The following is a 55,209-nucleotide window of genomic DNA, read 5'->3' as shown; positions in this document are numbered from 1 at the left end:
GCCGAGCTCGTCGTCGGGGATGGCCACGCCGAACTTGTCCTCGACGGCGGTGGCGATCTCCACCATCGACAGCGAGTCGACGTCGAGGTCGTCGGTGAACGACTTCTCGGGGGTGGCGTCGGCGGGGGTCACACCGGCGACCTCCTCCAGGATCTCTGCAAGACCGGCCTGGATGTCTGCGGTGCTGGGCACGCGAGGTCCTCTCTCTCGGATGGTGACACCGGGCCGAACGGCCCGTCGTCGTCGTCCGGGACGCATGTCCCGGCAGTCGGTGGGGTCAGGGCAGGACGACGACCTGCCCTGCGAACGTGAGCCCGGCGCCATAGCCGAGCAGGAGGGCGACGTCACCGCTCTTCGCCTCGCCGCTCTCGAGCAGCGCCGCCAGCGCCAGCGGTACGGACGCCGACGACGTGTTGCCCGAGCGCACGATGTCCCGGGCGATGACGGTCCGCTCGGGCAGCTTCAGCCGCTTGGCCATGAGCTCGATGATGCGGAGGTTGGCCTGGTGCGGCGCGAACACGTCGATGTCGTCAGGACCGACTCCGGCCCGGCGCATGGCCTCGACGAGGGTCTCGGTGAGCTTGGTCGTCGCCCAGCGGTAGACCGCCTGGCCCGCCATGCTCATGCCCGTCTCGTTCTCCGGGATGGCGATCGCATCGTGGAGGTCACCGTCGCTGCCCCACACGACCGGTCCGATCGCCGGCTCGTCGGCGGGTCCCACGACGGCAGCCCCGGCGCCGTCGGCGAAGATCACCGCGGTCGCCCGGTCGTCGAGGTTGGTGTAGTCGGTGAGCCGCTCGCCGCCGATGACCAGGACGTTGCGTGCTGATCCCGAGCGGATGGCGTCGGCTGCCGCGCTGAGCGCGTAGCACCACCCGGCGCACCCGGCATTGACGTCGAACGCACCTGGGCGGGGCACGCCGATCTGGTGGGCGATCCGGGGGGCGAGCCCAGGGATGGCCTTCGGCGGGCTCGTGGTCGCGAGCAGGACGAGATCGATCTCGCCGGCGTCCAGGCCGCTGGCCGCCAGGGCCTTGCCGCCCGCCGCCACCGACATCTCGACGAGCGTCTCGTCGGGCTCGGCCCACCGGCGCTCGGCGATGCCGACCCGCGACTGGACCCACTCGTCGTTGGTGTCCATCCGCTGGGCCAACTCGTCGTTGGTCACCCGCCGCCGCGGGCGGTAGCTCCCGAAGCCGAGGATGCGGGCGCCCGGGGCGCCGGTGGTCAGCTGGATGGTCATGCGTCGACCTCCGGGTAGAGACGGGCGATCGGGTCACCGGCGTCCACGAGGTCTCCCTCGTGCACGAGCCACTCCGCCAGTACCCCGTCGTAGCCGGCGGAGACATGGACCTCCTCGCGGCGACTGCGGACGAGCCCCAGCGGGGTCCCGGCCGGCAGCCGGCTGCCCTCGGCGACCTCGGCCGGGGAGACGGTTCCGCGCACGGGGGAGACGACGACCCGCCAGTCGGGCAGGTGCTCGGCCTCGGGGCGGCCGCGCTCGGCACCGATGAGCTCGCGGGCGCGGTCGAGGTCGTCGGGCCCGGAGAGCGCCACGATCTCGATGCCATGCTTCTCGGTGGAGCCCTTCCACTCGCGCTTGGCCAGGCCGGCGAGGGCGCCCGCGGGCGGGAGCTCGATGACCGCGGTGACGCCCAGCTCGCGCATGGTGGCCAGGCACGCGTCGAAACGCACGGGGCTCGTCACCTGGGTGACCAGCCGGGACAGCACCTCGGCGCCGGTGCTCACGGCGTGGCCGTCGGCGTTGGACAGCAGCAGGCGGCTGGGCTCGGCGGGGCGGAGCCCGTCGACGAGACCCTCGAGCTCGGCGCGGGCCGGGGCCATGTACTCGGTGTGGAAGGCGCCGGCGACCGACAGCGGCATGATCCGCGCCTTGGCGGGCGGATCGGCCTTCAGCGCCGCCAGCCCGTCGAGCGAGCCGGCGGCCACGATCTGCCCCGCCCCGTTCATGTTGGCCGGGGTGAGCCCGTGCTGCGCGATCGCGGCGAGGACCTCGTCGGGGTCGCCACCCAGGACGGCGGACATCCCGGTGGGCGTCCGCGCGCACGCGGCGGCCATCGCCCGGCCGCGGACGGCGGTCAGCGCGATCGCCGCCTCGATGGAGAGGACCCCGGCCAGGGCCGCGGCCGTCAGCTCGCCGACGCTGTGCCCGGTGATGACGACGTCGCGCCCGGCGTGCGGGGTGTGCGACACCGGGCCGGGCAGCCCGCCGAGCTCCCGGGCGACGAAGAGGCTCATGGCGACCACGAGCGGCTGGGTGACCGCGGTGTCCTTGATGGCCTCGGCGTCGCCGGTGGTGCCGAGGGTCAGCAGGTCCGCGTCGGCGATGGCGCCGGCCCAGCGGAAGAACGCCTCGGCGCCGGGGAGGTCGAGCCAGTCGGTGAGCATTCCGGGTTTCTGCGCACCCTGTCCGGGGGCGAGGACGGCCAGCACTCCCTCACCGTGCCAGTGATCTTGCGGCCGCGGGGCGGTGTGCGGCACGAAAGGACACCGCTGATCTTTGTGGGAACCCTCCAACTCCCGCGCCCCGTAACGGCCCGTTCACCGCTCCGACTGGTGGGAAACACCTCACCGACCTCGTCGGCCCACCCACCGGGTCCCGATGCGAGCCCGCGGGTGACGGGGGGGCAGGAGGGCCGTTCTCAGTGCCAGAGCGAGCGGTCGTGGTCCAGCTCGGCGAGGGCCAGGGCGACCTGCAGGGTCCAGCTGCCCCGGGGGTCGGTCACGGAGACGCCGGTCAGCTCGGCCGCCCGCTTGATCCGGTACCGGACGGTGTTCGGGTGCACGAAGATCGCCCGGGCGCTGGCCTCCAGGTTCCCGCCGCTGGTGAGCACCGCCCGAACCGTCTCGAGCACCTCGCGGCCCGCCGCCTGCAGGGGCGCGGCGACGCGTTCGTACAGCGCGGCCCGGGCGAGCGGGTCGCCGTCCAGCGCGCGTTCGGCCAGCAGCGCGTCGGCGGACACCGGGCGGGGGGCATCTGGCCAGGCGCGCGCCGCCCGCAGCCCGGCGAGCGCCGCGGCCGCGGACTCGCCGGCCCGGCCGAGTCCGTCGACGACGGGGCCCGTCACGACCGGGCCCTCGCCGAACTCCTCGCTGACCCGGTCGGCCACCTCCTCCAGTTCCTCGGCGCGGCCGAGCACGACGACCAGCTGCTCGGCGTGCACGCCGACCAGGACCTCGCTGCCCAGCGACCGCGCGGCCCGGCGGACGGCGGCGTGCGGGTCGTCGTCGGCATCCGGGGTGGCCCCGACGAGGACGAGCACCGGCGTGCTCGTGGCCCAGCCCAGCGCGGCGGCCCGTCCGGACAGCTCCTCGGAGCGCTCGCCGCGCACGAGGGCGTCGACGACCAGCGCCTCCAGTCGGGCGTCCCAGGCGCCGCGGTTCTCGGCGAAGCTGGCGTAGACGTGCGCCGTCGCGAAGGCCACCTCGCGGCTGAACTGGAGGACGGCCAGGTGCAAGGCGTCCTCGTCGCCCGGCTCGGCGACGGAGGCGACGTGGTCCTCCAGCACGTCCACGGTCACCTGGATGAGGTCCACGGTCTGCTTCAGGGCGACGACGCGGACCAGCTCGCGCGGGGCGGCGCCGAAGACGTCCCCGGTGAGCCGCGGAGGCTTCCCGGGGTTGCGGCACCACTCCACCAGCGAGGCGATGCCCGCCTGGGCCACCAGGGTCACCCAGGACCGGCGGTCGGCCGGCATGGCCCGGAACCAGGGGAGCTGGTCGTCCATCCGGGCGACGGCGCGGGTGGCGAGCGCGCCGGAGGAACGCTCCAGCCGCCGGATCGTGGCCTCGGACGGCGGGCGGTTGCTCACCCGGCTCCTCACGCGGCCAGCGTGTCACGGGGAGCACCGTCAGGGAGAGTGGGGCGGTGGAGCTTCCCCCGGTCGGCACCGCGGCCGTCACCCGGACGCGTGCCACGGCGCCGGTACCCGTCACCGTCTGTGTCACCGCGCTGTGCCTGCTCGTGCTCGTACTGCTCGGAGCGGGGGTCCGGAGTGCCTTCGGACCCCAGCTGCGGCTGGACGCGACGGTCAGCGAGGCGCTGTACGTGGGCGACGGCCGGGCACCGGCACTGCACGGTCTGCTCGAGGTGCTGACCGCCCCCGGGGTGTCGTGGGTGCGGTTCGTCGTCTTCCTCCCCGTCCTGGTCTGGCTGGTCCGGCGCCGCTCCTGGTGGACGGCTGGCTGGCTGGTCACCGCGGTGGTCCTGGTCGCCCCGCTCACCTCGCTGCTGAAGCAGTACTTCGGGCGCATCCGGCCCCCGTTCGAGGACGGTGGTGCCCGGTACGAGTCGCTGAGCTTCCCGAGCGGGCACTCCTCGGGCATCGCCACCCTGGTCACCGTCGCCCTGGTCCTGCTCTGGCCGGTGGTCAGCGCCCGGACCAGGCGCTGGTCCGTCGTGGCCGGCGTCGCCCTGGTGGTGCTCGTGGGTCTGACCCGCATGTGGCTCGGCGTGCACTACCTGTCCGACGTCGTGGGGGGCTGGTCGTTCGGCCTTGCCTGGACGCTGGGGACGGCGCTGCTGTTCGGTGCCCTGCCCGGTGGACGGGCGGCCCTGCGGTGAGCGGTCCCGACCAGCGCATCGTCCTCGCGCCCGACGACGGGTCGCTGGGGCCGCTGCTGCGCGTGGCCGACGACCGCCTCGACCCGCACACCGGCTACGGCCGGCACGAGCACCGCGCCGTCGACGTCGTGGCGGTCGTGCTGGCCGGGTCGGTCCGGCACCGGTGGGCTGACGGCGCGGACGTCCGCGCGGGCGACGTCGCCGTGCTGCGGGCGGGGGCCGGGCTCGAGCACGACGAGGTGGCCGGGCCCGACGGCGCGCGGGTGCTGCAGTGCTACCTGCGCAGTGCGGCGCCGGGGGCCGGGCCGTCGCACGAGGTGCACTGCGCGGCGTCCGGCTGGGTCGACCTGGGCCGGCCGGACGCCCGGCTGTGGGTGGCCCGCCCCGGCCCCGGCGCCTCGGTGACCGTCCCGCCGGGGCTGCTGCTGGTGCGCGGGGTGGACGGCGTCCTCGTCGAGCAGCAGGCCGGTCGCGACGTGGCGGGCCCGGCGGCCGTGCTGGTCTGGCAGCTGGACGTCGGGCGTCCCGCCTGGGCCACCTAGCCCCAGCGGAGGGCTGGGAGAGTGGGGCGCATGCCGACCAGTGCCGGGGAGTTGCTCTCCGCCGCCTACAACGACGCCGACCGCACCATCGACCTGCGCCGTCGGCTGCACCGCCGTCCCGAGATCGGGCTGCACCTCCCGCGCACCCAGGAGCTCGTGCTGGAGGCCTTTGCCGACCTGCCCGTCGAGCTCACCACCGGGGTGTCGACCAGCTCCGTCGTCGCGGTCCTCCGCGGCGCGCGGCCGGGGCCGACCTACCTGCTGCGCGGCGACATGGACGGGTTGCCGGTGCACGAGGACACCGGGCTGGCCTTCGCCTCGGAGCACCCGGGGGCGATGCACGCGTGCGGGCACGACACCCACGTGGCGATGCTGCTGGGGGCGGCCCGGCTGCTGGCCGAGCGGCGGGACGAGCTGGCCGGCCAGGTGGTCTTCATGGTCCAGCCCGGGGAGGAGGGCTTCCACGGGGCGCGCTACATGCTCGAGGAAGGTCTCCTCGACGTCGTCCCCGAGGCGCCGGTGAGCGGAGCGTTCGCGCTGCACATCTCCTCGACGCTGCCCAGCGGCAGCGTGAACGTCCGGCCCGGCCCGATGATGGCCGCCGCCGACCAGTGGCGGATGACCGTGCACGGCCGGGGCGGCCACGCCTCCGACCCGTCCGCCGCCGCCGACCCCATCCCGGTGGCCGCCGAGATCGTGCTGGCCCTGCAGTCGATGGTGACCCGCCGGGTCGACGTCTTCGATCCCGCGGTGGTCACCGTCGCCCACATCGAGGCGGGGTCGACCAACAACGTCATCCCCGACACCGCGTTCATGGAGGGGACCATCCGCACGCTGTCGGCGGAGCGGCGGGCCGACGTCGTGGCCTCCGTACGCCGGGTGGCCACCCACATCGGTGCGGCGCACGGTCTGGAGGTCGAGTTCGAGCACGAGGAGGGGTACCCGGTGACCGTCAACGACCCGGGTGCCGCGGCCGCGGTGCTGGACGCGACGAGAGAGCTGCTGGGGGAGCGGGCGAGCGTCCTCTCACCGGCGCCGCTCATGGGGGCCGAGGACTTCTCCTACGTGCTGCAGCGGGTCCCGGGCGCGATGGCCTGGCTGGGCGCCTGCCCGCCCGGCGTGGACCCGGCGACCGCCCCGGCCAACCACTCGAACCTGGTCGTCTTCGACGAGGAGCCGCTGCCGGCCGGGGTGGCGCTGTACGCGTCGATGGCGATGCGGGCGCTCGCCGGCTGATCAGGCGGAGGCGCGGCGGACCAGCCGGGTCTCGCAGACGCGGCTCTCCACCGCGTCGTCGCCGTCCTCGATCCGACGCAGCAGCAGCTCCAGCAACAGCCGCGTCATGTCCTCCAAGGGCTGGGCGACGGTGGTCAGCGGGGGATCGCAGGCGCGGGCGACGGCGGCGTCGTCGAAGCCGACCACCGCGACGTCGTCGGGCACCCGGCGGCCGGCTGCGCGCAGCGCCTGCAGCGCGCCCACCGCCATCGGGTCGGAGGCCGCGAAGACGGCGTCGACGTCGGGTGCCCGCTCGAGCAGGGTCGCCATGGCGCGCAGACCGCCGTCCTCGGTGAAGTCGCCCTCGACGACCAGGTCGGCGTCGACGGCACGCCCGTGCCCCTCCAGCGCGTCGCGGTACCCGGCGTAGCGGTCCTGCCCGGCGACCATGTCCAGCGGTCCGGTGATGGTGGCGACGCGGCGCCGGCCCTGGTCGAGCAGGTGGCGGGTGGCCGCCCGGGCGCCACCGGCGTTGTCGGCGTCGACGAAGCTCACCGCGCGGCCGTCGAGGGGGCGGCCCGAGAGCACGACGGGGACGTGCGTCCGGGCGAGGATGTCGGGCAGCAGGTCGTCGCCGTGCAGGGACATGAGGATGACGCCGTCCACGTGGCCCTGGCGCACGTAGCGGCCGATCTTCTCCTGCTCGCGCGCGTCCCGGGCAGCGAGCAGGACGAGGTGGAGCTCGGTATCGGCCAGGTGGGCGGAGAGGCCCCGCACGATGCTGGCGAAGAACGGGTCGGAGAAGATCTGCGTGTCGGACTCCGACAGCACCAGGGCGATCGTGCCGGTCCGTCGGGTGACCAGGCTGCGGGCCATGCGGTTGGGCACGTAGCGCAGGGTGTCGACGGCGGCCTGCACCGCCTGCCGGGCCTCCGGGCTGACCCGCGGGGAGCCGTTGACGACCCGCGAGACCGTCGCCCGGGAGACCCCGGCCAGGACGGCGACCTCGTCGAGCGTCGGCGCGCCGACGGTGGTCATGCGGACTCCTCGCTGGTCGACCCGTTCACCGGGCGGCGGTGGGCGGCCCACGGTAGCGGTCGTGGAAGCGTTTCCACGAGTCCTCTTGACGTCGTCGACCTCGACCCACCAGCCTGGGCGCACGGCCGTGGAAGCGCTCTCACCGCCGACGCCACCGAGCGAGGAGCAGCCGGCCCATGACCGCGTCCGACACCCGTGCCGAGCTCACGAACGACCTGGTCTTCCCGCCGGGATTCACCTTCGGCGCAGCCACCGCGGCCTACCAGATCGAGGGAGCGGTCGACGTCGACGGCCGGGGACCTTCCATCTGGGACACCTTCAGCCACACTCCCGGCCGCACGTTCCAGGGGCACACCGGGGACGTGGCGGTCGAGCACTACACCCGGTACCCGGAGGACGTCGCCCTGATGGCCGACCTCGGGCTGTCGGCCTACCGGTTCTCGGTGGCGTGGTCCCGGGTGCTGCCGGCGGGTGCGGGACGGGTCGAGCAGCGGGGCCTGGACTTCTACGACCGGCTGGTCGACGAGCTGCTCGGCCGCGGGATCGACCCGTGGCTGACCCTCTACCACTGGGACCTGCCCCAGGCGCTGCAGGACCGGGGCGGCTGGACCGACCGGAGCACCGCAGCCCGCTTCGCCGACTACGCCTCGGTCGTCCACCGCGCCCTCGGCGACCGGGTGCGGCACTGGTCCACTTTGAACGAGCCGATGTGCAGCGCGCTGCTGGGGCACATGTCCGGCCAGCACGCGCCGGGGGAGCGGAACGCCGTCGCGGCGGCCCGGGCGACGCACCACCTGCTGCTCGGCCACGGCCTGGCCACCCGGGTGCTGCGCGACCAGGGGGCCGACCACCTCGGGATCACGCTGAACTTCACCCCGATGACGCCGGCGACCGACCGCCCCGAGGACGTCGATGCCGCGCGCCGCCTCGACGGCCAGCAGAACCGGATGTTCCTGGAGCCGGTGGTGAACGGCGCCTACCCGGCGGACGTCGTCGCCGACCTGGCTGCGGCAGGGGCGCCGCCGCCCATCGAGGACGGTGATCTCGAGGTGATCGCCGCCCCGCTGGACTGGCTGGGCGTGAACTACTACTTCGAGTCGACCGTGCGCGTCGGACGGCGGCCGGCGGACCAGCCGACGTCCTTCATCGGTGGCGAGGACGTCGTCGAGCTGGACCCCGAGGGCCCGACGACGACCATGGGCTGGGGGATCAGTCCCGAGACGTTCACCCGGCTGCTGCTCTGGCTGGACGAGCGTGCCCCGGGCCTGCCCCTGGTCGTCACCGAGAACGGCTCGGCCTGGCCGGACGAGGTGTCCGCCGACGGTGGCGTGCACGATCCGGAGCGGACGGACTACCTGCTCCGCCACCTCGCAGCGGTGCGGAGGGCCATGGAGGGTGGAGCCGACGTCCGCGGCTACTTCGCCTGGTCGCTGCTCGACAACTACGAGTGGGCCCGGGGGTACGCGCAGCGCTTCGGCCTGGTGCACGTCGACTATGCGACCCAGCAGCGCACCCTCAAGGACAGCGCCCGGGTGTACGCCGAACTCCTCCGCCGCCACCGGCAGGCGTCGGAGGGCTGAGCGGGGGCCGGCGGCCCAGGGGGGTCTGCGCCGCCGGTCCCCGTGTTCCAGGAGCGGGTCGTCAGGATCCGACCAGCGCGACCACGTCGGCCGCGCAGCCCCAGGACAGGGTGACCCCGGCGCCGCCGTGCCCGTAGCAGGCGACGACCGGCCGCCCGTCCAGCTCGGTGCGGTCCAGCCGCACGGTGGGCCGGCCCGGCCGGAGGCCGACGGCGCGGGTCAGCACGGGCGCGCCGCGCAGCGCCGGGACCAGCGCGATGGTGCGGCCGAGCAGGTCGCGCTCGACGGTGGGGTCCGGTTCGGTCCCGTGAGCGCCCTCGACGGCGGTCCCGCCACAGACGACGTCGTGACCCCGCGGCACGACGTAGGTGACCCCGCCGGCGTTCTCCTCGTCGAGGATCCAGTCGGTCAGGCCCGGATCGGCCAGCCGGACCACCTGGCCCTGCACCGGGAACCCGGAGTCGTCGCCGACCAGCGGGCCGGACGCGAGGCCGGCGGCCAGCACGACGACGTCGCCGGGGACGTCGGCCAGCCGGTCCACGCGGGCGGAGCGCGGGACCACCCCGGCGGACCGGCACTGCTCGACCAGCCAGGGGAGGTAGCGCCCCATGTCGACCACCGGCACCACGCACCGGGTGCCGGCCGGTGCGCCCACCGGCAGTTCGTCCGCCGTCGCCGGGCGGCTCCCCGGGACGGCGGAGGCCCACCAGACCGGTTCGGCGCCGCGGTGGACGACGGTTCCCGGCATGAGCACCACGCCGGACGCCGGGTCGTCGGCCAGCGCGGTGAGCGCGGCCAGCGAGACGGCGCCCCAGCGCAGCACGTCGTCGGCCGGGGCGGCGCGGTAGGGCGACCAGATGGCCGCGGCCACCGCTGACGTGGTCCGCTCCACCGGGTCGGCCGACCACACCTCGGTGCGGTGCCCGGCCCGGCGCAGCTGCAGCGCGCAGGTCAGGCCGACCACCCCGCCGCCGACGACGGTGACCCGGAGGCCCGGGCCACCGTCGTCGGCGTTCACGTGGCGGGGCTCGGGTCCGAGCGCTCGTCCGCGGGCGCGGCCTGGACGTCGCGGACCTGGTACTTGTCCACGGCCTCCTTGACGACCGACCGGTCGATCCGGCCCCAGTCGGCCAGCGACGCCAGCGTGCGGACGACGATCGACTCGGCGTCCACGTGGAAGTGGCGGCGCAGCGCCGGCCGGGTGTCGGAGAGACCGAACCCGTCGGTGCCCAGCGAGTGCAGGCCGTGCGGGGCGTACGGCGCGATCAGGTCGGGGACCGCACGCATCCAGTCCGACACCGCGACGACCGGGCCTTCGGCGTCCTGCAGCCGCGAGGTGACGTAGGGGACCTGCGGCTCCTCCTCCGGGTGCAGGAGGTTGTGCTCGGCCACCGCGTCGGCCTGGCGGCGGAGCTCGCCCCACGAGGTCACCGACCACACATCGGCCGACACGTTCCAGTCGTTCGCCAGCAGCTCCTGCGCGCGCAGCGCCCACGGCACCGCGACGCCGGAGGCCAGCACCTGCGCCTTGAGCGGGCCGCCCTCCCCGCCGTCGACCTGGGGACCCTCGGCGTAGCGGTACATGCCTGCCAGGAGTCCCTCGACGTCGAGGCCCTCCGGCTCGGCCGGCTGGACGAACGGCTCGTTGTAGACCGTCAGGTAGTACATGACGTCGGGGGAGCGGTGCCCGCCGAGCGGGGCACCCGGGTCGTCGCCGTACATCCGCACGAGGGCGTCGCGGGTGATGTGCGCGACCTCGTAGGAGAACGCCGGGTCGTAGGACACCACCGCGGGGTTGGTGTGGGCGAGCAGCAGCGAGTGCCCGTCCTCGTGCTGTAGGCCCTCGCCGTTGAGCGTCGTCCGCCCGGCGGTGGCGCCCAGGATGAACCCGCGGGTCATCTGGTCGGCGGCGGCCCAGAAGCCGTCACCGGTCCGCTGGAACCCGAACATCGAGTAGAAGATGTAGATCGGGATCATCGGCTCGCCGTGCGTCGAGTACGACGTGCCGACGGCGGTGAACGACGCCGTGGACCCGGCCTCGTTGATGCCCTCGTGCAGGATCACGCCCTGCTCGGACTCCTTGTAGGCCAGCATCAGCTCGCGGTCGACGGAGGTGTAGCGCTGGCCGGCCGGGTTGTAGATCTTGTGGCTGGAGAACAGGGAGTCCAGGCCGAACGTCCGGGCCTCGTCCGGGATGATCGGCACGAAGCGCGGGCCGAGCTCCTTGTCCTTGAGCAGCTCCTTGAGCAGGCGGACGAACGCCATCGTCGTCGCCACCTCCTGCTTGCCCGACCCGCGGCGCAGCACCTCCAGCGCCTTGTCCTCGGGGGCCTTGAGCAGCTTGGCCTCCGCCCGACGCCGCGGGACCGCGCCACCGAGCTGACGGCGCCGCTCGAGCATGTACTCCAGCTCGTCGGAACCCGGCTGCGGCTTGTAGTACGGCGGCAGGGTCTTGTCGAGGGCCGAATCGGGGATGTCCAGGTAGAGGCGGTCGCGGAAGAGCTTGAGGTCCTCCGCGGTCAGCTTCTTCATCTGGTGCGTGGAGTTGCGGCCCTCGAAGTGGCTGCCGAGCGTCCAGCCCTTGATCGTCTTGGCGAGGATGACCGTCGGCTGGCCCTTGTGCTCCTGCGCCGCCTTGAACGCGGCGTACACCTTGCGGTAGTCGTGCCCACCGCGGGAGAGGCCCCAGATCTCCTTGTCGCTCATGTTCTCCACGAGCTTGCGGGTCCGCGGGTCGCGTCCGAAGAAGTGCTCGCGGACGAAGGCGCCGTCCTCGGCCTTGTACGTCTGGTAGTCGCCGTCCGGCGTCTGGTTCATCAGGTTGACCAGGGCGCCGTCGCGGTCGGCGGACAGCAGGGCGTCCCACTCCCGGCCCCAGATGACCTTGATGACGTTCCAGCCGGCGCCCCGGAAGAACGACTCCAGCTCCTGGATGACCTTGCCGTTGCCGCGGACCGGGCCGTCGAGCCGCTGCAGGTTGCAGTTGATGACGAACGTGAGGTTGTCGAGCTCCTCGCGCGCGGCCAGACCGATGACGCCCAGCGACTCGGGCTCGTCCATCTCGCCGTCACCCAGGAACGCCCACACGTGCTGGTCGGAGGTGTCCTTGATGCCGCGGTGGTGCAGGTAGCGGTTGAACCGCGCCTGGTAGATCGCGTTCATCGGGCCCAGGCCCATCGAGACGCTGGGGAACTCCCAGAAGTCCGGCATGAGCCGCGGGTGCGGATAGGACGACAACCCGCCACCGGTGTGGCTGACCTCCTGGCGGAACCCGTCGAGCTGGTCCTCGGTCAGCCGGCCCTCGAGGTAGGCGCGGGCGTAGATGCCCGGGGAGGCGTGCCCCTGGAACCAGATCTGGTCGCCGCCGCCGGGGTGGTCCTTGCCGCGGAAGAAGTGGTTGAAGCCGACCTCGTACAGCGACGCGGAGCTCGCATAGGAGGAGATGTGCCCGCCGACGCCGATCCCGGGCCGCTGCGCGCGGTGCACCATGATCGCGGCGTTCCACCGGATGTAGGCGCGGATGCGGCGCTCGACGTGCTCGTCGCCGGGGAACCACGGCTCGCGCGAGGGCGCGATCGAGTTGATGTAGTCGGTGCTGCGGAGTGCGGGGACGCCGACCTGCTGCTCGCGGCTGCGCTCGAGCAGCCGGAGCATCACGTACCGGGCGCGTTCGCGGCCGGCGTTGTCGACGACGGCGTCGAGGGAGTCCAGCCACTCCTGGGTCTCGTCGGGATCGGTGTCGGGGAGTTGGCTCGGCAGCCCGTCGGTGATGACCGCGCGGGGCGTGCCGGCGTCGCGGGCGGGGTCGCCGTCCGACTGCTGCGGTGCGCTCATGTGCCCATCGTCTCCCGCCGAGGCCATGATCGTCACGCCTACCCGCGGGTTGTGTGGCGAGTCGCGTGTGCACGCCCCTCCATGCCCCCTCCGGGCCCTCTCGTCGCGCGGCGCTTGCGCCAGGCGCGCCATGCCCTACGCTTCCGCCAGCAGTGGCTCGGTGGATCGGGTTCTGCACGCACGACCGGCCGCATCGGCCGGGCGGTGCATCTGTCGGAGAGAACGAGAGGGGTGACATGACCAGGCAGCGGGGAAGCCTCCCGCCGGTCGTGTCCGCCGCATGCGCCCTCGTCCCCCGCAGCGTCAGCAGGGCAGCCGTCCGCAGGGCACCCGGTCTCCCCGGTCCGGACGCGTGCCCGTGACGCGTCCGCGCGCGTTCTGCCGCCCGACAGGGCACCATCCACCCCACGACCGGTCAGCAGCAGGCCACTCCATGGAGGATCAGCAGGGATGAGCGTCGACAGCACCGGCATGGCGGCCCGGTTGGGCATCAAGCCGGGCATGGTCGTGCAGGAGCTCGGGTGGGACGAGGACGCCGACGAGGACCTGCGCGACGCCGTCATCGACCTCTCCGGGGGCGAGATGGTCGACGAGGACACCGACGAGGTGGCCGACGTCGTCCTGCTCTGGTGGCGTGAGGACGACGGCGATCTCGTCGACGCACTCGTCGACGCCATCGCCTCGCTCGCCGACGACGGTGTGTTGTGGCTGCTGGTCCCGAAGTCGGGGCGCCCCGGCCACGTGGAGCCCGGCGACGTCACCGAGGCCGCGCCGACCGCCGGGCTCTCGCAGACCAGCAGCATCTCCGCCGCCAAGGACTGGTCGGGCATCCGGCTGGTGACCCCGAAGGCCGCGCGCACCCGCCGGTAGTCGAAGTCGAAGGACCCCGTCCTCCTCATCCCTCGCAGGCTCGGGACGAGCCTCTGGACGGGGCCGTTCCATCCGGTCACTGCGGGTGGGGCAGCATGGGGGCATGAGCCTCTCCGTCGGCGACGTCGCGCCCGAGTTCAGCCTGCCGGACCAGGACAAGCAGGTCGTGTCCCTCGCCGAGCTGCGCGGGACGCCGGCCCTGCTGGTCTTCTACCCCTTCGCCTTCTCCGGGCTCTGCACCGGCGAGCTCTGCCAGCTGCGTGACGAGCTGTCGGCCTACACCGACGCCGGGGTCCGGGTGCTGGCGATCAGCACCGATCCCGTCTTCAGCCTCAAGGCGTTCCGGGAGCAGCAGGGCTTCGACTTCCCGCTGCTGTCGGACTTCTGGCCGCACGGCGCCACCGCGCAGGCCTACGGCGCGTTCAACGACAAGGCCGGCATGGCCCTGCGCGCCACCTTCCTCGTCGATGCCGACGGGAAGGTCGCCTTCGCCGAGGTCAACTCGCCCGGCGACGTCCGCGAGCAGTCCGGCTGGAAGGACGCAGTCGGCGCGCTCGCCGCCTGATCTCGCGGCCCGGGGTCTGCATACCCTGGGCGCGCGGGGCGCGTAGCTCAGCGGGAGAGCTCTCGCCTTACAAGCGAGCGGTCGCAGGTTCGATCCCTGCCGCGCCCACCACCGTCCGTCGGCCGGCATCCCGCCGGTGCGGCATCCTCGAGCCCATGGTCAGCGCGGAGTCCTCGGCGATGCGCGACGTGGTCGCGCGGGTCCGCCCAGTGCTCGAGGAGGCCGGCTTCCGGAAGCGGAGGCACACGTTCAACCGAACCGTCGAGCCCGGACTCGTGCAGACCATCACGTACCGGATGGGCCCCTACGACCCGCCGGGGCTCGTCGAGATCCCCGGGCTGCGCGAGAACCTCTACGGGCTCTTCTCCGTACACCTGGGCATCTTCATCGAGGAAGCCTGGCGCCTGGACCTCGGGCGGTTCGGCCCGGACGGCCCGCCCGTGGTCAAGGACTGGGTCAACGACCACGACTGCCAACTGCGCCGGCTCGTGGACAACCCGGCCGGCGAGGCCATCAACCACATGTGGCCCCTCGACGACCCCGGGGTGGGTCCCGCGATGGTCGACCTGCTGGTCGGCGACGTGCTCGCGTGGTTCGACCGCTTCGGGAGCCGCACCGCCATCCTCGCGGAGCTGGAGGCCGCCCCGACCTCGTCGTACGAGATCAGCGGCGAGGGACCCGACCGACTGCTCGCCACGCGGATGCTGCTGGGCCCCGGCGAGCAGCAACGGGCACAGGAGCTGTTCGATGACTGGGTGGCGGACTGCCTGACCCGTCTGGCGTCAGAACCGCACCTGAGCGGCCATCTCGACTACCTGACCACGTTCGCCGCTCACGTGGGCCTGAGGATGCACCCGGTCGAGCAAGAGAGGTAGGGCTGGGCCTCCGCCCCGACGGCGTCGCCGCGCCACCATGCGGAACGACGACGGTGTGCGGTGAAGGCGGGTTCTGACCTTGCAACCCGCCCTCAGCGCACATCGTCCACGGGGCATCGAGCGGGCGGGCGGGACCTACTCGCGGACGACCCAGACCTCGGCCGGCCCCTGAGGGGTGTCCTGGACCTGTCGGGGCTCGAAGCGCTCGTAGACGCCGAACCAGCGCGGTCCGTCGTAGACGAGGACGGACGACGTGAGCTGGTCGGCGGCGACCTCGTCGACCTCACCGTGCCGCGGGCCACCCCAGTGCGAGATCAACGGCATGGCGACAACGGTAGTAGGCGTCCGCCCGGAGGCGGTCGGGTGGTTCAGGCGGCGGTGCCGTGCTGCGCGACCGGGTCGGCCGCGGACGGCACGGCCGGCTTCGGGAAAGCGGGCCGCAGGAACATCGGGGCCTTGAACGCCTGCCACGTGCCCTCGCGCTGCGCCAGCCGATCCGCGACCGCCCAGATGGACGCCGGGTGGTGGCCCAGGCCGAGGTGGCTGGCCATGACGGCGATGTTCTCGCAGCGCTCGCCAGGTGTGTCCAGGCAGGTCTGCCAGTGCACGATGCCGTCGTAGTGCGAGTAGATCGACGTCGCCGGCACCGTCAGCGGGGTGTTCTCCGACTCCAGCGGCAGCGTGCGGTGCTCCACGTGCAGGTGCGAGAAGCGGTCGAAGACCTTGGTCGCCCTGCTCTGGCTGTGCCGCGCCAGGCGGAACGGGCTGCCGAGGGTGACCACCTGGCGTACCGAGTCGGGGGAGCGGCGGGCCAGGTCGCGGGCGAAGATCCCGCCCAGGCTCCAGCCGATCAGCGAGACGGGGCGCTGGTGCTTGTCGGCGAGGTGGTCGAGCAGGTCGCGCGTGCCCTTCACGCACGAGGCCGTGGGACCGATGTTGCGGCCCAGGCCCCAGCCGTGGGCGTCGTAGCCGAGCTTGCGCAGCACGGCCCGCAGCGCGCGGGTCGACATGTCGTCGGCGAGGAGACCGGGGAGGACGAGCACCGGGTGCCCGTCGCCTCGGGGGAGGATGGACATGAGCGGCTTGGCGGCGAGGTACAGGCCGTAGTCGCCCACCGCGCGCCCCGGTTCCGTGAGGTAGAGCGGAAGTGCGGGCCCGTCGTCCTGGCGTGCTGCCACGTCGTCCTCCTGCTCGCCGGCCGTCGTTGGCCGACCCTCGTTGGTAGACAGGTACCAAGATGGGGCCTGGCTCACACTTCGTCGACGGGCAACGCGGGCACATGTTGCTCAAATGTGTCCTGGCTCATATCAGCCGTTCACGTTCCGCTGCTGGGCAAGTGGGCGGAAGGCGACGAGATGCCCGCCGAGGCCCGGCGTGAGCGCGCCACGGCCCGACGGGCGAGGATGCACGGGTGAGCGAGCAGAGCGGGACGTACGGGCAGAGCCTGACGGTGGACCTGGGCGGCGACGTCCACTACGTCGACTTCGGCGGCCCGGACGACGCCCCGACGGTGGTCCTGGTGCACGGGCTGGGTGGGTCGCACCTCAACTGGGACCTGTTCGCTCCCCTGATCCGCGAGCACGCCCGGGTGCTGGCCATCGACCTGCCCGGCTTCGGCCGCAGTGAGCCCGGGGGTCGCCGTACGAGCGTGCACGACAACGTCGAGGTCCTCGACCGGTTCCTCACCGAGGTGGCCGGCACCCCGGCGGTGCTCGTGGGCAACTCGATGGGCGGCATGATCTCGATCCTGCAGACGGCGACCGCCCCGGACACCGTCAGCGGCCTGGTGCTGCTCGACGCCGCGGTCCCCGGCCCACGCCGCGCGCTGGACCCCCTCGTCGCCGTGACCTTCGCCCTGTACGCCGTCCCGATGCTGGGGGAGCGGTTCCTGGCGCTGCGCCGCAAGCGGTCGACGCCGTTGCGCCAGGTCCGCGACATGCTGCGCCTGTGCGGGGTGGACCCCGATGCGCTGCCCGCCCACACCATCGACCGCTCGATCGCGCTGATCGAGCAACGGCAGGACGTGCCGGCGATGGACAAGGCGTTCCTGTCCGCCGCCCGCTCGCTGCTCCGGTTGCTCGTCGACCCGCGCAGCTACCGGGCGGCCATGGCGTCCATCCGGGTCCCCGTGCTCCTGGTGCAGGGCGACGAGGACCGGCTCGTGCCCGTGGCCGCCGCCCGCGACATCGCCCGACGGCACCCCGGCTGGCGCTATCTCGAGCTGCCCGGCGTCGGCCACGTGCCGCAACTGCAGGTGCCCGAGGAGCTGGCCACGGTCGTCCTGGCCTGGCTCGAGGAGACCGCGACCGCCCGCGCCGCCGGCTGACTACGGGGCCGGTCGGTCGGCGAGTGTGTCCCGGAGCGCCTCGAGGCCGCTGAAGCGGGGCCGCCAGCCCAGCTTCTCGCGTGCCTTGGTCGTGTCCATGATCGCCGGCCGGCTGGCCGCCTCCACCCACTCGGCCACGGGCGGCAGGAAGGGCAGTCGCGTGAACGCCCGGGCAGCGGCCTGGGCCGGCGCGGCCGGGAGCGGGATCGGCAGCGCCCCGAACTCCCGTGCCACGTCGGCGGCGGTCAGGACGCCGTCACCGGCGATGTTGTACGCGCCGGGCGGGCCGGCCGCGACGATGCACTGCACGAGTGCCCGCCCGACGTCCGCCTCGTGGATGAACTGCATCGGGAGCTGGGGCACGAACATCGGCACGGGCACCGGCAGCCGTCGTGGGCGGCTGAACAGCGCACGGCCCAGCGGGGCCAGGGGACCCGGGAGGACGTCCTTGCCACCGATGACGTTCGGCCCGACCACGACCGGCGGGCGCAGCAGGAAGAGGGCGAGCTCGGGGTGCGTGCGCGCCTCGTCCGCCAGCAGCTCCTCCAGCTCGGCCTTCTCCTGCGCGTAGAACAGCCGGGCCGCCGGCCGGGTGGGCCACTCCTCGTCGATCCGCTCCGGGTTGTCCGCGTGGAACCCGTAGGCCGCGACGGAGGAGGCGTAGACGAAGCGCTCGGCCCTGGCCGCCGCGGCCGCCCGGAACACGTTGAGCGTGCCGTCGACGTTGATCGACCGGGTCGTCTCGCGGGAGGCGTTGCCGGTGATCAGGAAGGCCAGGTGCACCACGACGTCCGCGCCGTCGAAGGCGGCCCGCAGCGCCTCGGGGTCGCGGACGTCGCCCTGCCGGTACTCCATCTTCGTCCAGCCGCGCTCGGCCGGATCGAAGGGCCGCCGCGCGATGCCGATGACCCGGCCGATGCGGTCGTCCTCCTGCAGGAGCGGGACCAGCCCGGAGCCGAACGTGCCGGTCGGTCCGGTGACGGCGACGGTGAGCGGCCGCCGGGCATCGCCGTCGGCCTCGTCGAGCCCGCGGGGTCCCGCGCCCAGGGCGCCGGAGCCGCGTCGCTTGCCGGGGCTCACCGGGCGGCCGCCGCGGTGGCCTTCTTCGCCGGCCGGGCCGCCTTCTTGGCAGGGGGCTTGGCGCCTGCCTTCGCGGGCGCCTTCTTCGGGGTCTCCTTCGGCGCCTCGCCGTTCGCTGCTGCCGTCGCTTCGGCCGCAGCCGCCGCGTCGACCGCCGCCTCCGCCTGCACCTCCTCCTGCGTCTGCTTCTTCGCCCGCGCCAGGAGCTGCTCGATGCCGCGGCGGATGCCACCGGAGAGGACGTCGACGTCCGGGTAACCGTCGAAGTCGGCGTTGATCCCGAAGGTCATCGTGTTGAGGTAGGAGAAGATCCCGATGGAGCAGCGGGTGCCGCCGGCGATCGGCACGTAGGCCGTGGCGCTGGTCATCCGCTTGCCGAGCACGTAGAGCGGGACGCGCGGACCGGGCACGTTCGTGGTCACCGCCTGGCACCACATCTGCCCGGCCTGCAGCGCTGCGCGAACGCCCATGGACAGCAGCGTGGGCGCCACGAAGTTGCCCATCGCGATGATCGAGTTGGCGTCCACGGCTTGCATGGCGCGCTTGTACTCGTCCATCTGCCCGCGGATCGAGGCCAGCCGGTCGACCGGGTCGGACAACCCGACCGGCAGGTCCACGAACACCGCGGACACCTGGTTGTTCAGGCTGCCCTTCTGGGCCTCGCGCCGTACGGAGACCGGCACCATCGACCGGACCACGAGCTTCTCCGAGGACAGTTCGCCCCGTGCCTTGAGCAGGTCGCGGAAGCCGCCGGTGATCGCGGTGAGGACGACGTCGTTCACCGTGCCGCCGAACGCCGTCCGCACGGCCTTGAACTCCTCGAACCTGCCCTCGGTCCACGCCCAGCGGCGGTGCGGGCCGATGGGTCCGTTGAGCGAGCGGGCCGTGGGGGTGACCGCCTGCTTGGGAGGGCACCGTCTTCGCCAGGGTCCGCCCGGACGCGGCGAGTTCCTTGGCCGCGCGGACGGGGCTGCCGAGCGAGCCGGAGTTGGCCAGCTGCTGCAGCGGGTTGGTCAGGCCCTCAGTGACCGAGCCGGCCACGATCTCCAGGCTCGACGGGCTGCGGCGCGGCGTCCAGTCCTTCACCGCCTCGTGCGTGGCGTTCGGGTCCAGGTCGAACATCAGCTGCATCAGGTCGGTGCCGGCGACGCCGTCGACCATGCAGTGGTGCACCTTGGAGATGAGCGCCCACCGGTCGTCGGCGAGGCCCTCGACCAGCCACAGCTCCCAGAGGGGCTTGGCCATGTCGAGGCGCTGGCCCAGCACGCGCCCGGCCAGGTTGCGCAGCTGCTCGTCGCTGCCCGGACGGGGCACCGCGGTGTGCCGCACGTGGTAGAGGATCTGGAAGTGCGGGTCGTCCACCCACAGCGGGCGGCCGAGCTGCATCGGGACCGAGCGCACGCGCTGCCGATACCGCGGCACCTTGGGCAGCTTGCCCAGGATCAGCCGCACCACGTCGCCGTAGGTGGGGGCGGGTCCTTCGAACACGGCGACCGACCCCACGTGCATCGGGGTGTTCTCGCTCTCCGCGTAGAAGAAGCCCGCATCGAGGGCGCTCATCCGGTCCACGTTCTGCTCCTCGCCGCCCTGGTCGCGCTGCTCGGACCAGGGCCGTCACACGTCATCGGGTGGCCGCTGAAGTTAGGGGTGTCTTGGAGTTACTGCAACATGAACGCTGTGGCGGTCACCACAGTGCACTGCCCCGCGTGCCGGTAGGTCAACCGGCCTTTCGCAGACCCGCCTCCACCCGGTCGATCAGGGCGTTCAACGCGTCGTCGACGATCTGGGTACGGGTGAGGTTGACGCTGTGCCCTGCCCCGGGGACCACGACCAGGTCGGCCCCGGCGCCGATGGTCTCGGCGATCCGCCGGCCGTGGCCCACCGGTGTGAGCCGGTCGTGCGTGGCCGCGACGACGGTCACCGGCACCCGGCGCAGCACCTCGAGGGCGGCCGTCTCGTCGTGCTCGAGGAACGTCGCGTAGAACGCCATCGTCACCGGCAGCGGGGTCTCCTCCAGCAGGTCCTGCACCAGCCGCACGCTGGCCGGGTCGGCGTCGTCCCGCCCGAAGAGCAGCCGCCGGATGGCCCGCCGGCCGACTGCGGTCCCGCGGCGGCGGAAGCGCTCCAGCGACGGCGCGAACAGCTGGAGGAGCCGCAGGTACAGCGGCAGCAGGCGGAGCCGGCGCATGACCTTGACCGCGAAGCCGAGCGGACCGGTGTCCACCAGGCCACCCGCCGAGGTGGCCAGGAGGAACGCCCCGACCACCCGGTCGCCGAACAGCTCGGGCCGCTGCCGGGCCAGCGCCAGGATGCTCATGCCGCCCATCGAGTGACCGGCCAGCACGACCGGGCCGGTCGGGGCCACGGCGTCGAGCACCTGACCGAGGTCGCGACCGGTGCGGTCGATCGTCGCCTTCGTCAGCGGGGTCCAGCCCGAGCGGCCGTGCCCCCGCTGGTCCCACAGCACCAGTCGCGCACGCTCCCGGAGCGCGGTGCGCTGCAGCTCCCACTCCGCCAGCCGGGCGGTGAACCCGTGCGAGAAGACGACGGTGACCGGCCCGGCGCCGTCGCCCGCCTGCCCGACGCCGTCGAACTCCACGTGCAGCGGGACGCCGTCGTCGGTGGTCACGGTGCGCGAACCCGGCGGTGGGGGACCGGAGGAGCTCGGCAGGGTCAGCGGTGGGACGTCACTCGGCACGCGCTCATCCCAGGGGTGGGCACCCCGTGCCGCAACCGAGAGACCTCAGGGTGCGCCGCGCCATCCCGGCGCGTTCTCGCGCACCAGCCGCCGCGCGGCGTCGACCTCGCGGGCCACCGGGGCCAGCACGCCCTCGGCGTGGATCTCGGCGTCGTCGGGGACGCGGTGGGCCCGTACGTCCTCCTCCAGCCGGCGGATGGCCTTGCGCAGCACCGCCACCTGGGCGAGGTCGGGCGCCGGCTCGCCCTCGCGCTGGGCGATGACGGCCTCGGTGACGGCGTCCGACGTGCGCTCGAGCTGGACGATGACCGGCCACCAGGCGGCCGCCCGGTTGCTGATCGGCGGCGGCTCGGCCAGCCGCCGCTGGAGCTGGGTCTGCAGCTCGGTGAGGGCCCGGTAGTTGCGCCGCCGGGCGCGGCGGCGGTCGGCGGGACCGCCGGTGAAGGCCGCCTCGACGAAGGCGTCGAGCGCGAGCGCGGCATCGCGGAGCGCCTCGTCCAGCGGCGCCCGCCAGGTCTGCGGCCAGAGCAGGTAGCCGAACACCAGCACGATGGCGCAGCCGATGAGCGTGTCGGTCAGCCGGGCACCCACCAGGCCGGGGCCGCTGGGGAGGGCGAGGTCGAGCAGCAGGATGATCACCGGCGTCTGGAAGACCGAGAACAACCCGAAGTTGGCGTTGCGGGCCCAGGGGAGCAGCCCCGCGAAGGCGGCCATCGCGACCAGGACCCAGGCGTCGCGGGGCAGCACCGACAGCAGCGCCGACCCGATCAGGACGCCCAGGAGCGTCCCGGCGCCGCGCTGCACGGCGCGGGTGAACACCGATCCGAAGTCAGGCTTGAGCACGATGGCCACCGTCAGCAGCACCCAGTAGGGGCGCTCGATCGGCAGGTACTGGCGGGCGATCTCCGCGACGGTCATGCACAGCGCCAGGCGGACGGCGAAACCGCGGCTGTCGGTGCTGGCGAGCGTGCGGTCCCACAGCTCGCGCAACCGGGTCCGCAGGTCCACCTCGGCGCGCTCGGCGGCAGCACCGGCCCGCTCCTCCGGGTCGCCGACGACGTTCCACACGAGCCGGACGCCGTGGCGGACCGCGCGCCGGCCGGGCGGCGCGTCCTCCAGTGCGGGTGGGCGATCGTCGGCCAGCCCGCCGCCGCTCTCGAGCGCAGCAGCCAGAGCGCGGACGGCGGCGACGTCGGCCGGGTCGGCCGCGACCCGGGCACGGGCGGCCGCCACCGCTCCCTCGACGAGCGGAGCGGCGGCGTTGAGCACGCCGGCCAGCTCGGACAGCTCCTTGATCCGGCCGGAGGAGCGGCTGCGGCTGCGGATGACGCGGTCGTAGGCGCCGTTGAGCTCGGTGGTCAGGGCGCGCCGGCTGTCGTCGGACCCCTCCGTCCCGCTGGCCTCGAGCAGGTCGGCGATGCTCCGGAACACGGCCGCGACCGACGTGCGGTCGGGGTCCAGGGGCTCGGTCCGGGCCTGGACCAGCGTCGTGACCGTGGCCCATGCCGCGCCGCAGAAGAAGAAGGCCACCTCCGCCGGCAGGGACAGCGGCGTGACCAGGCCGGACGAGAGCGCCGTGTAGATCAGCAGCTGCAACGAGCCGAGCGACAGCGCTGCGTTGACCGAGCTGATCAGCGCCGCCACGGCCGACAGCGCGGCGATCACGACGACGGGCAGCCAGCCGCCGCCGCTCGCGTACATGCCGACGACCAGCCCCACGGCACCGAAGCCGACCGCGGCGGCCGTGCGGCGCAGCCTGTCCCGGAGCGGCCCCGACTGCGGGGCGAGGGCGGCGGCCAGTGCGCCGGTGGTCGCGAAGACGCCCGCGCCGAGAGCGGCACCGGGCCGGACACCGCCCTCGACGGCGACCGCGACGGCCAGGGGAGCGGGCACGGTGACGGCGAACCGGACGACGTCGCGCCACGGGACCGGCGGGGGCGTGGTCCGCACCAGCTCCTCGAGCCACGCGGGCGCCCGGAGGCCGCGTTCCCGGGGGCCGCGGTCCGTCACGCCTGAAGCTTGTCACCGACGCCGACCCGACCGCGGGACCGGGCGGCACCTAGAGTCCGGTGCCGTGCCCGCCCCTCTCCGCGAGGTCCTCGCTGCCCTCGACGCCCGCTACGACCCCGCGCTGGCGGAGGGCTGGGACGCGGTCGGACTGGTGTGCGGCGACCCCGACGAGCCGGTGGACCGGGTGCTGTTCGCCGTCGACCCGACCACCGCCGTCGTGGACGAGGTGGTCGGCACCGGAGCGCAGCTCCTGGTCACCCACCACCCCCTGCTCCTCACCCCGGTCCACGCCGTGCCCGCCGACGACCCCAGGGGCGGGCTGGTCCACCGGCTGATCCGGGCGCGGGCCGCGCTGTTCGTCGCGCACACCAACGCCGACCGGGCGCCCGACGTCGGGGTCAACGCGGCGCTGGCGGACGCTCTGGGGCTGACGGGGGCGGTGCCGCTCGAGCAGGCCGGGACGGATCCGCGTGCCGGCCTCGGCCGCGTGGGGGACCTGCCCGAGCCGATGAGCCTGCGGGCGTTCGCCGAGCGGGTGGCCGTCGCCCTGCCGGCGACCGTCGGGGGCGTCCGCTCGTCGGGGGAGCCCGGACGCGTCGTCCGGCGCGTCGCGGTGTGCGGCGGCAGCGGGGGATCACTGCTCGCCGCGGCGGCCGCGGCGGGCGCGGACGTCCTCCTGACCAGCGATCTCAAGCACCACCCGGCCTCCGAGGCGGCGGAGGTGGACGGCCCGGCGCTGGTCGACGTGGCGCACTACGCCTCCGAATGGCCCTGGCTCCCCGTGGCGGCCGGACGACTCTCCGCCGATCTTGCGGGGCGGGTGGAGGTCGCTGTCTCCCGGCTCCGCACCGATCCGTGGACGCACCACGTCGGCCAGCACCCGGCGGCGGGGGAGCACCCCGAGCACAGGTAGCAGAAGGACCCCCGTGCCCCGACCACTCGCACGCTCGCGGCGGGACCCTGCACGGGGGCCGGGTGCCGATCGGTGCACGGGTAGGTTTCCCAGCGTGAAGGCTGACCACTTCGAGCAGCAGACCCTGCTGCGCCTTGCCGCTGAAGACGTCGCGCTGACCCAGTTGGCGCACCGGCAGCGCACCCTCCCCGAGGTCGCCGCCGTGGAGGCCGCCGCGGAGGCCGAGCGGTCGCTGTCGGCCGACGTGGTCCGCGCCGAGACCGAGGTGAAGGACCTGGGCCGCGAGGTCAGGCGCATGGAGTCCGATGTCGAGACCGTCCGTCAGCGGGAGGCCAAGGACCAGCGGCTGCTGGAGTCCGGCAGCGTCTCGCCGAAGGAGATGACCAACCTCCAGCACGAGCTCGAGTCGCTGAAGCGCCGGCAGGCCGATCTGGAGGACCAGGAGCTCGAGCTCATGCAGCGCCTCGAGGACGCCGAGTCGGCGTTCGCGACGGCCCGCCAGGGGCTGGAGCAGGCGCGCGCGGACCGCGAGCGGGCCGAGCAGCAGCGCGACGACGCACTGGCCGACATCGCCGACGGCACCAAGAACCACGAAGCGGCCCGCGCCGAGGTGGTCACGAAGATCTCCGCGCCCCTGCTCGCCCTGTACGACCGCATCCGCAAGCAGACCGGCAGCACGGGTGCGGCGATGCTGCAGGCGCGGGCCTGTCAGGGCTGCCGGCTCGAGCTCTACGGCAACGAGCTCGCCGCGGTGCGCAACGCCGACCCGCACGAGGTCGTCCGGTGCGAGAACTGCGGGCGGATCCTGGTGCGCACCGCCGAGTCCGGGCTGTGACCCGGCGGTTCGTCGTGGAGGCGGACGGCGGGTCGCGGGGCAACCCGGGTCCGGCCGGCTACGGCGCGCTGGTGCGCGACGCCGAGACCGGCCGCGTGCTGGCCGAACGTGCGGCGTCGGTCGGGCGTGCCACCAACAACGTCGCCGAGTACGGCGGCCTCGTCGCCGGGCTGCAGGCCGCACTCGACCTGGACCCGGCCGCTCGCGTCGAGGTCCGGATGGACTCCAAGCTCGTCGTCGAGCAGATGTCGGGGCGCTGGAAGATCAAGCACCCCGACATGCAGCAGCTCGCCCTGCAGGCGCAGAAGATCGCGCGGCAGCTCGCCGACGTCCGCTACACCTGGGTCCCGCGGGCGCAGAACGGCGCGGCGGACGCCCTGGCCAACAGCGCCATGGACGGGAAGCCGGTGCACCGCGACCCCGCTGCGGAGGCCGTCGTACTGGAGGACGACGTGCAGCCGACCGGGGAACCCGCGCCGGTGGTCACCACCGTCACGCACCTGCTGCGGCACGGGCAGACCGAGCACACCCCCGAGCGGCGGTTCAGCGGGCGCAACGACCTGCCGCTGTCGCGCACCGGGCGGGCCGAGGCCGAGGCGGCGGGGGAGCGGGCCAAGGCGCTGGGCATCGACGCCGTCGTCGCTTCGCCGCTTCGCCGCACGCGGGAGACCGCGGAGATCGTCGCCGCCGCCCTCGGCCTGCCGGTCGCCTTCGACGACGACCTGGTGGAGCTGGACTTCGGCGACATCGAGGGGATGACCTTCGACGAGGCGCGTGCCCGGCACCCGCTCGCCGCGCGGCGCTTCCTGGACGACGTCACCGTGGCCGCGCCGAACGGCGAGTCCGTCGCCGACGTGAGCGCGCGGGTGGCCCGGGCCCGTCGCCGCATCCTCGACGCGCACGTCGGCCGCACCGTGCTGGTGGTCAGCCACGTGACCCCGATCAAGCTGCTGCTCGCGGCCGGCCTGGGCTCAGGCGACGAGGTGGTGCACCGGGTCTTCCTTGAGGCCGCGTCCTTGTGCTCGGTCGCCTGGTCCTCCGACGGCCGGACGTCGGTCCGGCTGGTGAACGACACCTCGCACCTGCGCTGAGCCGCTAGACCGGCGAGGCCACCACGGCGGCCGGGGCGTGCGCGGCGAGCCAGCAACCGAGCTCCTCGGCCGGCAGCGGCCGGGCGTGCAGGTAGCCCTGGCTGACGTCGCAGTCGAGGGACCGCAGGTGGGTGAGCGTCCCCTCGTCCTCGACGCCCTCGGCCACCACGCGCAGACCCAGCCGGTGGGCGAGCTCGATCGTGCTGGCCACGATGGCCTCGGTGCGGGCGTCGGTGAGCAGGTCGGCGGTGAACGACCGGTCGAGCTTGAGCTCGGCGACGGGCAGGTCGCGGAGGTAGGCCAGCGACGAGTAGCCCGTCCCGTAGTCGTCGATGCTCACGGTGGCGCCGAGGTCGGCGAGCGCGCCGACGACGGCGAGGCTGCGCTCGGGGTCGGTGAGCAGGACGCTCTCGGTGACCTCCAGGACGAGCAGCGCCGGCGGTAGGTCGTGCCGGACGAGCAGGTCGGCCACCCGGGCCGGCAGAGCGACGTCCAGGAGGTTGCTCGCCGACAGGTTGACCGATACGGGCAGCTCGAGGCCCTCGGCCCGCCGGGCCGCGGCCTGGGTCACGGCCTGGGCGAGGACCACCTCGGTGAGGGTGCCCATGAGCCCGTGCACCTCGGCGAGCGGCAGGAAGTCGCCCGGGTACAGCAGCCCGCGCACCGGGTGCTGCCAGCGGACGAGGGCCTCCACGCCCACCGTGGCGCCGGTGACGATGTCCAGCTGGGGCTGGTGGTGCAGGACGAGCTGTCCGGTGGACATCGCCGTGCGCAGCTCCTCGACGAGGGCCAGGTGGCCGCTGCTGTCGGCGTGGCGGGTGCTGTCGTACAGGGAGATCCCGGCACCGGACCGCTTGGCGTCGTACATCGCGACGTCGGCCTCGCGCAGCAGCTGCGTCGGCGCCTGACCGTCGTCGGGGTCGCCGGTCGAGGTGGTGACCCCGACGCTGACCGCCGAGTGGATGGCCATCCCGCCGATGACGAACGGCTCGGCGAGCCGGTCGTGCAGGCGGCGGCCTACGGCACGAGCGGCCTCGTCCAGCGGGACGTCGGCATCCATCAGTGCGACGACGGCGAACTCGTCGCCCCCGAGCCGACCGAGCAGGTCGCCGGGGCGCAGCACGGCTTCCAGCCGCGTGGCCACCATGCGCAGCAGGTCGTCGCCGGCGGCGTGGCCGAGGGCGTCGTTGACCTCCTTGAACTTGTCCAGGTCGAGCAGCGCCAGGGCGAGCGGCGTCCCCTCGGCGCACAGTTCCTCGACCCGGCGCAGGACGGCCCGGCGGTTGGCCAGGCCGGTCAGCTCGTCGGTCAGGGCCTCGCGCCGGGTGACCGCCAGCTGGGCCAGCTCCCGGATGTTCACCACGAGGCGCACACCCGCGCCCGCCGTGGCCAGGGCGGCGCACCAGGTGGCGGCGCCCACCGCGCCGGTGACCGTGCTCAGCGCCAGGGTCAGCGTGGACGCGACGATGACGACGAAGGCCCCGATGGTCGCGGCACCGGGATCGGTCGGCTGAGGTGCCGACCGACGGGAGCGGAGGCAGGCGGCCAGCGCCAGGCAGGCGATGACGCAGGGCTGGGTGATCGCGCCCCAGCCCACCCGCTCCCCGCCGGCGACGAAGGTCGCCGTGGTGCCGGCCAGGCCGGCGCTGAAGGCGAGGACGACGAGCCACGTGCGCAGGTCGCGGCCCATCGCCCCGATGGACGGCAGTGTCAGAGCGGTGCCGAGCAGCACGAAGCACACGGCGAACTGGGCCAGCTGCGCCTGCAGCTCCCACCAGGGGAGCCGGGTGAGCGGGCTGCCGACCGCCTCGAGCACCACGTTGAGCACGGCGACGACGGCCAGGACCGCCGCGGCGCCGTTGAGGACGTCGTTGGGGTCGGCGAGGCTGGTGCTGTAGCGGTTCCAGCGCACCAGCGCGCCGTACCAGAAGGGAAAGACCGCGACCCCGGCCCAGATGATCGGCAGGCCGGCGATCTCACGGGTGGCGGGCAGCACCGCGAGCACGAGGACGACGAGCAGGGCGACGACGAAGACCGCCGCGCCGAGGGCCAGCCGGTTCCACACGGCACGCTCGGTGACGACGCGGCGGGCCCGCCAGGCGAGCAGCACCAGCAGGGCGGTGTGCAGCACGACGAGGACCGGGACGTCGAGGGACCGGGCGAGGCCGGTGAAGAGGCCGGGGCGCACGAGACGCGCGACGCCGAAGAGCGCGAAGCCGACGGCGCCGAGCAGCGTGAGTACCAGCAGCCACCGCGGCGCACCCGGCAGCAACCGGGAGCGAGGACGACCGGCCATGCAGGTGTCATCGGAGGGGGCGGGTGCCCGGTGAACCCGGGGAGGGGTGTCTCCCCCCAAGGGGGCAGGTCAGGCGCGCAGGAACAGGTAGACCGAAACGGCGACCCCGAACGTCACGATGAGGATCCGCAGGGGACGCACCGGGATCCGGGTGGCCACGCGGGCGCCCAGGAAGCCGCCGATCAGGTTCCCCGGAGCAGCCACGGCGACGACGTCCCAGTGAACGTCGCCGAAGAACCCGAAGACGACGATGGTCACGGTGGCGGTCACCGCCGACAGGGCCGACTTGAAGGCGTTGGCCAGCTTCAGCCGGTGCAGCGCGATGCCCAGGACGCCGACGAGGATCACGCCGAGCGCGCCGCCGAAGTAGCCGCCGTAGACCGTCGCGGCGAAGAGGGCGACGTAGACCCAGGCGGGGTCGCGCCGCGGGCCGGCGTCGCCGTCCTCCAGCCGGCGGGTGAGCACCGGCTGGACGGCCAGCAGCAGGCTGGCGAGCAGCACCAGCACCGGGACGACCAGGTCGAAGGCGTCCGAGGGTGTGGTGAGCAGCAGGATGCTGCCGGTCGTCCCCCCGAGCACCGCGACGAGCCCGAACCTGATCAGCCGGCTCCGCTGGCCCACGTACTCGCGGCGGAACCCGGCGACGCCGCCGAGGTAGCCCGGCCACTGCGTGACGGAGTTCGTGACGTTCGCGGCGACCGTCGGCAGGCCGAGCGCCACGAGGGTGGGAAACAGGATGAGCGAGCCGCCGCCGGCGATCGAGTTGATGACCCCGGCCAGGCAGGCCACGACCGCGGCGATGACCAGGTCGACGGCGGGCACGACGGGCGAGCCTACGGTGACCCGCATGCGGGGACCGGGCGCGGCGATGGGGTTGGCGGCACTGCTCGGCGGGTCGGGAGTCATCCACATGGTGCGCCCGAGGACCTACGAGTGGCTGGTGCCGCCGGAGCTCGGCAGCGCCCGCGCCTGGGTGGCCGCGACGGGGGTGGCCGAGATCGGCACCGCCGCCCTGCTGTCGGCGCCGGCCACGCGTCGGGCGGGCGGCTGGGCGGCAGCCGGCCTGCTGCTCGCCTTCGTGCCGGCCCACCTGCACACGTTCCGCGTCATCCCGAAGCGGCCGCTGCCGCTCGCCGTGGCCGCCGTCCGCCTGCCCCTGCAGGTGCCGCTGGTGACCGCGGCGCTGCGGGTCGCCCGCGGCCGCTGACCCCGCTCGACCGCGCCGTACGTCCGCCGGCCCCGCGGTCGACGGCGAGGTCGGCGGCCGCACCGCGAGGTCGACCGGCGCGGCAGACTGCTCCCATGCCGACCAGCCCCTTTCCCGACGACTGGCAGCGCGCCCTCGTCGTCGCCGCCCATCCCGACGACATCGAGTACGGGATCGCCGCCGCGGTCGCCGTGTGGACGGCGGCAGGCAAAGAGGTGCACTACCTCCTCGCCACCCGCGGCGAGGCGGGGATGGCCGGCGTCCCGCCCGCGCAGGCGGGACCGCTGCGCGAGGAGGAGGAGCGGCGGTCGGCCGCCGTCGTCGGCGTCCCCGAGGTGGAGTTCCTCGACCACCGGGACGGCGTGCTGGTGGCCGGGCCCGACCTCCGGCGCGACCTGGCCGCGGCGATCCGGCGGCACAAGCCGGAACTGGTGGTCACCGGCTACTTCGGGCCCACGTGGACCCCGCCCGGGGTGTCGCCGGCGTACCTCAACTCCGCCGACCACCAGGCCCTCGGCCGGTGCGTGCTGGATGCGGTCGCGGACGCGGGCAACGAGTGGATCTTCCCCGACCTGACCGAGGAGCGGTGGTCGGGCGTCCAGTACATCGCGGTCAGCGAGATGACCGACCCGCCGCACGAGGTTGACGTCAGCGACACGGTGGAACTCGCGGTCGCCTCGCTCACCGAGCACCGGCGGTACCTGGAGCTGCTTTCCGACGACCCTGTCGACATGCAGGCTCGTCAGGTCGTCGACATGTCGACACTGACCGAGGACGGGCGCCGCCGGGTCGGCTTCCGGCTCTTCTGGGGCTGAGCCGGGAGGGCGCCGCCGACCCGAGCATGGCGGGGCGGAGCCGCGGGTAGACGGGGCCGATGCGGAGGATCCTGAGCCTGCTCGTGCTGATCTGGCTGGTCATCGGCGTCGTCGCCACGGTGCAACGCGGCTACTTCAGCAGCGGGAGCACCGACTGCGCAGGCGTCAGCACGATCGTCGTCACCATCCTGGCCGGCCCGCTGAACTACGTGGGCGTCAACCCGCAGATCGACTGCCCGGAGATCCCGCAGCCCAGCGAGTGATCGGTGGTCGGCCGATCCGTGGCGGCGCCCTACACTGACCTGCACGACGGACGAGTCGGCTGGGCGGTCGCGTCGGCGGGGGAGACCCCGTCGCCGAGGAACGTCCGGGCTCCACAGGGCAGGGTGGTCGTTAACAGCGACCCGGGGTGACCCGCGGGACAGTGCCACAGAGAACAGACCGCCAGTGTCACGTCTTCGGACTGGGCACTGGTAAGGGTGAAACGGCGGTGTAAGAGACCACCGCACACCGGGTGACCGGTGTGGCTCGGTAAACCCCACCCGGAGCAAGGTCAAGAACGGACGGCGGTTCTGGTTCTCCAGTTCAGCCGTCCTGCGCAGGCGTTCGAGGGCGGCCCGCCCGAGCCTGCGGGTAGACCGCTGGAGCCTGCCGGCAACGGCAGGCCTAGATGGATGACCGCCCATCGGGAGGCCGTGAGGCACCCGTGGACAGAACCCGGCGTACAGGCCGACTCGTCCGTCGCCCGCCTATCCCCGCGGGGGCGTGGGCGCCGGGGCCGCCACCGCCGCCCGCCGCCGGACGAGACGGAGCGCCAGCACCACCGCCGCCGTGATGACCGCACCGAGCGCCAGCCACGGGAGCAGGACGCCGAGGACGACGACCACCGTGCCCACGGCCGAGACGAGAGCCCGCCAGCCGGTGCCGAGCCCGTCGGTGAAGCCGTCCGGCCCTCCGGCCGGCGCCACGCCGAACGGTCGCAGGTGCACGGTGAGGGTCGACAGCTCGACCTGGTCGGCCAGGAGCGCCCGCTGCGACTGCAGCGACTCCAGTTCCTGCTGCCGCTCGGACAGGACCCCCTCGGCGGTGAGCAGGTCCTCGGTGGTGGTCGCCCCGTCGATCAGCGCCTGCAGCCGGGCCACCGACGACTGCAGTGCCGAGATCCGTGCGTCCAGGTCGACCGCGGTGGTCGTCACGTCGGAGCGGGACACCGACACGCTCTCGACGTCGCCGAGTCCCTCGAGGTCGGCCAGGACGACGGTCAGCTCGTCCGACGGCACCCGTACCACGAGGTCGGCGGATGCGCTCCCGTTCTCCCCGGACCCGGCGTGCTCGCTGCGTTCGTCGACCCGGCCGCCGACGGACTCCACCAGCTCGCTCACCTGCTGGGCGCCGTCCGCCGGGTCGTCGACGACGAGGGAGGCGGTCGCCGTCGTGACCACCTGCCGGTCGGCGTCGCTGTCGTCGGGCGCTGCCTCGGGGTCCCCGGGAGCCGCCCGATCGGGGACGACCATGCTGCCGCCGCTGTCCGCGCCGCTCGAGTCGCTGGACGGGCCCGTGCAGCCGACCAGCACCGTCACGGCCAGGGCTGCGGCTGCCGTACCCACGGAGAGCCTCACGGTCGGGACGGTAGGCCGGTCATCCCGCCGCCGACCAGCGTCGATGCCCAATCGTGACGGCTCGGGGCGGCTCGTCTTGACTAGCGGACCACCGATGTCCAGCCTCTGCCCATGACGGTGATCCCGCTTCCACGGCACGGTCGGTGGGCGTGGGACCTGCGTGGCGAGGGCCGCGGGGTCCGGGTGTCTGCGCACACCGAGGAGGGGATGCTGAACCTCAGCCTCTGGTGCGACGGGACGTGCGTCGGCACGGCCCGGCTGCTGCCCGGCGACGTCGCGAAGCTGATGAGCGGTCTGTCCGAAGGGCTCGCCGAGATCGCGGCCCAGCCGCGCAGCGCGAGCCCCGGGAACAGTGGCTCGGCGGACATGCACGAGCTGGAGGAACGGCTCGCGCATGTCGAGGCCCGCCTGCGTGCCACAGCTCCGCGGGGCCCGGGGGAGCGAGCCGGGGCGGCGGTCCGCCGCCTGCACGCCGTGCTGGTCATCCGCCGGCCGGGGATCCTCGGCGTCCGGACCCGGAGCCGCCGCTGAACCCGGCGCGCTCCGGCGTCGACCGGTGGCTCTCCGTTCGGAGACCCGCCCCGGCTAGCGTGTTCGGCGTGCCGCGCCTGCCGTTCCGTCGTCGGTCCCCGCGGGTGCTGGTCCTCGGTGGCGCACGTTCCGGGAAGTCCTCCTACGCCGAGGGACTCCTCATGCGTGAGCCGCGGGTCGAGTACGTCGCCTGCGGTCTGCGCCCCACCGAGGACGACGTCGAGTGGGCCGACCGGGTGGCGCTGCACCGCGCGCGCCGCCCGGTCAGTTGGACGACGACCGAGACGCTCGACCTGGTCGCCGTCCTCGGCACCCCGGGTCCGCCCGTCCTGGTCGACTGCCTGACCACCTGGCTGGCCCGCGTCATGGACGAGTGCGAGGTGTGGGACGGGCAGCCCGGCTCCGACGCGAAGCTGCGCGAGGCCGTCGACGCACTCGTGGCGGCCTGGGTGGGCACTCGCCGGGGGGTCGTCGGCGTCAGCAACGAGGTCGGCTCGGGCATCGTGCCGGCCACGCCGTCCGGCCGCCGCTTCCGGGACGAGCTCGGTGTCCTGAACGCGCGCATCGCTGCCGCGTCCGACCGCGTCTGGCTCGTCACCGCCGGTCTGCCGCAACGCCTGCGATAGCGGTCAGGCCAGGGCGATGACGGTCCCCTCGGTGGCGCTGCGCCGCGCGGCGTCCAGCACCGCCATCGACGCGATGGCGTCGCGGGGGTCGACCGGGAGAGGGCCGGCGCCGCGGACGGCGCGGGCGAACGCGGGGTAGAAGCTGTCCCACGCGCCGTTCTCGGTCGGCACGGTCTGGCCCTCGGTGCCCCGGTAGACCTTGCCCCAGCGCTCGGGCGCCTCGTCACCCCAGTCCGGACCCAGCGTCGCCGGGGTGGCGCCGGCCAGCAGCAGCTCCTCCTGCCCGTCCATGGGCGTGCGGTTCACATAGCCCGCCTTCGTGCCGGTGACCCGGAACCGGGGCCCCGGAGCGGCCTGGCTCCAGCTGCCCCACAGGTGCGACCGGGCGCCGTTCGCGTGGGTGAGCGCCACGAACACGTCGTCGTCCAGGCCGTTCTCGCGCAACCGCCATTCGGCGTAGACCGACGCCACCGGCCCGAGCAGCGCCAGTGCCTGGTCGACGAGATGGCTGCCGAAGTCGAGCAGCGTGCCGCCTCCGGAGGCGCCGGGTCCGGCGTCGGGATCGAGACGCTCGAACCGCGACTCGAAGCGGACGACGTCGCCGAGGGTGCCGTCGTCGACCAGCCGGCGGACGGTCAGGAAGTCGGAGTCCCAGCGCCGGTTCTGGTACGGGGCGAGGGCCAGCCCGTGCTGATCGGCGAGCTCCACGGACCGGCGGGCCGCTCCGGCGTCGAGGGCGAACGGCTTGTCGCACACGACGGCGAGACCGAGCTCGAGCGCCCGGTCGGTGAGCTCGCTGTGGGTGCCGGCCGGTGTGGAGATCGCCACCGCCTCGGCACCCGCCGCCCGCAGCTCCTCGAGCGAGGCGAACGTCGCGCGACCCGGCGAGTCCTGCTCGACCAGTGCCCGGCGGTCGGGCGAGGTGGTGACCACGCCGAGCAGCTCGCACCCGGGTGCGGAACCGAGCAGGGGAGCGTGGAAGTACCGCCCTCCGAACCCGTAGCCGACGAGGCCGAAGCGCACCGGAGCGGTCTGGGCTGCGTCGAGGTCGGTCACGCTCCCATCATGGTCCGCGGGCCGGCTGACGTGCTGCGGGGACGTCCCCGGCTCCCGGTCGTCGCTGTGCCAGGGTGACCGCCGTGTCCGTCCTGCCCGCCGTCGTGCTCGGATTCGTGGGCGTCGTCGTCGGCACGCTGGTCAACCGCCTGGCCGGGCGGTTCCCGTGGCCGGAGCGGCCCCCGGCGGCGGAGCTCCTGGGGGCGGGTCCCGTCGCGGTGCGGACGCCGGTCCTCGAGGTGGTGGCCGCCGGCCTGCTCGCGCTGCTGGGCCTCCGGTTCGGCTGGTCGGCGGACGTACCCGCCTGGGCGTGGTTCGCGGCCGTCGGGCTCCTGCTGAGCGTGATCGACCTCCGCGAGCAGCTGCTGCCGAACCGGGTCCTGCTGCCCGGCGGTGCCGTCGCGGCACTCCTGCTCGTGGGTGCCGCCGCCGCGGACGACGCGTGGCCGGCCCTGCTCCGGGCGGTCCTGGCGAGCGCGCTGTGCTTCGGCGTGCTCCTGGTGCTCGCGCTGATCGCGCCGTCCGGGCTGGGCATGGGCGACGTCAAGCTGGCCGCCCTGATGGGGCTGGTCCTGGGGTGGCTCGGCTGGCCGGTCGTCGTCCTCGGCTTCCTCCTCGGCTTCCTGCTGCAGGCGGTGGTCGGGCTCGTCCTGCTCGCGCTCCGGAGGGCCGGTCGCCGGACCGATCTGCCCTTCGGGCCGGCGCTGCTCGTGGGTGCTCTCGCCGCGGTTCTCCTGTCGGGGGACTGAGCGCCCCGGTAACCGCTCGCGCACGCTCAGCCATCACTGTCCGTCACCGGGTCGAGCGACGGAGTGTCACCGGATCGGGTCGTCCGGCGCCGTTCCTCACCATCGGTGACCCCGGTCGGGGGTCCCTCTTCCGGGTTACGCGACAGCCCGTAGGTCTCCCATTACCGCTGGTAGGCCCCGATCGTGATGGAGCCGCGACCCCGGTCACCACGGCCCGATCAGTCGACGGCGGACCTCCTAGGAGATCACCGTGCTCAACCTGTTCACCGCTCTGCAGACGCTGGCCTTCACCGTCTCCGACCGCATCAAGTCGGAGGAGAAGGGCGCCAGCGCCGTCGAGTACGCGATCCTCGTCGGCATCATCGCCGCCGTCGTCGTCGCCGGCGTGACGCTGTTCGGTCAGGAGATCACCGCGCTCTTCACCGACGTCGTGCCGGACGCTCCCGCCGGTACGTGATCACTCGGCAACGAGCAGTTCGCCGGGTCGTGGCCGGCGGCGTGGTTCCTCGGAGCCACGCCGCCGTCACTCACCCCGCGTGATCACCCCACCAGTCCCCGCCCAGGAAGGAGCCGCGACGTGTCCGTTCGGTCCCGTGCACACCTGCAGTACCGCCGCCGTGTCGCCGCACGTCTCCTGGGCGAGCGAGGTGCCGCGGCCGTCGAGTTCGCCCTCGTCGCGCCCGTCCTGATCCTGCTGGTCCTCGGCATCATCGAGTTCAGCAAGGTCTACAACTCGCAGTCGACGCTGTCCGCCGCAGCCCGGGAGGGCGCCCGCGTGATGGCGCTGACCAACGACGTGACGGAAGCGACCGCTGCCGTCCGCAATGCCGCCACCGGTCTCGAACTCGGGCAGATCCAGGTCACGCCGACCACCTGCACCGGGGCCGCCTCCACGGCCACGGTCACCGTGACCGTCGCCTATCACCAGCCCTTCGTCGCCGGCTTCCTCAACGGTGCCGGCGTCGACCTCTCCGGCGAGGCGGTCATGCGATGCGGGGGCTGATCACGGGCCGGCTGGCCCGCAGTCGTCGCCGGCTGGGGGACGAGCGCGGCGCGGTCGCCGTCATGGTGGCCCTCCTGCTGGTGCCCCTCCTGGGCTTCGGTGCGATCGCCGTCGACGTCGCGGCCGTGCACGCGGAGCGCCAGGCGCTCCAGAACGGGGCCGACGCGGCGGCGATGGCCATCGCCACCGACTGCGCCTGGAACGCCTGCGGCATCACCGAGACCACGGCGACGACGCTGGCCGAGGCCAACTCCGGTTCGCTGTCCGCCACGCTCGCCACGCCCGACGTCGACGTGGACCTGGCCCGCCGCTCGATCACCGTCACCACGTCGGCGACGCAGGAGCACTTCTTCGCTCCGCTGATCGGGGTGGAGTCCAGCACCGCCACGGCCACCTCGACCGCCGCCTGGAGCGGCATCAGCCACGCCACCTCGACCATTCCCATGGCGATCTCGAAGTGCGCCTACGACAAGATGGTCCGCGGCGCGTCGATCACGCTCTACCCGGGCGACTCGGCGATGTGCGGCACCGGCGCCTCAGCGGTGCCTGCGTCCATCTGGCTGACCACCGCCGGGAAGTGCGAGACCACCACGTCCGTCGGTGCCACGCTGTCCCGCTACGTGCCGGCGCTGCGGACGGACTTCCCGCCCGCCTGCCGACCCGTGGGGTTCTCCTTCCCGCTCGCCGGGGTGATCGGGGAGCAGGTGCACCTCCCGGTGTTCGAGCAGGCCTCCGCCACCGCGGCGCCGAAGGTGTACGGCTTCGTCGCCTTCGACGTCGGTGAGGTCAAGGTCAACGAACGCTCGTTCAGGATCTCGAACTTCTGGGACCTGATCCTCTTCATCATCCTGTGGTGGCTCGACCGCCTCCCCGAGAACCACGGCTTCAAGGCCATCGGCACGCTCGGCACCTCCGTCGAGATGTCCACCGCGCCCGTCAACACGTCTTCGGCTCCCGACCTGGGTGCTCGATCCGTCTACCTCACGGAACGGAATCCGCAGTGACTCCCATGCGACGTCGAATCCTGGCCATGCTCGTGGCCGGTGTCCTCGCCCTGACCGGCGCCCTGCTGCTGGTGGACTACGTCGGGGACGCCGACGAGCGGGCCCAGGCCGCCGAACGGGCCGTCCCGACCCTGGTCGTCCAGCGCGAGATCGCGCAGGGCACCCCGGCCGGCCAGTTGTCGGCCATGGTCTCGGTCGTCGACGTCCCGGCCCGCCTGGTCGCGCCGGACGCCGTCACCGATCTGACGGAGCTCGACGGTCTCGTGGCCAAGGCGACGCTGTTCCCGGGGGAGCAGGTCCTCACCGGCCGCTTCGCCGTCGCCGGAGCGGAGAACACCGCCCCGAAGCAGGACGGCAAGGAGCAGGTCAGCATCACGCTGGACGCGCAGCGGGCCGTCGGCGGCTCGCTCGGTGAGGGCGACACCGTCGCCGTCTACGTCACCACCCCGAACGCCGAGGGCGTGCTCGCCACGACCCGCATCGTGGATCGCGACGTCACCATCACCCGCGTCGACGGCGGACGTACCAGCCTCGGCACGGACAGCTCGGGCTCGCTCGGCGAGACCCTCGGCGCCACCGTGACAGTCACCCTCGCGCTCCTGCCCGGCGAGGTGCCCGACGTCGTCGCCGGCATGGAGGCCCAGACCGTGTGGCTGTCCCTCACCGGATCGGTCGCGGACGACACCATCACCACCACCTCGGGAGACACCAAGTGAGCCAGGTCCTTCTCATCGGCGTCAGCGCCGAGCTCGACGCGTGCTTCGCCGAGGCCACCGGTGGTGACCTCGTCCACCTCGGCGTCGAGCAGCTCGACGCCGACGGCGGTCTCCTCGCCCGCATCGAGGAGGCCGGCTTCCCCTTCGTCGTCGTCCTCGGCGCCGACGTGCCCCTGGCCCGTGCCCTCGAGCTGACGGAGGGCGTCGACGTCGCCCGGCCCGCCACCAGCGTGGTCGTCGTCGCCGACGCCGATCCCGACCTGTGGGTCACCGCCATGCGCGCCGGCGTCCGGGACATCCTCAACCCGCTCGCCGGCGTGGCCGACGTGACCGCCGTCCTCAAGCGCGCGGCGGAGCTGGCCGAGGCGCGCCAGCAGGCGCACCTGCAGGTCAGCGGCCCGCGGTCGGACCACCGGCTGATCGTCGTCGCCTCGCCCAAGGGCGGGGTCGGCAAGACCACGGTGTCCACCAACCTGGCCGTCGGCCTGGCGCAGGCCGGCCAGGGGTCCACGGTGATCGTCGACCTCGACATGCAGTTCGGCGACGTCGCCAGCGCCCTCGCGCTGATCCCGGAGTACACGCTCCCGGACACGGTGCACGGGGCTGCCAGCACCGACCCGCTGGTGCTCAAGACGTTCCTGAGCCGTCACCCCAGCGGTCTCTACGTCGTCGCCGGCAGCGACTCGCCGGCGTCGGGGGACGCCGTCACCGCCGAGCAGGTGGGTCGCCTGCTGGACACGCTGAGCCGGGAGTTCCGCCACGTCATCGTGGACACCGCGCCCGGGCTCTCCGACCACACGCTGGTGGCGCTGGAGCGGGCGACCGACCTGGTGCTGATGAGCAGCATGGACGTGCCGGGCGTGCGCGGGCTCCGCAAGGAACTGGACGTCCTGCGCGAGCTGAACCTGGTGCCGGCCGACCTGCACCTGCTGATCAACGAGCACGACCCGGCCGGGACCATCTCCCTCGCCGACGTCGAGACCACGATCGGTCAGCCGCTGGACGTCGTCCTGCCGCGCAGCTCCGCCGTGCCGATGTCGACGAACACCGGCGTGCCGCTGCTGCAGAGCGGTGACCGCGACCCGGTCACCCGCGGGCTCCGCGGCCTCCTGGCCCGCTTCCTGCCCGAGACGGACGAGCGCCCGGTGGGCCTGCTCGGCCGGCTGTCGCAGAAGGTCTCGCTCCGGTGAGCCTCATCGACCGCATCGCCGAGGCGCGCGGCGAGCAGGCGCTCGGGGCGGACCCGGTCCGGCTGGCTCGCGCCGCCGAGGCCGACGAGATCAAGAGCCTCGCGGCGCGGGTGGCGGCTGCACCCGAGGAAGGGTCCCCGGCACGTCCGGCGACGGCCGAGGCGTCCGGTCCGGGGGAGGCGCTCACCCGCCTGACCGATCGGGCGTCGCAGGCGCTCTTCGAGCGGCTGGGCAGCAAGCTCACCGACTCGGAGCTCCCGGAGGCACAGCTGCACGCGCTGGTGCGCGCGGAGCTCCAGCGGGTCATCGCCAACGAGCAGACCCCGCTGTCGGTGGACGACCGTCGCCGGCTCACCGAGGCCGTGATCGCCGAGGTGCTCGGGCACGGCCCGCTGCAGCCGCTCCTCGACGACCCCACGGTCAGCGAGATCATGGTGAACGGCCACGACTCGGTCTACGCCGAGCGGAACGGCCGGATCACCCGGACGCCGGTGATCTTCTCCTCCGAGGACCACCTGCGCCGGGTCATCGAGCGGATCGTCTCCCGGGTGGGACGGCGGATCGACGAGTCGTCGCCGCTGGTGGACGCCCGACTGGCCGATGGCTCCCGCGTCAACGCGATCATCCCGCCGCTGGCGTTCGGCGGTTCCTCGCTCACCATCCGGAAGTTCGCCGCGAAGCCGTTCCAGGTCTCCGACCTGATCGGTTTCGGCACCCTCTCGCCGGAGATGGCCGAGCTGCTGCGCGCGTGCGTCGAGGCCCGGCTGAACATCGTCGTGTCCGGTGGTACCGGTACCGGCAAGACGACGCTGCTCAACGTGCTCTCCTCGTTCATCCCCTCCAACGAGCGGATCATCACCATCGAGGACGCCGTCGAGCTGCAGCTGCAGCAGGAGCACGTCGTCCGCCTGGAGTCCCGCCCGGCCAACATCGAGGGCAACGGCGCCGTCACCATCCGCGATCTGGTCCGCAACGCGCTGCGCATGCGGCCGGACCGCATCGTCGTCGGTGAGGTCCGCGGAGGCGAGAGCCTCGACATGCTCCAGGCGATGAACACCGGGCACGACGGGTCGCTGGCCACCGTGCACGCCAACACGCCCCGCGACGCCGTCGCCCGGCTGGAGACCCTCGTGCTCATGGCGGGCATGGACCTCCCGTTGCGCGCCGTCCGCGAGCAGGTGGCCTCGGCGGTCGACGTCATCGTCCAGATCAGCCGGCTGCGCGACGGCACCCGCCGGGTCACGCACGTGACCGAGGTGCAGGGCCTGGAGGGGGAGACCGTGACCCTCCAGGACGCCTTCCTCTTCGACTACTCGGCCGGGACGGACCTGAACGGGCGCATCCTCGGCAAGGCGGTCCCCACCGGGGTGCGCCCGAGGTTCGCGGAGAGGTTCGCCGACATGGGCATCTCGCTGTCCTCGCGCGTGTTCGGCGCCACGGCCGAGCGTCCCCTTCCCGGGCGGCGCTGATGACCGCCCTCGTCGTGGTGGGGATCGTGGCCGTCGCCGGGGCACTGGCCATCGCCGGCGTGCTCGCGGTCGGGCTGCACCGCAGCCGGGTGCCGCTGTCGCGGCTCGATCCTGATGCCGCACCTGCCGCTACCCGGCTGGCCGGGGCGGCCGAGGACGCGAACGCGCTGGCCGAGCGGCTGATCGACCGATCCGGCCGACGTCATCTGCTCGAGGCGGCCCTGGAGCGCGCCGGTGTCGCGCTGAAGCCGGCCGACCTCGTGGTGGTGACCGGCGTGGGTGCTGTGGTCGCCGGCGGTATCGGAGCCGTGCTCGGCGGTCCGGTGCTGGCGGTGCTCCTCGCGGCGCTGGCTCCCCTCGTGGCCAAGGTCGTCATCGACCGGCTCCGCACCCGGCGGCAGACGGCGTTCGCCGACCAGCTCGACGACTCCCTGCAGCTGATGGCGAGCAGCCTGCGCGCCGGTCACAGCGTCCTGCGCGCCGTGGACGCGGTCTCCAAGGACACCGAGGCGCCCACGTCCGAGGAGTTCGCCCGGGTGGTCAACGAGACCCGGGTGGGGCGCGACCTCGGCGTCGCGCTCGAGGAGGTCGTCGACCGCACCGGCAGCCAGGACTTCGAGTGGGTCGTGCAGGCCATCGGGATCCACCGCGAGGTCGGCGGCAACCTGGCGGAGATCCTCGACCGGGTCAGCGGCACCATCCGGGAGCGCAACCAGCTGCGCCGGCACGCGCGGTCGCTGTCCGCCGAGGGCCGGATCTCCGGCATCGTGCTGATCAGCATGCCGTTCGCCGTGTTCCTGCTCGTGTCGTTCGTGGCGCCCGGATACACCGGTGCGCTGACCGGCACGGGTACCGGCCGTCTCCTGCTCGCCCTGGCCCTCGGACTGCTGCTCGTCGGCGGTCTCTGGCTGCGATCCACGGTGAAGGTGAAGTTCTGATGCCCGCGACGATGTACCTCGCCGTCCTCCTGGTGATGGCCCCGCTGGCGTACCTGACGGCGACGGGCCTGAGCCGCTCGGGCCGGGCGCTCGCCATCGCCCGCCGCAACCTCACCCGCGGGCTCTTCACCCCGGTGATCGAGGTGGGCACCCTGGAGTCCCGCGGCTCCGGGTCGGGATCCCTGCTCCGCGTGCTGACTCCGGATGCGGCAGCGGCGCGCATCCGCCGGCTGCTCCAGCTCTCGGGCTACTCGGGGACCAACAGCATGATGCGGGCGCTGTGGGCGAAGATCGTGCTGGGCGTGACCGGCCTGGCGCTCGGCCTGCTCGTGGTGCTCGCAGCACCGAACTTCTTCTCGTTCCTGCTCCTGGCGGCCGCCTCGGGCGGCGGATACTTCGCGCCCGACCTCGTGCTGTGGGGTCGCGGCAAGGAGCGGCAGGAGGCGATCCAGCTCGCGCTGCCCGACACGCTGGACCAGATGACGGTGGCGGTTGCGGCGGGGCTGGGCTTCGAGGCTGCCCTCGCCCGGGCGGCGGCCAACGGCAAGGGCCCGTTGGCGGAGGAACTGACCCGCACCCTGCAGGACGTCACCGTCGGCCGGCCGCGCCGCGAGGCATACGCGGCGCTCGTCCGCCGTACGGACGTCACCGACCTGCAGCGCTTCGTCGGCGCGATCAACCAGGCCGACTCCTACGGGATCGCGATCGCCGAGGTCCTGCGCTCGCAGGCGGAGGACCTGCGGGACAAGCGCAAGCAGCGGGCCGAGGCCAAGGCGATGGAGATCCCGGTCAAGGTGGTCTTCCCGCTGATGGTCTGCATCCTCCCGGCACTGCTGATCGTCATCCTGGGCCCGGCGGTCATGAACCTCATGGGCGTCTTCGGCTGAGCACGTCGTCGTCCACCGGACGACAGCGACGAACCCGTGGCCATCGAGTCGATGGCCACGGGTTGGTCGCGTTCACAGCCCGCGGAGGGTCAGCGGGGCTGCGCCGGGTTCGTCGGGTCGCCGTGGGACGGCGGGTTGACCGGCGGTCCGGAGGTCGCCTCGGACACCTGGGACCCAGCTGCGGCGGCCGGGGGAGCCCCACCCGCGGCCGGGTCGCCGCCGGAGGGCTGGGCGCCGTCGGCCAGGCCGGACAGGCGGTGCTGCATGGCGCTGACGACCTGGATCCGGTTGGCGTGCGCGCGCTCGTACTCCAGCAGCACCTTCAGGTCGTCGGAACCCAGCGTGCGGATCCGGGACGTCAGCGAGCCCACGGGCAGATGGTCGTAGTCCTTCAGCGGCAGGTCGCGCTCGGGCACGGGTCGTCCTCTCGACGGTTCTCGGGGTCGGTCCTCGACCGCCTACCCGCTCCCGGCGGTCCGACACCGCGTGTGAGGACCGGGTCGGTGGGTAGGCGGCGACAGTGTCCAGCGCAGGGCACCTGACCGATCGACCGAGGAGTTGCTCCACCCCCATGGACGTGTCCTTCCTGGAGCCCGTCTTCGCTGCCGCCGGCCCCTTCGCCACCGTCTGCGCCGACGTCCGGCACACCACCGAGAACGCCGACACCGAGCTCGACCTCCGGGTGCGCGCCGTCGCCGAGCGCCTGGCGGAGCAGGGGGCGCCCGACACGGTCGTCGAGGCCGTCCGCGGCCGTCTGCTGGAGGGCAACGACGGCGGTGAGGCCGGCACGCTCGAGGGCCGTGCCGTCGTCGTCGCCGCCGACGGTTCGGTCGTCCTGGACCAGGCGCTGCGGGGTGCGCCGGCACGCGAGATCGCCGAGTGGGGGCCGCACGCCGACCTCCTGCCGGTGCTCCGCCAGCTGCCCGGCCGCATCCCGCACATCGTCGTCCTCACCGACCGCACGGGCGCCGACATCACCTACATGGGGTTGCCCGGTCAGGTCGACGAGGAGAAGACCGTCGAGGGCGACACCTTCCAGATCCGCAAGTTCCAGGGCGGCGGCTGGGCGCACCACCGCTACCAGCACAACGCCGAGAACAAGTGGATCCACAACGCCGAGGAGGTCGCGACGCAGATCTCCTCGATGGCGCGACGCCTCTCGCCCCGGTTCGTCCTCGTGGCCGGCGACATCCGGGCCCGGCAGATCCTCACCGACCGGGCCAGCGACCTGTGGTCGCACCTGATCGTCTCGATGGACGAGGGTGGCCGGGCCGCCGGGGCCGACCGGGCGCCGGTCGACCGCCGCACGGAGGAGCTGGTCGCCGAGCACGAGGGGCGCGAGATCTCGGCGGTCCTCGAGCAGCTCGAGGCAGCGGGCGCCCACGGCCTGTCGGTGACCGGCACCGAACCGGTCGTCGAGGCGCTGCGGAAGGGCCAGGTGGAGACCCTCGTGCTCGCGGACGACCCCGGGGAGGACACACTGCTCGTCGGCAGCGGTCCTGCTGAGCTGGGCGTGGACCAGCACGACATGGACGCCCTCGGCGTCCATGGTGAGATCGTGCCCGCCGACCGTGCCCTTCTCGCCGCCGCCGTGGCCAGCGCGGCCGGCGTCGTCGTCGTTCCCCTCTCCGCCATGCCGGAGGAGGCCACCGTGGCCGCCGTCCTCCGGTACGCCGACGCCTCCACGGCGTCGGCTTCCTGACCCCGTACCGACCGAAGGAGATCGTTTCCCGTGACCGACCCGCACCAGCCCGCCACCTCGCCCGGCACCGACCAGGGCGACATCGAGCGCCGCGCGGCCATCGCCGAGGCTCTCGGCAAGGAGGTGTGGCCCGCCGACCGCGACACGCTCGTCGCCAAGGCCCAGGAGGGCACCCCCTCCGACGCCGTGCTCGCCCAGCTCCGCCGGCTTCCTGAAGGACGGCAGTTCGAGAACGTCCAGGACGTGGCGCAGGCCCTGGGACTGGGCACCGAGCAGCAGCGGTTCTGACATGCCGTCGATGAAGGACCCGACTCCCGAGGCCTGGGAGAACGTCAGCGAGCACAACGTGCAGACCCGCGCCCGGCTGCTCCCCGAGGAGCAGTCGGTCGAGGGTCACCCCGACCCGGCGAAGGGGGAGCTCGACCCGAAGGTGCAGGCCGCGGTCATCCTGGCCGAGTCCGAGGAGCGCACCATTCACGCCGACCCGGACGACGCACAGGGCGCGCACCGCCAGTCGGCGGAGACCGCCGACCAGCCCTGACGTGCGGCACGAGCACGCCGTCCAGCTCCGGTGGTCCGACCCCGACTCCCTCGGGCACGTCAACCACGCCCGCGCGCTCAGCCTCATCGAGGACGCACGCCTGGCGATGGTCGACGTGTCCGGGGGAGGAGGGGCGATCCTCGCCCGGCTGGAGGTCGACTACCTGCGGCAGCTCTACTACCGCCTCGGTGAGCGGCCGGTGGTGACCAGCTGGGTGACCCGCCTGGGGACGAAGTCGGTCATCGTGCGGCAGGAGCTGGTGCAGGACGGCCGGGTGGCCATCCGCGCCGACGTCGTCCTGGTGATGTTCGACTTCGCCACCGACGCCAGCCGCCCGCTCACCGAGGACGAGCGGGCGCACTGGTCGGGGTACCTGGACGAGGGATAGCGGCCCCGGCCGTCTGCCCCGGTGCCCCGGACGACGGGCCGGACCCGTTCGGGTGCTCCGATGTGATCATCGGCGACCGCCGGGGTAGGCCTGCCCAACGACGAAGGAGAGGTCATGCCGAAGACGACGAAGAGCGGCAGCGCCAAGCTGTCGGAGCTGCCCAGCACGTTGAAGCGCTCACCCAAGAAGGCCCAGCGCACGTTCGCGAAGGCGCACGACAGCGCGGCCGACGAGTACGGCGACGAGAAGCGCGCGAACCAGGTGGCCTGGGCCGCGGTCAAGCACAGCTTCGAGAAGGTGGGCGACCACTGGGAGAAGAAGGCCGGTGGCCGGAAGGGGCCGTCCGACGCCCAGGCCGCCGGCGGGAAGAACACCGACCGGGAGACGAAGGGCGGGGTCGACGCCAACGCCACCAAGGAACACCTGCTCAAGCTGGCGAAGAAGCTCGACATCTCCGGCCGCTCGGCGATGAAGAAAAAGCAGCTCGTCGACGCGATCCAGAAGGCGAACACCAAGAAGACCGCGGACGCCCGCAAGAAGAAGTAGCGCGGCGAGGCTCCGGTGCCCTGCGCCGGAGCCTCTTCCGGCCAACGTAGCCTGGCGTCATATGAGACGACGTGTGGCGATGGCCGTGATCGTTCTGGCGATCGCACCGTTGGCCGGGGGGTGCGCCGCCTCCGAGGCGCACACCCGCGGTGGCGATCCGTACTTCGAGCAGGCCGGTAACAGCGGGTACGACGTCGAGCACTACGACCTCGCGATCACCTACGACCCGGACACCGGCCGGCTCGACGGGACGGCGGACATCACGCTGACCGCGGTGGCGGACCTGGACGGTCTCAGCCTCGACCTCCGTCGGCTCTCGGTCGAATCGGTGTCAATCGACGGCGAGCAGGCCGACTTCGAGCAGCTGCCCCCCGACGACTCGGGGCGGGGCGGCGAGCTGCTGGTCACCACCGATCCGCCGCTGGCGGAGGGGACGACGCACGAGCTCACGGTCGGGTACGGCGGCGAGCCGGGTCAGCCTGAGGACGCCACCGGGGGGCTGTACGGCTTCGTCAGCACCGGCGACGGGGCCTTCGTCGCCAACGAGCCGGAGGGTGCGTCCACCTGGTTCCCGGTGAACGACCGGCCGTCGGACAAGGCGACCTACGACATCGCCCTCACGGTCCCAGAGGGCGCCACGGGCGTCGCCAACGGCGAGCCCGTCGGGGAACCGCGCACCGAGGGCGACCGCACGACGTTCCGGTGGCAGGCCACCGACCCCATGGCCAGCTATCTGGCGACCGCGGCCATCGGGAACTACGACGCGACGACCGACGAGGGCCCGCGCGGGCTGCCGATCCTCAACTTCGTCGACGAGGACCTGCCGGCCGACGCGCTGGCGACCACGCGGGAGTCCCTCGCCCTCCAGCCGGACATGATCGCCTTCTTCGAGAAGCTCTTCGGCCGCTACCCGTTCACGTCGTTCGGCGCGATCGTCGACGACGACGACGACGCGGGTTACGCCCTCGAGACGCAGACCCGGCCGATCTACTCGGGGGTCGCGGAGGAGTCGACGGTGGCCCACGAGCTCGCTCACCAGTGGTTCGGCAACAGCGTGACCCTGGAGACGTGGGCCGACATCTGGCTCAACGAGGGCTTCGCCACCTACTCCGAGTGGCTGTGGACCGAGTCGCGAGGCGGCCAGACCCCGGACGAGCGGTTCGACGCGCTCCTCGAGGAGCCCGACGACAGCGGCCTCTGGCAGATCCCGCCCGGCGACCCGGGCGCTGGGGAACTCTTCTCCGACGCCGTGTACGACCGGGGGGCGGCGACGCTGCACGCCTTGCGGGAGTCGATCGGCGACGACGACTTCTTCGCCCTGCTGCGCAGCTGGGCCACCGACCACGCCGGGGGCAACGTGACCACCGACGATCTCGTGGCGCTCGCCGAGGAGGTCAGCGGAAAGGATCTCGACGAATTCTTCCAGGCCTGGCTCTACGAGACGGGGAAGCCCAGCTCCTGACAACCGGCGGTCAGCCCCCCGGGATCAGGATCAGCTGGGTCTGCCGCCCATCGAGGTACTCGACGGCGTCACCGGTGCGGGCGATGCCCTGCTCCAGCGCCATCCGGACGCACTGACCGCCCCACTCGGGCACCGGCCGGCGCACCGCGAGCTCGAGGGCGTACACGGTGTCGGTGTGCACGGGGTAGTCGCCGGCCCCTGGGACGCCGTGCTGCTCGTCCCACAGCCCGATCGCGGGACCGGCGCCGTGACCGTGGAAGCCCACCGGGTGGGAGTAGACGTCGGCGTCGATGCCCTCGGCGGCCGCCGCCGCCCGGGCGGTCGCCAGCACCTCGTTGCCCGTCCGGCCGACGGTCAGCGCCGCGACGGTGAGGTCCTGCATCCGGTTCCCGGCGCGCATAGCCGCACGCAGCCCCGCAGGCGCCTCGGTCTCCCCGGGCGCCAGCACGTAGCCGTTGCGCTGGGTGTCGGTCCGCAGCCCGAGGCTGGTGATCCCGACGTCGCAGTGGACCAGGTCACCGGGCTCGATGACGGAGCCGTAGAGCATGGCGGGGAGCAGCGCGCCGCGTTCCTCCACCAGCGGCACCCCTGCCCGCTGCAGCGAGACGACGGGGTGGAACCACGGCTCCACCCCGAGGTCGTGGAAGCGCTGACGGAGCCACCAGGCGAGATCCAGCGCAGTCGTCGTGCCGGGCGTCAGGGCTGCGGGGGAGTACGCCTCGGCGACGACCTGGTGCACGAGGCGGTTGAGCGCGTGCAGCGCCCGGATCTCCTCCGGCAGCCGGGTCTCCAGCCAGCCGACGGCCAGCTCCTCGGCCGGGACCATTCGGTCGGCGTAGGGACCCAGCGCCTCGACCAGCCGGCCGTGCTCGGTGTGGGAGAGCCCGTCGGCCAGCGCGAAGGTCCCGGAGACGTCGATGCCAATGCGCCGGGGGTCGGCCTGCTCCACGATCCGGCGGACCTCCGCCCACTGCGACTCCTCGGTCGACAGGTCGCAGTGGGCGTCCTCCGGAGACCAGGCCGGCAGGAACTGCCCGACGGGGTAGCGGGACACCGCGACGGCGGTCACGCCGTCGTCGCTGCGGTGCAGCACGAGCATCGTGCGACGACGGGCGGACAGCCAGGTCGCGGGCAGGAGGGTGGCCAGCACCGGGTCCTCGTTGCCCTCCCGGCCGATGATCAGCCACAGGTCGATGCCGGCCCGGTCCATCAGCCCGGGCAGGACGTCGAGCAGGCGCTGGGTGAGCCAGCGGTCACGGACGTCGGCCTGCTCGCGCAGCGGCAGCGGGACCGTGCGCGTGGGGTCCGGCGCCACCAGCGTCATGCCGACAGCGAAGCAGAGAACCGGCTCGCCTGCCCCTCGTCGCTCGGAGACCCGGTCCGGCAGGTCTCCTGCTAGGCGACGTCGCTGACGGCCGGCACGGGTAGCTGCTCGGGGACCGAAGGGCGCGCGCTGGGGCGGCAGCGGGCCACGACCTGGTTGCGGCCCTGCTGCTTGGCCTCGTACATCGCCGCGTCGGCGCGGTCCACGAGCCGCCACAGCTCCTGCGCCGGATCCTCGCCGTCCGCCGGCCGGCTCAGCGCGACACCGATGGACGCGGTCACCGCATGACCCTCGGCGGACCGGCTGCTCGCGACCGCGAACCGGAGCCGTTCCGCGAGGTGGGCGGCCTCGTCCCCGTCGCCCACCAGTCCCACGACGACGAGCTCCTCACCCCCGGTGCGGGCGAGGATGTCGCTGGGCCGGACGGCAGCACTCAGCGCCCGGGCGACCGCGCGGAGGACGGCGTCCCCGGCCGCGTGCCCGTGCGCGTCGTTGAGCCGCTTGAAGTGGTCGAGGTCGAGCACCATCACGGTGACGCGGACGCCGTCCCGTCGGGCCTGCCGCCACAGTCGCGGCGCCTGCTCCTCGAGGAACCGGCGGTTGAACAGGCCGGTGAGCGGGTCGAGTCGGCTGAGGTTCTCGGTGGCCACCAGCAGCCGCTGCACCCGGCGGCGCAGGACGAAGACGCTGAGGGCGGCGGCGTTCAGCATCCCGGCGCTCACTCCCACCTGGACGGCGAGGCCGACGGGGTTGTCGTAGCTCGGCCACAAGCCGACCAGGCACGCGAGGGTGGTCGCCACCATGTTCACCCCGAGCTCCCAGCGGCCGAGGAACCAGGCCGCCGCGAACGCCGGGAACAGCAGCATGAGCGGGGTCGCGTACCGGACCGGGTCCTGGACGCACAGCACGACGACCACGTAGATGAGATCGCCCAGCAGCACCAGCGCGAACATGTGCCAGCGCCCGGCCCGCTGCCTGACCACCAGCGGCACGGCCATCGCGATCAGGAGCCCCATGGTGGCGGCGTAGACCCACCGACCGGCGCCCTCGTGGAGCACGCCGTCGACGAAGAGGTTGATCCCGCCCATCAGCGCGCCCAGGACGAGCATCGTGGCGATCGTGAACGCGGCGACCCGGTGCTCCGGTCCGCGGCCGGTCGGAGAGGCACCCGGCGCGGTCACGGTGCGGTCGAGTTCGGTGTCCGCCCGGCCGATCATGAGTGGAGGATGCCGTACCGGAGGAGTTCTGTAACTGTCTAGGTGCATAGTTCTTCCAGGTCACAGGCGCACGAGGGGTGGCCCGGCCCCGCTCAGGGCTGTCATGGTGGGCCGCATGTCGCATGTCGATCCCGCGCTCGTCGACGTCCGCCCGCTCGCCGATCACCCGCTGGTGTCCAACGGCCCGACGAGCAGGCTCCGCATGGTCGCGCCCGGCTCGGTCACCGCGGGGCGCTACGGGCTGGTGGAGTACCACGTCGCGCCGCACAGCCCCGGGGCCGCACCGCACGTCCACTCGACGTTCTCGGAGTCCTTCTACGTCCTGTCCGGCGAGCTCACCGTCTACCACGCGGGATCGTGGGACCCCTTCGGGCCCGGGGACTACGCGCTCGTCCACGAAGGCGGCGCGCACGGGTTCCGCAACGACGGCGACGAGTGGGCCTCGTTCCTCATCCTCTTCGCACCCGGCATCGCCCGCGAGAAGTTCTTCCTCGAGATGGCCGAGCTGCGCCGCAGCGGCCGGACGCTCACGCCCGAGGAGATGACCGCCTTCTACGCCCGGCACGACCAGGTGATGGTGGACGGCTGAGCAGCTCCGTCCGGCCGGTGGAAGGCTGGGCAGCGACGGAGACGATCGCCACCGAGGAGGCGCACATGCCGCAGGGGCCCTGGTTCTTCTGCCTCAAGCACCACACCGTCGAGACGCGCGACGGGTGCGCCGAACGCCATCGACTGGGCCCGTACGAGACCCGCGAGCAGGCGGAGCACGCGCTGCAGTCGGTCGCCGAGCGCAACGAGCAACTCGACGAGGCCGACCGGAAGTGGGAAGGCGACTGACGCCGTTCACCCGCTGAGCCCGCCCGGGTGAGAGTCGCGTCGTCCGCCCGGGGGATGATCGCGGGGGTGGCGCCGGGCGGTCCGGGCCGATGGGGGGTCTCTGGTGTCTGACGGTCGCACGGTGGAAGAACTGGTCGTCGGGGTGCTGGGGGGCACGGGGCCGCAGGGTCGCGGGCTCGCGGTCCGGCTCGCCGCCGCCGGGCAGCGCATCCTGCTGGGCAGCCGCGACGCCGAGCGCGCGTCGGAGGTCGCCGCCGAGGTCGCCGAGCGTGCCGCCACCGCAGCCGGCGGTACCGGGGGATCGGTCCAGGGCGGGTCGAACGTCGACGTCGCCGGTGCCGCCGACCTGGTGATCGTCGCCGTCCCGTTCGCCGGGCACGCCGCCACGCTGGCCGAGCTGGCCACGCCGCTGGCGGGGAAGATCGTCGTCGACTGCGTGGTGCCGATGGGCTTCGACGAGCTCGGCGCCTACGTCCTCGACGTCGAGGAGGGCAGCGTCGCCCAGCAGGCCGCCGCGCTCCTCCCCGACAGCCACGTGGTCGGCGCCTTCCACCATCTGTCCGCCGTCCTGCTCGAGGACCTCTCGCGGCCCACGCTCGACGGCGACGTCATGGTGGTGGGGGACGACCGGGCGTCGATGGACACGGTGCAGGCGCTGGCCAGCCGGCTGCCGGGCATGCGCGGCATCTACGCGGGGCGGCTGCGCAACGCGCGCCAGGTCGAGGCGCTCACCGTCAACCTGGTCTCGGTCAACCGCCGGTACAAGGTGCACGCCGGCGTGCGGATCACCGACGTCTGATCCGGCGACGCCCGTCCGCGGACCGGGCGAGGCTCAGCGGGTGCGGTAGCGCGCGTAGATCAGCCCGCTGTCGAACGACCGCTCCTCGACGAGGTCGAGGTCGAGCCGGACGCCGTCCGGGAAGAACCGCGTGCCGCCGCCGACGACGCTGGTGGTGATGAAGAGGTGGTACTCGTCCACCAGGCCGGCCGCGATCGCCTGGGCCGCGAGGGTCGGCCCGTCGACCGTCAGGTCGTGCTCGGTCTCGGCCTTGAGCCGGCGCACGGCCTCGGGATCGAAGTTTCGCTCGATGCGGGTCCGCTCGCTGGACACCGACTCCAGTGTCGTGGAGTAGACGATCTTCTCGGCCGCCTGCCAGTCGCGCGCGTACTGGAGGATGTGCGGCGGCTGGTCGGGCTCGGTGTGCGCCGTCTCCCAGTAGACCATCGTCTCGTACATCCGCCGGCCGTAGAGGTACGTGCCGACAGGGCGGAAGAGGTCGTTGATGAAGGTGTGCACCTCCGGATCGTCGGCGCCCGTCCCGAGGTCGCCCTCCGCCGCCTCGGCGTAGCCGTCGAGCGAGCTGACCATCGAGTAGATGAGCCTGGCCATGGATCTCCTCCGGGTTCGAGCGCATCACGCTCTCGGGCGTTCTGGAGGTTCTGACGCCCTGGAGACCCGCAACTCATCCGTCGGCGGCTGACCGGAGCCGTTGCCGGTGCCGGACCGCCGGCGTGCTGCTCGCCTCGACGGTGGCGTCACCGCGCGAGCGCGGCGAGTGGCTCCACGAGTTCCGCCGGTTCGGGCATGGCCGCGATCTCCTCGGCCACCTCGCGGGCGGCGACGGCCAGTGCGGGGTCGGTGACGAGCCGCTGGAGGTCACCGGCGCCGAGGTCGGCGACCTCCACCGCCAGACCCGCGCCGCGCGCGGCGAGGAGCTCGGCATGGGTCCGGCGGTCGCCCGCTCCCGGGACGGCCAGTTGCGGGATCCCGGCGCAGAAGGCGGTCATGAGCGTCCCGGCGCCGCCGTGGTGCACGATGCCGGACAGGTGTGGCAGCACGGTGGCGAACGGCAGCCAGCCGACGGTCCGCACGTTGGCCGGCAGGTTGCGCCGGGCGACCCGGCGGTCGGGCCGGACGAGGAGCAGGTCGACGTCGGCGCCCGCCGCGGCGTCGACCGCCCGGCTCATCAGCAGGTCCCGCCCCGGCCCGGGAACGGTCGTCCGGGTGACCAGGACGGCCGGCCGGCCGACCGGCCGAGTTCGTCGGGCAGGTCACCGCCGGCGGTCGCCGGGACGTAGCGCATGGGCCGTCCGCGTCGGTGGCCGATGACGCTGCGCGGAGCCGTGCGGAGCACCTCCGCCGGAACGGGGAACGCGTCGACCCCGTAGCGCCGTGACACGGTCGCCAGCCGGGTGGCGGTGGCCGCGAGGAGCTCCTCGGGGTCGTAGAGGGAGAGATCCACGAGCACCACCGGCAGGCCACGACGGGCCGCGGCCACCGAGGCGGCGGCCGCGAGCGGCTCGTGCACCACGATCTCGGGCCGCCACTCGTCGACGAGGTGGACGAGGTCCTCGGCCATCCGCTCGGCGACCGCCGCGAACAGCAGCCCGACGCCCTCGGTCCCACCTCGCCCCGCCATCTCCCTCCGGGCGATCCGCGGATGGGTCAGCATGATGCGCGCGAACAGCGGCCCGGTGCGGAACCCCGGGGCGACGTCGCGGACGGGGAGCCCCGAGGGGCCGGCCGCCCCGACCCCTTCTCCACCGGTCGCCAGCACGACGTCGTGGCCGGCGTCCCGGAACGCCGTCGCCAGCGGCACGAGCGGCAGGACGTGCCCGATCAACGGGGACGCCACGAACAGCACCCTCATGCGGCGAGGGTCGTTCCCGGACCCCCGTTCGGCAAGGGGTCCCGTCACCCCCGTCGGGAACTCGGCCCCCGCTCCGGTGGCTTCGTGCTGCCGACGCCTCGGCGTGGGACGGACGCCCGAGGAGCGGAGCGCGATCAGTCGAACGAGTGCTCGGGCGCCGGGAAGACGCCGCCGTGCACCTCGTCGGCGAACTCGCGGGTGGCCCGCAGCAGCTCGCCGCGCAGGTCGGCGTACTTCTTCACGAACTTCGGCACCCGGCCGCCGTTGAGCCCCGCCATGTCCGGCCACACCAGGACCTGTGCGTCGCAGTCGACGCCGGCGCCGATGCCGATCGTGGGGATGGACAGCTCCTTGGTCACCTGCCCGGCGATCGTCGCCGGCACCATCTCGAGGACGACGGCGAACGCCCCCGCCTCCTGGACGGCGTGCGCGTCGGCCAGCAGCTGCTCGGCTCCCGTGCCCCGGCCCTGCACCCGGAAGCCACCCAGCGAGTGCTCGCTCTGCGGCGTGAAGCCGATGTGCGCCATCACCGGGATGCCGGAGTCGTGCAGCAGCCGGATCTGCGGGGCGACCCGCTCGCCGCCCTCGAGCTTGACCGCCTGCGCACCGCCCTCCTTCATGAACCGGACGGCGGTGTCGAACGCCTGCTGCGGACCCGACTCGTAGGACCCGAACGGCAGGTCGGACACGATCAGCGCCCGGTTCGTCGAGCGGGTCACGGCCTTGGTCATCAGCAGGAGGTCGTCGACGGTCACCGGCACGGTGCTCGAGTACCCGAGGACGACGTTTCCCGAGGAGTCGCCGACGAGCAGGACCGGGATGCCGGCCTCCTCGAAGATGGCGGCGCTGTAGGTGTCGTAGGCGGTGAGCATCGCCCACTTCTCGCCGCGTTCCTTGGCCTGCTGCAGGTGGTGGATCCGCACGCGGGCGGAGGACTGCCCGCCGTAGACGACCGATTCGGTCATGCTCTGTCCCTTGCTGAACTCGCGAGCTCGTTCACGATGCCGCTCCTTCGCGGACGCTGGGCAGGGTCTCCCGCCAGCGGTTGGTGATCGGCAGCCGGCGGTCCCGGCCGAACGCCTTCAGGCTGATCTTGGTGCCGGGTGCCGATTGCCGGCGCTTGAACTCGGCGGTGTCCACCAGGCGGAGGACCCGGGCCACGACCTCCGCGTCGTGCCCCCGTTCGAGCAGCTGCGCCATACCGAGGTCGCGGTCGACGTAGTCGGCGATGACGGCGTCGAGTTCCTCGTAGGAGGGCAGCGAGTCGCTGTCCTTCTGGCCCGGGGCGAGCTCCGCCGACGGCGGCTTGTCGATGCAGTTCTCCGGGATCGGCTCCGTCTCGCCGACGTCGCGGGCGTGGGCGTTCCGCCAGCGGGCGAGGTCCCACACCAGGGTCTTCGGCACGTCCTTGATGGGGGCGAAACCGCCCGCCGCGTCGCCGTAGAGCGTCGAGTAGCCCACGGCCACCTCGCTCTTGTTGCTGGTGGCCAGCAGCAGGTGGCCGTGCTGGTTGGACAGCCCCATGAGCAGGGTGCCGCGCACCCGGGCCTGCAGGTTCTCGGCCGCGACGCCGGAGAGCTCCACGGACGCCTCGTAGGCGTCGACCATCGGCGCGATCGGCACGACGGAGTAGTGCATGCCCAGCCGCTGCGCCGAGTCCTGGGCGTCGGTCAGGGAGTGGTCGCTCGACCACTTCGACGGCAGCCCGACGCCGTGCACCCGGTCGGCGCCCAGCGCGTCGACGGCGAGCGCGGCGACCAGCGCCGAGTCGATGCCCCCGGACATCCCCAGGATCACCGAGGGCATGCCGTTCTTGTCGATGAAGTCGCGCAGGCCGACGACCAGCGCCCGCCAGACCTCCTCGCAGTCGCTCAGGGGCGACACGACCTGGCCCGGTCGCGCCTCGAAGGCGGCGACCGGCTCGTCGGAGACGACGTGCCGGGTGACGGTCATGGGGCCGAGGCGCCCGTCGCGCCGCTCGGGCGCCGAGGCAGGGTCGATCGCCAGGTCGACGGTGAGCAGGTGCTCGACGAACTGCGGTGCGCGGGCCAGCAGGGTGCCGTCGGGCGCGACCGCCATCGAGTCGCCGTCGAAGACCAGCTCGTCCTGACCGCCGATCTGGTTGCAGTAGACGACGGTGGCGCGGGCCTCGGCGGCCCGCCGGCGCACCATCGGCAGCCGCAGGTCGTCCTTCGCCCGCTCGTACGGGGAGGCGTTGGGGGAGACGACGAGGTCGACGCCGGCCTGCCCGGCGACGCCGCACGGACCGCCCTCGACCCAGAGGTCCTCGCAGATGGTCAGTGCGACGTCCACCCCGTGCAGCCGCACGACCGGCAGCTCGGTCCCGGGCACGAAGTAGCGCGCCTCGTCGAAGACGC

Annotated in this window: 59 protein-coding genes, 1 tRNA gene, 1 other RNA gene and 1 pseudogene (2 of these 62 only partly in view); 36 read left to right on the top strand and 26 right to left on the bottom strand. The window is 73.3% G+C overall.

Annotated elements, in window-relative coordinates:
- The 4 genes from CRP30_RS19275 to CRP30_RS19260 all read right to left on the bottom strand — a co-directional run.
- Positions 1 to 192: the 5' portion of an acyl carrier protein gene (locus tag CRP30_RS19275; protein WP_097185612.1), read on the bottom strand. Its footprint begins 54 nt before the window's first position; only the first 192 of its 246 coding nucleotides appear in the window; the start codon lies at positions 190 to 192; the stop codon falls past the left edge of the window.
- A gap of 85 nt (positions 193 to 277) precedes the next feature.
- Complete coding sequence (locus CRP30_RS19270; protein WP_097185611.1) at positions 278 to 1,243, bottom strand: beta-ketoacyl-ACP synthase III; 966 nt, start codon at positions 1,241 to 1,243, stop codon at positions 278 to 280.
- Positions 1,240 to 2,454, bottom strand: a complete 1,215-nt coding sequence (locus CRP30_RS19265) for an acyltransferase domain-containing protein (protein WP_097185610.1) — start codon at positions 2,452 to 2,454, stop codon at positions 1,240 to 1,242. The genes CRP30_RS19270 and CRP30_RS19265 overlap by 4 nt, the downstream gene beginning before the upstream one ends.
- A gap of 209 nt (positions 2,455 to 2,663) precedes the next feature.
- Positions 2,664 to 3,845 (bottom strand): PucR family transcriptional regulator, encoded by a 1,182-nt coding sequence (locus tag CRP30_RS19260; protein WP_097185609.1) that lies wholly within the window; start codon positions 3,843 to 3,845, stop codon positions 2,664 to 2,666.
- Between the two features lie 44 nt (positions 3,846 to 3,889).
- Here CRP30_RS19260 and CRP30_RS19255 point away from each other — a divergent pair, with 44 nt between their 5' ends.
- From CRP30_RS19255 to CRP30_RS19245, 3 genes are read left to right on the top strand one after another with little or no spacing between them, the layout of a single operon-like run.
- Complete coding sequence (locus tag CRP30_RS19255) at positions 3,890 to 4,585, top strand: phosphatase PAP2 family protein (RefSeq protein ID WP_235003553.1); 696 nt, start codon at positions 3,890 to 3,892, stop codon at positions 4,583 to 4,585.
- A complete protein-coding gene (locus CRP30_RS19250) occupies positions 4,582 to 5,127 on the top strand; it encodes a pirin family protein (protein ID WP_097185608.1) in 546 nt (181 codons plus the stop codon). Before CRP30_RS19255 ends, CRP30_RS19250 begins: the two co-directional genes overlap by 4 nt.
- A 30-nt stretch (positions 5,128 to 5,157) precedes the next feature.
- Positions 5,158 to 6,363: a M20 metallopeptidase family protein gene (locus CRP30_RS19245; RefSeq protein ID WP_097185607.1), complete on the top strand. Its 1,206-nt coding sequence runs from the start codon at positions 5,158 to 5,160 to the stop codon at positions 6,361 to 6,363.
- On the opposite strand, the gene CRP30_RS19240 is transcribed toward CRP30_RS19245, so the two are convergent.
- A complete protein-coding gene (locus tag CRP30_RS19240; RefSeq protein ID WP_097185606.1) occupies positions 6,364 to 7,380 on the bottom strand; it encodes a LacI family DNA-binding transcriptional regulator in 1,017 nt (338 codons plus the stop codon). It abuts the gene before it with no gap.
- Between the two features lie 176 nt (positions 7,381 to 7,556).
- On the opposite strand from CRP30_RS19240, the gene CRP30_RS19235 reads away from it, so the two are divergent.
- Positions 7,557 to 8,960 (top strand): GH1 family beta-glucosidase, encoded by a 1,404-nt coding sequence (locus tag CRP30_RS19235; RefSeq protein WP_097185605.1) that lies wholly within the window; start codon positions 7,557 to 7,559, stop codon positions 8,958 to 8,960.
- A 61-nt stretch (positions 8,961 to 9,021) separates the two neighbouring features.
- On the opposite strand, the gene CRP30_RS19230 is transcribed toward CRP30_RS19235, so the two are convergent.
- Both CRP30_RS19230 and aceE read right to left on the bottom strand, forming a co-directional pair.
- Complete coding sequence (locus CRP30_RS19230) at positions 9,022 to 9,978, bottom strand: FAD-dependent oxidoreductase (RefSeq protein WP_097185604.1); 957 nt, start codon at positions 9,976 to 9,978, stop codon at positions 9,022 to 9,024.
- On the bottom strand, positions 9,975 to 12,794 hold the full coding sequence (gene aceE, locus CRP30_RS19225) for a pyruvate dehydrogenase (acetyl-transferring), homodimeric type (RefSeq protein WP_097185603.1): 2,820 nt from the start codon (positions 12,792 to 12,794) through the stop codon (positions 9,975 to 9,977). The genes CRP30_RS19230 and aceE overlap by 4 nt, the downstream gene beginning before the upstream one ends.
- A 450-nt stretch (positions 12,795 to 13,244) precedes the next feature.
- Here aceE and CRP30_RS19220 point away from each other — a divergent pair, with 450 nt between their 5' ends.
- From CRP30_RS19220 to CRP30_RS19205, 4 genes are all read left to right on the top strand, one after another.
- On the top strand, positions 13,245 to 13,664 hold the full coding sequence (locus CRP30_RS19220; protein ID WP_097185602.1) for a DUF3052 domain-containing protein: 420 nt from the start codon (positions 13,245 to 13,247) through the stop codon (positions 13,662 to 13,664).
- Positions 13,665 to 13,767: 103 nt separating this feature from the next.
- Entirely contained in the window at positions 13,768 to 14,229 is a 462-nt protein-coding gene (locus tag CRP30_RS19215) for a peroxiredoxin (RefSeq protein ID WP_097185601.1), read from the top strand.
- Positions 14,230 to 14,265: 36 nt separating this feature from the next.
- Positions 14,266 to 14,340 (top strand) — tRNA-Val (locus tag CRP30_RS19210).
- Between the two features lie 44 nt (positions 14,341 to 14,384).
- The gene (locus CRP30_RS19205; protein ID WP_097185600.1) at positions 14,385 to 15,104 is read left to right on the top strand and encodes a hypothetical protein; all 720 of its coding nucleotides are present in this window, start codon (positions 14,385 to 14,387) and stop codon (positions 15,102 to 15,104) included.
- A gap of 135 nt (positions 15,105 to 15,239) precedes the next feature.
- Here the strand turns inward: CRP30_RS19205 and CRP30_RS19200 are convergent, their stop codons facing one another.
- Both CRP30_RS19200 and CRP30_RS19195 read right to left on the bottom strand, forming a co-directional pair.
- Positions 15,240 to 15,428, bottom strand: coding sequence for a hypothetical protein (locus CRP30_RS19200; protein WP_097185599.1), 189 nt, complete (start codon positions 15,426 to 15,428; stop codon positions 15,240 to 15,242).
- 44 nt (positions 15,429 to 15,472) lie between these two features.
- Positions 15,473 to 16,282, bottom strand: coding sequence for an esterase/lipase family protein (locus CRP30_RS19195; RefSeq protein WP_097185598.1), 810 nt, complete (start codon positions 16,280 to 16,282; stop codon positions 15,473 to 15,475).
- A gap of 233 nt (positions 16,283 to 16,515) precedes the next feature.
- Here CRP30_RS19195 and CRP30_RS19190 point away from each other — a divergent pair, with 233 nt between their 5' ends.
- Complete coding sequence (locus CRP30_RS19190; protein WP_097185597.1) at positions 16,516 to 17,430, top strand: alpha/beta fold hydrolase; 915 nt, start codon at positions 16,516 to 16,518, stop codon at positions 17,428 to 17,430.
- Here the strand turns inward: CRP30_RS19190 and CRP30_RS19185 are convergent, their stop codons facing one another.
- The 5 genes and pseudogenes from CRP30_RS19185 to CRP30_RS19170 all read right to left on the bottom strand — a co-directional run bounded on the left by CRP30_RS19185 (position 17,431) and on the right by CRP30_RS19170 (position 23,218).
- The gene (locus CRP30_RS19185; protein WP_235003552.1) at positions 17,431 to 18,510 is read right to left on the bottom strand and encodes an NAD-dependent epimerase/dehydratase family protein; all 1,080 of its coding nucleotides are present in this window, start codon (positions 18,508 to 18,510) and stop codon (positions 17,431 to 17,433) included. It abuts the gene before it with no gap.
- A complete protein-coding gene (locus CRP30_RS23160) occupies positions 18,507 to 19,316 on the bottom strand; it encodes a WS/DGAT domain-containing protein (protein WP_235003562.1) in 810 nt (269 codons plus the stop codon). Before CRP30_RS23160 ends, CRP30_RS19185 begins: the two co-directional genes overlap by 4 nt.
- A gap of 163 nt (positions 19,317 to 19,479) precedes the next feature.
- Positions 19,480 to 20,019 (bottom strand): annotated as a pseudogene (locus tag CRP30_RS23155) (wax ester/triacylglycerol synthase domain-containing protein); the annotation flags it as partial.
- 208 nt (positions 20,020 to 20,227) lie between these two features.
- Positions 20,228 to 21,139: an alpha/beta fold hydrolase gene (locus CRP30_RS19175; protein ID WP_235003551.1), complete on the bottom strand. Its 912-nt coding sequence runs from the start codon at positions 21,137 to 21,139 to the stop codon at positions 20,228 to 20,230.
- A 114-nt stretch (positions 21,140 to 21,253) separates the two neighbouring features.
- Positions 21,254 to 23,218: an FUSC family protein gene (locus tag CRP30_RS19170; RefSeq protein WP_097185596.1), complete on the bottom strand. Its 1,965-nt coding sequence runs from the start codon at positions 23,216 to 23,218 to the stop codon at positions 21,254 to 21,256.
- Between the two features lie 64 nt (positions 23,219 to 23,282).
- On the opposite strand from CRP30_RS19170, the gene CRP30_RS19165 reads away from it, so the two are divergent.
- The 3 genes from CRP30_RS19165 (at position 23,283) to CRP30_RS19155 (ending at position 26,057) form a co-directional block, all read left to right on the top strand.
- Positions 23,283 to 24,131 (top strand): Nif3-like dinuclear metal center hexameric protein, encoded by an 849-nt coding sequence (locus tag CRP30_RS19165; protein ID WP_097185595.1) that lies wholly within the window; start codon positions 23,283 to 23,285, stop codon positions 24,129 to 24,131.
- Between the two features lie 94 nt (positions 24,132 to 24,225).
- Positions 24,226 to 24,966, top strand: coding sequence for a zinc ribbon domain-containing protein (locus CRP30_RS19160; protein WP_097185594.1), 741 nt, complete (start codon positions 24,226 to 24,228; stop codon positions 24,964 to 24,966).
- Complete coding sequence (locus CRP30_RS19155; RefSeq protein ID WP_097185593.1) at positions 24,963 to 26,057, top strand: bifunctional RNase H/acid phosphatase; 1,095 nt, start codon at positions 24,963 to 24,965, stop codon at positions 26,055 to 26,057. Before CRP30_RS19160 ends, CRP30_RS19155 begins: the two co-directional genes overlap by 4 nt.
- A gap of 4 nt (positions 26,058 to 26,061) precedes the next feature.
- Here the strand turns inward: CRP30_RS19155 and CRP30_RS19150 are convergent, their stop codons facing one another.
- Complete coding sequence (locus CRP30_RS19150; protein WP_097185592.1) at positions 26,062 to 28,353, bottom strand: putative bifunctional diguanylate cyclase/phosphodiesterase; 2,292 nt, start codon at positions 28,351 to 28,353, stop codon at positions 26,062 to 26,064.
- 69 nt (positions 28,354 to 28,422) lie between these two features.
- On the bottom strand, positions 28,423 to 29,175 hold the full coding sequence (locus CRP30_RS19145; RefSeq protein ID WP_097185690.1) for a sulfite exporter TauE/SafE family protein: 753 nt from the start codon (positions 29,173 to 29,175) through the stop codon (positions 28,423 to 28,425).
- A gap of 25 nt (positions 29,176 to 29,200) precedes the next feature.
- Here CRP30_RS19145 and CRP30_RS19140 point away from each other — a divergent pair, with 25 nt between their 5' ends.
- The 4 genes from CRP30_RS19140 (at position 29,201) to rnpB (ending at position 31,116) form a co-directional block, all read left to right on the top strand.
- Entirely contained in the window at positions 29,201 to 29,560 is a 360-nt protein-coding gene (locus CRP30_RS19140) for a DoxX family protein (RefSeq protein ID WP_097185689.1), read from the top strand.
- Between the two features lie 95 nt (positions 29,561 to 29,655).
- Entirely contained in the window at positions 29,656 to 30,375 is a 720-nt protein-coding gene (locus CRP30_RS19135; RefSeq protein ID WP_097185591.1) for a PIG-L deacetylase family protein, read from the top strand.
- A gap of 59 nt (positions 30,376 to 30,434) precedes the next feature.
- Positions 30,435 to 30,638 (top strand): hypothetical protein, encoded by a 204-nt coding sequence (locus CRP30_RS19130; protein WP_097185590.1) that lies wholly within the window; start codon positions 30,435 to 30,437, stop codon positions 30,636 to 30,638.
- A gap of 51 nt (positions 30,639 to 30,689) precedes the next feature.
- Positions 30,690 to 31,116: RNase P RNA component class A (gene rnpB, locus CRP30_RS19125), an RNA gene on the top strand.
- An 8-nt stretch (positions 31,117 to 31,124) separates the two neighbouring features.
- On the opposite strand, the gene CRP30_RS19120 is transcribed toward rnpB, so the two are convergent.
- Entirely contained in the window at positions 31,125 to 31,994 is an 870-nt protein-coding gene (locus CRP30_RS19120) for a DUF4349 domain-containing protein (protein WP_159961806.1), read from the bottom strand.
- Between the two features lie 111 nt (positions 31,995 to 32,105).
- Here CRP30_RS19120 and CRP30_RS22585 point away from each other — a divergent pair, with 111 nt between their 5' ends.
- A complete protein-coding gene (locus tag CRP30_RS22585) occupies positions 32,106 to 32,525 on the top strand; it encodes a hypothetical protein (RefSeq protein ID WP_159961803.1) in 420 nt (139 codons plus the stop codon).
- A 68-nt stretch (positions 32,526 to 32,593) separates the two neighbouring features.
- Positions 32,594 to 33,151, top strand: coding sequence for a bifunctional adenosylcobinamide kinase/adenosylcobinamide-phosphate guanylyltransferase (locus CRP30_RS19115; RefSeq protein ID WP_235003550.1), 558 nt, complete (start codon positions 32,594 to 32,596; stop codon positions 33,149 to 33,151).
- Positions 33,152 to 33,154: 3 nt separating this feature from the next.
- Here the strand turns inward: CRP30_RS19115 and CRP30_RS19110 are convergent, their stop codons facing one another.
- Positions 33,155 to 34,207 (bottom strand): Gfo/Idh/MocA family protein, encoded by a 1,053-nt coding sequence (locus CRP30_RS19110; RefSeq protein ID WP_200814858.1) that lies wholly within the window; start codon positions 34,205 to 34,207, stop codon positions 33,155 to 33,157.
- Between the two features lie 83 nt (positions 34,208 to 34,290).
- On the opposite strand from CRP30_RS19110, the gene CRP30_RS19105 reads away from it, so the two are divergent.
- From CRP30_RS19105 to CRP30_RS19065, 9 genes are all read left to right on the top strand, one after another.
- Positions 34,291 to 34,956, top strand: a complete 666-nt coding sequence (locus CRP30_RS19105) for a prepilin peptidase (protein WP_235003549.1) — start codon at positions 34,291 to 34,293, stop codon at positions 34,954 to 34,956.
- Positions 34,957 to 35,206: 250 nt separating this feature from the next.
- A complete protein-coding gene (locus tag CRP30_RS19100) occupies positions 35,207 to 35,413 on the top strand; it encodes a Flp family type IVb pilin (protein ID WP_097185587.1) in 207 nt (68 codons plus the stop codon).
- A gap of 120 nt (positions 35,414 to 35,533) precedes the next feature.
- A complete protein-coding gene (locus tag CRP30_RS19095; RefSeq protein ID WP_235003548.1) occupies positions 35,534 to 35,959 on the top strand; it encodes a TadE/TadG family type IV pilus assembly protein in 426 nt (141 codons plus the stop codon).
- Positions 35,947 to 36,963, top strand: a complete 1,017-nt coding sequence (locus tag CRP30_RS19090) for a pilus assembly protein TadG-related protein (protein WP_097185586.1) — start codon at positions 35,947 to 35,949, stop codon at positions 36,961 to 36,963. Before CRP30_RS19095 ends, CRP30_RS19090 begins: the two co-directional genes overlap by 13 nt.
- A 5-nt stretch (positions 36,964 to 36,968) precedes the next feature.
- Positions 36,969 to 37,679, top strand: a complete 711-nt coding sequence (gene cpaB, locus CRP30_RS19085; protein WP_143278501.1) for a Flp pilus assembly protein CpaB — start codon at positions 36,969 to 36,971, stop codon at positions 37,677 to 37,679.
- Positions 37,676 to 38,869 (top strand): CpaE/TadZ family protein, encoded by a 1,194-nt coding sequence (locus tag CRP30_RS19080; protein WP_097185584.1) that lies wholly within the window; start codon positions 37,676 to 37,678, stop codon positions 38,867 to 38,869. The genes cpaB and CRP30_RS19080 overlap by 4 nt, the downstream gene beginning before the upstream one ends.
- Complete coding sequence (locus tag CRP30_RS19075) at positions 38,866 to 40,338, top strand: TadA family conjugal transfer-associated ATPase (protein ID WP_097185583.1); 1,473 nt, start codon at positions 38,866 to 38,868, stop codon at positions 40,336 to 40,338. Before CRP30_RS19080 ends, CRP30_RS19075 begins: the two co-directional genes overlap by 4 nt.
- Complete coding sequence (locus CRP30_RS19070) at positions 40,338 to 41,276, top strand: type II secretion system F family protein (RefSeq protein WP_097185582.1); 939 nt, start codon at positions 40,338 to 40,340, stop codon at positions 41,274 to 41,276. The genes CRP30_RS19075 and CRP30_RS19070 overlap by 1 nt, the downstream gene beginning before the upstream one ends.
- A complete protein-coding gene (locus tag CRP30_RS19065) occupies positions 41,276 to 42,163 on the top strand; it encodes a type II secretion system F family protein (RefSeq protein WP_200814857.1) in 888 nt (295 codons plus the stop codon). The genes CRP30_RS19070 and CRP30_RS19065 overlap by 1 nt, the downstream gene beginning before the upstream one ends.
- Positions 42,164 to 42,252: 89 nt before the next feature.
- On the opposite strand, the gene CRP30_RS19060 is transcribed toward CRP30_RS19065, so the two are convergent.
- Positions 42,253 to 42,579 (bottom strand): DUF8129 domain-containing protein, encoded by a 327-nt coding sequence (locus CRP30_RS19060; protein ID WP_097185581.1) that lies wholly within the window; start codon positions 42,577 to 42,579, stop codon positions 42,253 to 42,255.
- 155 nt (positions 42,580 to 42,734) lie between these two features.
- Between CRP30_RS19060 and CRP30_RS19055 the strand changes: the two genes are divergently transcribed.
- The 6 genes from CRP30_RS19055 (at position 42,735) to CRP30_RS19030 (ending at position 46,802) form a co-directional block, all read left to right on the top strand.
- The gene (locus CRP30_RS19055; protein ID WP_097185580.1) at positions 42,735 to 43,865 is read left to right on the top strand and encodes a baeRF2 domain-containing protein; all 1,131 of its coding nucleotides are present in this window, start codon (positions 42,735 to 42,737) and stop codon (positions 43,863 to 43,865) included.
- A 30-nt stretch (positions 43,866 to 43,895) separates the two neighbouring features.
- Positions 43,896 to 44,153, top strand: a complete 258-nt coding sequence (locus tag CRP30_RS19050) for a DUF2795 domain-containing protein (RefSeq protein ID WP_097185579.1) — start codon at positions 43,896 to 43,898, stop codon at positions 44,151 to 44,153.
- 10 nt (positions 44,154 to 44,163) lie between these two features.
- Positions 44,164 to 44,406 carry a hypothetical protein gene (locus tag CRP30_RS19045; protein ID WP_235003547.1) on the top strand — a complete coding sequence of 81 codons (243 nt, stop codon included), beginning with the start codon at positions 44,164 to 44,166 and terminating at the stop codon, positions 44,404 to 44,406.
- A gap of 1 nt (position 44,407) precedes the next feature.
- Positions 44,408 to 44,794, top strand: a complete 387-nt coding sequence (locus CRP30_RS19040) for an acyl-CoA thioesterase (RefSeq protein WP_097185577.1) — start codon at positions 44,408 to 44,410, stop codon at positions 44,792 to 44,794.
- A 114-nt stretch (positions 44,795 to 44,908) separates the two neighbouring features.
- Positions 44,909 to 45,340 (top strand): ChaB family protein, encoded by a 432-nt coding sequence (locus tag CRP30_RS19035; RefSeq protein WP_097185576.1) that lies wholly within the window; start codon positions 44,909 to 44,911, stop codon positions 45,338 to 45,340.
- A gap of 79 nt (positions 45,341 to 45,419) precedes the next feature.
- Entirely contained in the window at positions 45,420 to 46,802 is a 1,383-nt protein-coding gene (locus CRP30_RS19030) for a M1 family metallopeptidase (protein WP_097185575.1), read from the top strand.
- A 10-nt stretch (positions 46,803 to 46,812) separates the two neighbouring features.
- Here the strand turns inward: CRP30_RS19030 and CRP30_RS19025 are convergent, their stop codons facing one another.
- A complete protein-coding gene (locus CRP30_RS19025; protein ID WP_097185574.1) occupies positions 46,813 to 48,126 on the bottom strand; it encodes a M24 family metallopeptidase in 1,314 nt (437 codons plus the stop codon).
- Positions 48,127 to 48,197: 71 nt separating this feature from the next.
- A complete protein-coding gene (locus tag CRP30_RS19020; RefSeq protein WP_097185573.1) occupies positions 48,198 to 49,343 on the bottom strand; it encodes a GGDEF domain-containing protein in 1,146 nt (381 codons plus the stop codon).
- Positions 49,344 to 49,458: 115 nt separating this feature from the next.
- On the opposite strand from CRP30_RS19020, the gene CRP30_RS19015 reads away from it, so the two are divergent.
- The 3 genes from CRP30_RS19015 to npdG all read left to right on the top strand — a co-directional run bounded on the left by CRP30_RS19015 (position 49,459) and on the right by npdG (position 50,979).
- Positions 49,459 to 49,932: a cupin domain-containing protein gene (locus CRP30_RS19015; protein ID WP_097185684.1), complete on the top strand. Its 474-nt coding sequence runs from the start codon at positions 49,459 to 49,461 to the stop codon at positions 49,930 to 49,932.
- Between the two features lie 17 nt (positions 49,933 to 49,949).
- Positions 49,950 to 50,180 carry a hypothetical protein gene (locus tag CRP30_RS19010; protein ID WP_235003546.1) on the top strand — a complete coding sequence of 77 codons (231 nt, stop codon included), beginning with the start codon at positions 49,950 to 49,952 and terminating at the stop codon, positions 50,178 to 50,180.
- Between the two features lie 121 nt (positions 50,181 to 50,301).
- Positions 50,302 to 50,979, top strand: a complete 678-nt coding sequence (gene npdG / locus CRP30_RS19005) for an NADPH-dependent F420 reductase (RefSeq protein ID WP_235003545.1) — start codon at positions 50,302 to 50,304, stop codon at positions 50,977 to 50,979.
- A gap of 33 nt (positions 50,980 to 51,012) precedes the next feature.
- Here the strand turns inward: npdG and CRP30_RS19000 are convergent, their stop codons facing one another.
- The 5 genes from CRP30_RS19000 to CRP30_RS18980 form a co-directional block, all read right to left on the bottom strand.
- Positions 51,013 to 51,570: a dihydrofolate reductase family protein gene (locus tag CRP30_RS19000; RefSeq protein ID WP_097185571.1), complete on the bottom strand. Its 558-nt coding sequence runs from the start codon at positions 51,568 to 51,570 to the stop codon at positions 51,013 to 51,015.
- Positions 51,571 to 51,716: 146 nt separating this feature from the next.
- Complete coding sequence (locus CRP30_RS22855; RefSeq protein ID WP_097185570.1) at positions 51,717 to 52,148, bottom strand: glycosyltransferase; 432 nt, start codon at positions 52,146 to 52,148, stop codon at positions 51,717 to 51,719.
- Entirely contained in the window at positions 52,148 to 52,831 is a 684-nt protein-coding gene (locus CRP30_RS22850) for a glycosyltransferase family protein (RefSeq protein WP_097185569.1), read from the bottom strand. The genes CRP30_RS22855 and CRP30_RS22850 overlap by 1 nt, the downstream gene beginning before the upstream one ends.
- A 134-nt stretch (positions 52,832 to 52,965) precedes the next feature.
- Positions 52,966 to 53,796, bottom strand: coding sequence for a 3-methyl-2-oxobutanoate hydroxymethyltransferase (gene panB, locus CRP30_RS18985; RefSeq protein WP_097185568.1), 831 nt, complete (start codon positions 53,794 to 53,796; stop codon positions 52,966 to 52,968).
- A gap of 31 nt (positions 53,797 to 53,827) precedes the next feature.
- A protein-coding gene (locus CRP30_RS18980) for an NAD+ synthase (protein ID WP_200814856.1) crosses the window boundary here: on the bottom strand, positions 53,828 to 55,209 show its 3' portion. Its footprint extends 469 nt past the window's final position; the window shows 1,382 of its 1,851 coding nt (coding positions 470-1,851); its start codon lies off the right edge, out of view; its stop codon occupies positions 53,828 to 53,830.

Origin of the sequence: Blastococcus haudaquaticus (assembly GCF_900230285.1) — a bacterium.
In the GTDB taxonomy this organism is placed as follows: domain Bacteria; phylum Actinomycetota; class Actinomycetes; order Mycobacteriales; family Geodermatophilaceae; genus Blastococcus_B; species Blastococcus_B haudaquaticus.
This window is presented reverse-complemented; position numbering and strand designations above follow the sequence as displayed.

Excerpts from the sequence above, each read along its gene's own strand:
- aceE (WP_097185603.1), bottom strand. The coding sequence starts at position 12,794 with ATGAGCGCACCGCAGCAGTCGGACGGCGACCCCGCCCGCGACGCCGGC.
- CRP30_RS19245 (WP_097185607.1), top strand. The coding sequence starts at position 5,158 with ATGCCGACCAGTGCCGGGGAGTTGCTCTCCGCCGCCTACAACGACGCC.
- CRP30_RS19055 (WP_097185580.1), top strand. The coding sequence starts at position 42,735 with ATGGACGTGTCCTTCCTGGAGCCCGTCTTCGCTGCCGCCGGCCCCTTC.
- CRP30_RS22585 (WP_159961803.1), top strand. The coding sequence starts at position 32,106 with ATGACGGTGATCCCGCTTCCACGGCACGGTCGGTGGGCGTGGGACCTG.
- CRP30_RS19025 (WP_097185574.1), bottom strand. The coding sequence starts at position 48,126 with ATGACGCTGGTGGCGCCGGACCCCACGCGCACGGTCCCGCTGCCGCTG.
- CRP30_RS19240 (WP_097185606.1), bottom strand. The coding sequence starts at position 7,380 with ATGACCACCGTCGGCGCGCCGACGCTCGACGAGGTCGCCGTCCTGGCC.
- CRP30_RS19135 (WP_097185591.1), top strand. The coding sequence starts at position 29,656 with ATGCCGACCAGCCCCTTTCCCGACGACTGGCAGCGCGCCCTCGTCGTC.
- CRP30_RS19070 (WP_097185582.1), top strand. The coding sequence starts at position 40,338 with ATGACCGCCCTCGTCGTGGTGGGGATCGTGGCCGTCGCCGGGGCACTG.
- CRP30_RS19220 (WP_097185602.1), top strand. The coding sequence starts at position 13,245 with ATGAGCGTCGACAGCACCGGCATGGCGGCCCGGTTGGGCATCAAGCCG.
- CRP30_RS19030 (WP_097185575.1), top strand. The coding sequence starts at position 45,420 with ATGGCCGTGATCGTTCTGGCGATCGCACCGTTGGCCGGGGGGTGCGCC.
- CRP30_RS19215 (WP_097185601.1), top strand. The coding sequence starts at position 13,768 with ATGAGCCTCTCCGTCGGCGACGTCGCGCCCGAGTTCAGCCTGCCGGAC.
- CRP30_RS19130 (WP_097185590.1), top strand. The coding sequence starts at position 30,435 with ATGCGGAGGATCCTGAGCCTGCTCGTGCTGATCTGGCTGGTCATCGGC.
- CRP30_RS19065 (WP_200814857.1), top strand. The coding sequence starts at position 41,276 with ATGCCCGCGACGATGTACCTCGCCGTCCTCCTGGTGATGGCCCCGCTG.
- CRP30_RS19045 (WP_235003547.1), top strand. The coding sequence starts at position 44,164 with ATGAAGGACCCGACTCCCGAGGCCTGGGAGAACGTCAGCGAGCACAAC.
- CRP30_RS19090 (WP_097185586.1), top strand. The coding sequence starts at position 35,947 with ATGCGGGGGCTGATCACGGGCCGGCTGGCCCGCAGTCGTCGCCGGCTG.
- CRP30_RS19200 (WP_097185599.1), bottom strand. The coding sequence starts at position 15,428 with ATGCCGTTGATCTCGCACTGGGGTGGCCCGCGGCACGGTGAGGTCGAC.
- CRP30_RS22855 (WP_097185570.1), bottom strand. The coding sequence starts at position 52,148 with ATGAGCCGGGCGGTCGACGCCGCGGCGGGCGCCGACGTCGACCTGCTC.
- cpaB (WP_143278501.1), top strand. The coding sequence starts at position 36,969 with ATGCGACGTCGAATCCTGGCCATGCTCGTGGCCGGTGTCCTCGCCCTG.
- CRP30_RS19035 (WP_097185576.1), top strand. The coding sequence starts at position 44,909 with ATGCCGAAGACGACGAAGAGCGGCAGCGCCAAGCTGTCGGAGCTGCCC.
- CRP30_RS19150 (WP_097185592.1), bottom strand. The coding sequence starts at position 28,353 with ATGGCCGGTCGTCCTCGCTCCCGGTTGCTGCCGGGTGCGCCGCGGTGG.
- CRP30_RS22850 (WP_097185569.1), bottom strand. The coding sequence starts at position 52,831 with ATGAGGGTGCTGTTCGTGGCGTCCCCGTTGATCGGGCACGTCCTGCCG.
- CRP30_RS19015 (WP_097185684.1), top strand. The coding sequence starts at position 49,459 with ATGTCGCATGTCGATCCCGCGCTCGTCGACGTCCGCCCGCTCGCCGAT.
- CRP30_RS19205 (WP_097185600.1), top strand. The coding sequence starts at position 14,385 with ATGGTCAGCGCGGAGTCCTCGGCGATGCGCGACGTGGTCGCGCGGGTC.
- CRP30_RS19270 (WP_097185611.1), bottom strand. The coding sequence starts at position 1,243 with ATGACCATCCAGCTGACCACCGGCGCCCCGGGCGCCCGCATCCTCGGC.
- panB (WP_097185568.1), bottom strand. The coding sequence starts at position 53,796 with ATGACCGAATCGGTCGTCTACGGCGGGCAGTCCTCCGCCCGCGTGCGG.
- CRP30_RS19235 (WP_097185605.1), top strand. The coding sequence starts at position 7,557 with ATGACCGCGTCCGACACCCGTGCCGAGCTCACGAACGACCTGGTCTTC.
- CRP30_RS19140 (WP_097185689.1), top strand. The coding sequence starts at position 29,201 with ATGCGGGGACCGGGCGCGGCGATGGGGTTGGCGGCACTGCTCGGCGGG.
- CRP30_RS19020 (WP_097185573.1), bottom strand. The coding sequence starts at position 49,343 with ATGATCGGCCGGGCGGACACCGAACTCGACCGCACCGTGACCGCGCCG.
- CRP30_RS19000 (WP_097185571.1), bottom strand. The coding sequence starts at position 51,570 with ATGGCCAGGCTCATCTACTCGATGGTCAGCTCGCTCGACGGCTACGCC.